The 44,077-nt window shown below is 42.2% G+C and carries 41 protein-coding genes and 1 pseudogene; 21 read left to right on the top strand and 21 right to left on the bottom strand.

Translation table 11 applies throughout. From position 1 onward, the window contains the following. Window positions 1-120: 120 nt before the first annotated feature. The 3 genes from IQ244_RS25355 to IQ244_RS25345 form a co-directional block, all read right to left on the bottom strand. Complete coding sequence (locus tag IQ244_RS25355) at window positions 121-1,701, bottom strand: ATP-binding protein (protein ID WP_193899113.1); 1,581 nt, start codon at window positions 1,699-1,701, stop codon at window positions 121-123. A gap of 1,245 nt (window positions 1,702-2,946) precedes the next feature. Continuing rightward, window positions 2,947-4,485 carry a relaxase/mobilization nuclease domain-containing protein gene (locus IQ244_RS25350; RefSeq protein ID WP_193899111.1) on the bottom strand — a complete coding sequence of 513 codons (1,539 nt, stop codon included), beginning with the start codon at window positions 4,483-4,485 and terminating at the stop codon, window positions 2,947-2,949. Beyond that, on the bottom strand, window positions 4,460-4,876 hold the full coding sequence (locus tag IQ244_RS25345) for a plasmid mobilization protein (protein ID WP_193899108.1): 417 nt from the start codon (window positions 4,874-4,876) through the stop codon (window positions 4,460-4,462). Before IQ244_RS25345 ends, IQ244_RS25350 begins: the two co-directional genes overlap by 26 nt. Window positions 4,877-5,053: 177 nt before the next feature. Here IQ244_RS25345 and IQ244_RS25340 point away from each other — a divergent pair, with 177 nt between their 5' ends. The 4 genes from IQ244_RS25340 (at window position 5,054) to IQ244_RS25325 (ending at window position 7,060) form a co-directional block, all read left to right on the top strand. Then, on the top strand, window positions 5,054-5,230 hold the full coding sequence (locus IQ244_RS25340) for a hypothetical protein (RefSeq protein WP_193899106.1): 177 nt from the start codon (window positions 5,054-5,056) through the stop codon (window positions 5,228-5,230). Between the two features lie 246 nt (window positions 5,231-5,476). Then, complete coding sequence (locus IQ244_RS25335) at window positions 5,477-5,932, top strand: hypothetical protein (protein ID WP_193899105.1); 456 nt, start codon at window positions 5,477-5,479, stop codon at window positions 5,930-5,932. 117 nt (window positions 5,933-6,049) lie between these two features. After that, the gene (locus IQ244_RS25330; RefSeq protein WP_193899103.1) at window positions 6,050-6,214 is read left to right on the top strand and encodes a hypothetical protein; all 165 of its coding nucleotides are present in this window, start codon (window positions 6,050-6,052) and stop codon (window positions 6,212-6,214) included. 138 nt (window positions 6,215-6,352) lie between these two features. Then, window positions 6,353-7,060, top strand: coding sequence for a hypothetical protein (locus tag IQ244_RS25325; RefSeq protein WP_193899101.1), 708 nt, complete (start codon window positions 6,353-6,355; stop codon window positions 7,058-7,060). Window positions 7,061-7,261: 201 nt separating this feature from the next. On the opposite strand, the gene IQ244_RS25320 is transcribed toward IQ244_RS25325, so the two are convergent. Together IQ244_RS25320 and IQ244_RS25315 are read right to left on the bottom strand one after the other, a co-directional pair. After that, complete coding sequence (locus tag IQ244_RS25320; RefSeq protein WP_193899098.1) at window positions 7,262-10,750, bottom strand: PriCT-2 domain-containing protein; 3,489 nt, start codon at window positions 10,748-10,750, stop codon at window positions 7,262-7,264. Between the two features lie 547 nt (window positions 10,751-11,297). After that, window positions 11,298-11,504 (bottom strand): ribbon-helix-helix domain-containing protein, encoded by a 207-nt coding sequence (locus tag IQ244_RS25315; protein ID WP_193899096.1) that lies wholly within the window; start codon window positions 11,502-11,504, stop codon window positions 11,298-11,300. A 268-nt stretch (window positions 11,505-11,772) separates the two neighbouring features. Between IQ244_RS25315 and IQ244_RS25310 the strand changes: the two genes are divergently transcribed. The 10 genes from IQ244_RS25310 to IQ244_RS25265 all read left to right on the top strand — a co-directional run bounded on the left by IQ244_RS25310 (window position 11,773) and on the right by IQ244_RS25265 (window position 20,470). Beyond that, window positions 11,773-12,888 (top strand): ParM/StbA family protein, encoded by a 1,116-nt coding sequence (locus tag IQ244_RS25310; RefSeq protein ID WP_193899094.1) that lies wholly within the window; start codon window positions 11,773-11,775, stop codon window positions 12,886-12,888. Between the two features lie 3 nt (window positions 12,889-12,891). Beyond that, the gene (locus tag IQ244_RS25305) at window positions 12,892-13,143 is read left to right on the top strand and encodes a hypothetical protein (RefSeq protein WP_193899093.1); all 252 of its coding nucleotides are present in this window, start codon (window positions 12,892-12,894) and stop codon (window positions 13,141-13,143) included. A gap of 271 nt (window positions 13,144-13,414) precedes the next feature. Continuing rightward, the gene (locus IQ244_RS25300) at window positions 13,415-13,612 is read left to right on the top strand and encodes a hypothetical protein (RefSeq protein ID WP_193899092.1); all 198 of its coding nucleotides are present in this window, start codon (window positions 13,415-13,417) and stop codon (window positions 13,610-13,612) included. A gap of 68 nt (window positions 13,613-13,680) precedes the next feature. Next, on the top strand, window positions 13,681-14,016 hold the full coding sequence (locus tag IQ244_RS25295; protein WP_193899091.1) for a hypothetical protein: 336 nt from the start codon (window positions 13,681-13,683) through the stop codon (window positions 14,014-14,016). A 13-nt stretch (window positions 14,017-14,029) separates the two neighbouring features. Further along, complete coding sequence (locus IQ244_RS25290; protein WP_193899090.1) at window positions 14,030-14,746, top strand: hypothetical protein; 717 nt, start codon at window positions 14,030-14,032, stop codon at window positions 14,744-14,746. A 177-nt stretch (window positions 14,747-14,923) separates the two neighbouring features. Beyond that, the gene (locus tag IQ244_RS25285; RefSeq protein WP_193899089.1) at window positions 14,924-15,463 is read left to right on the top strand and encodes a hypothetical protein; all 540 of its coding nucleotides are present in this window, start codon (window positions 14,924-14,926) and stop codon (window positions 15,461-15,463) included. Beyond that, on the top strand, window positions 15,460-17,259 hold the full coding sequence (locus IQ244_RS25280; protein ID WP_193899088.1) for an ATP-binding protein: 1,800 nt from the start codon (window positions 15,460-15,462) through the stop codon (window positions 17,257-17,259). Before IQ244_RS25285 ends, IQ244_RS25280 begins: the two co-directional genes overlap by 4 nt. 601 nt (window positions 17,260-17,860) lie before the next feature. After that, complete coding sequence (locus IQ244_RS25275) at window positions 17,861-18,721, top strand: HaeIII family restriction endonuclease (protein WP_193899086.1); 861 nt, start codon at window positions 17,861-17,863, stop codon at window positions 18,719-18,721. Continuing rightward, entirely contained in the window at window positions 18,714-19,556 is an 843-nt protein-coding gene (locus IQ244_RS25270) for a DNA adenine methylase (protein WP_193899084.1), read from the top strand. Before IQ244_RS25275 ends, IQ244_RS25270 begins: the two co-directional genes overlap by 8 nt. A 149-nt stretch (window positions 19,557-19,705) precedes the next feature. Then, the gene (locus IQ244_RS25265) at window positions 19,706-20,470 is read left to right on the top strand and encodes a M15 family metallopeptidase (protein ID WP_228059139.1); all 765 of its coding nucleotides are present in this window, start codon (window positions 19,706-19,708) and stop codon (window positions 20,468-20,470) included. 28 nt (window positions 20,471-20,498) lie between these two features. Here IQ244_RS25265 and IQ244_RS33270 read toward each other — a convergent pair whose 3' ends face one another. After that, entirely contained in the window at window positions 20,499-22,115 is a 1,617-nt protein-coding gene (locus IQ244_RS33270) for a PAS domain-containing sensor histidine kinase (protein ID WP_322746103.1), read from the bottom strand. A gap of 305 nt (window positions 22,116-22,420) precedes the next feature. Here IQ244_RS33270 and IQ244_RS25255 point away from each other — a divergent pair, with 305 nt between their 5' ends. Further along, entirely contained in the window at window positions 22,421-23,230 is an 810-nt protein-coding gene (locus tag IQ244_RS25255; RefSeq protein WP_193899083.1) for an Rpn family recombination-promoting nuclease/putative transposase, read from the top strand. A gap of 36 nt (window positions 23,231-23,266) precedes the next feature. Here the strand turns inward: IQ244_RS25255 and IQ244_RS25250 are convergent, their stop codons facing one another. Beyond that, entirely contained in the window at window positions 23,267-23,593 is a 327-nt protein-coding gene (locus IQ244_RS25250) for a helix-turn-helix domain-containing protein (RefSeq protein ID WP_193899082.1), read from the bottom strand. Beyond that, window positions 23,590-23,940, bottom strand: coding sequence for a hypothetical protein (locus tag IQ244_RS25245; protein ID WP_193899081.1), 351 nt, complete (start codon window positions 23,938-23,940; stop codon window positions 23,590-23,592). Before IQ244_RS25245 ends, IQ244_RS25250 begins: the two co-directional genes overlap by 4 nt. A gap of 758 nt (window positions 23,941-24,698) precedes the next feature. On the opposite strand from IQ244_RS25245, the gene IQ244_RS25240 reads away from it, so the two are divergent. Further along, complete coding sequence (locus IQ244_RS25240) at window positions 24,699-25,460, top strand: tyrosine-type recombinase/integrase (protein ID WP_193899080.1); 762 nt, start codon at window positions 24,699-24,701, stop codon at window positions 25,458-25,460. Here IQ244_RS25240 and IQ244_RS25235 read toward each other — a convergent pair. Beyond that, complete coding sequence (locus tag IQ244_RS25235) at window positions 25,378-28,458, bottom strand: Tn3 family transposase (protein ID WP_228059138.1); 3,081 nt, start codon at window positions 28,456-28,458, stop codon at window positions 25,378-25,380. The genes IQ244_RS25240 and IQ244_RS25235 overlap by 83 nt on opposite strands. A gap of 197 nt (window positions 28,459-28,655) precedes the next feature. Here IQ244_RS25235 and IQ244_RS25230 point away from each other — a divergent pair, with 197 nt between their 5' ends. After that, window positions 28,656-29,240 carry a tyrosine-type recombinase/integrase gene (locus tag IQ244_RS25230; RefSeq protein ID WP_228059137.1) on the top strand — a complete coding sequence of 195 codons (585 nt, stop codon included), beginning with the start codon at window positions 28,656-28,658 and terminating at the stop codon, window positions 29,238-29,240. A gap of 98 nt (window positions 29,241-29,338) precedes the next feature. Further along, window positions 29,339-29,599 (top strand): annotated as a pseudogene (locus IQ244_RS25225) (tyrosine-type recombinase/integrase); the annotation flags it as partial. Between the two features lie 4 nt (window positions 29,600-29,603). Here the strand turns inward: IQ244_RS25225 and IQ244_RS25220 are convergent. From IQ244_RS25220 to IQ244_RS25195, 6 genes are all read right to left on the bottom strand, one after another. Further along, the gene (locus tag IQ244_RS25220) at window positions 29,604-29,915 is read right to left on the bottom strand and encodes an addiction module antidote protein (RefSeq protein ID WP_193899077.1); all 312 of its coding nucleotides are present in this window, start codon (window positions 29,913-29,915) and stop codon (window positions 29,604-29,606) included. Next, on the bottom strand, window positions 29,890-30,252 hold the full coding sequence (locus tag IQ244_RS25215; RefSeq protein ID WP_193899075.1) for a type II toxin-antitoxin system RelE/ParE family toxin: 363 nt from the start codon (window positions 30,250-30,252) through the stop codon (window positions 29,890-29,892). Before IQ244_RS25215 ends, IQ244_RS25220 begins: the two co-directional genes overlap by 26 nt. A gap of 159 nt (window positions 30,253-30,411) precedes the next feature. Beyond that, window positions 30,412-31,089 (bottom strand): hypothetical protein, encoded by a 678-nt coding sequence (locus IQ244_RS25210; RefSeq protein ID WP_193899073.1) that lies wholly within the window; start codon window positions 31,087-31,089, stop codon window positions 30,412-30,414. A gap of 74 nt (window positions 31,090-31,163) precedes the next feature. Further along, window positions 31,164-31,442 carry a hypothetical protein gene (locus IQ244_RS25205; protein ID WP_193899071.1) on the bottom strand — a complete coding sequence of 93 codons (279 nt, stop codon included), beginning with the start codon at window positions 31,440-31,442 and terminating at the stop codon, window positions 31,164-31,166. Window positions 31,443-31,445: 3 nt separating this feature from the next. Further along, window positions 31,446-32,486, bottom strand: coding sequence for a hypothetical protein (locus IQ244_RS25200; protein WP_193899069.1), 1,041 nt, complete (start codon window positions 32,484-32,486; stop codon window positions 31,446-31,448). 19 nt (window positions 32,487-32,505) lie between these two features. Next, on the bottom strand, window positions 32,506-34,215 hold the full coding sequence (locus IQ244_RS25195; protein WP_193899066.1) for a DEAD/DEAH box helicase: 1,710 nt from the start codon (window positions 34,213-34,215) through the stop codon (window positions 32,506-32,508). A gap of 217 nt (window positions 34,216-34,432) precedes the next feature. Here IQ244_RS25195 and IQ244_RS25190 point away from each other — a divergent pair, with 217 nt between their 5' ends. From IQ244_RS25190 to IQ244_RS25180, 3 genes are all read left to right on the top strand, one after another. Then, window positions 34,433-35,203, top strand: a complete 771-nt coding sequence (locus tag IQ244_RS25190; RefSeq protein WP_193899064.1) for a ParA family protein — start codon at window positions 34,433-34,435, stop codon at window positions 35,201-35,203. Next, the gene (locus tag IQ244_RS25185; RefSeq protein WP_193899115.1) at window positions 35,203-36,276 is read left to right on the top strand and encodes a ParB/RepB/Spo0J family partition protein; all 1,074 of its coding nucleotides are present in this window, start codon (window positions 35,203-35,205) and stop codon (window positions 36,274-36,276) included. Before IQ244_RS25190 ends, IQ244_RS25185 begins: the two co-directional genes overlap by 1 nt. Window positions 36,277-36,357: 81 nt before the next feature. Next, window positions 36,358-39,225 carry a DEAD/DEAH box helicase gene (locus IQ244_RS25180; RefSeq protein WP_193899062.1) on the top strand — a complete coding sequence of 956 codons (2,868 nt, stop codon included), beginning with the start codon at window positions 36,358-36,360 and terminating at the stop codon, window positions 39,223-39,225. Window positions 39,226-39,286: 61 nt separating this feature from the next. Here IQ244_RS25180 and IQ244_RS25175 read toward each other — a convergent pair whose 3' ends face one another. From IQ244_RS25175 to IQ244_RS25150, 6 genes are all read right to left on the bottom strand, one after another. Continuing rightward, window positions 39,287-39,784 (bottom strand): GNAT family N-acetyltransferase, encoded by a 498-nt coding sequence (locus tag IQ244_RS25175; protein ID WP_193899061.1) that lies wholly within the window; start codon window positions 39,782-39,784, stop codon window positions 39,287-39,289. A gap of 98 nt (window positions 39,785-39,882) precedes the next feature. After that, a complete protein-coding gene (locus tag IQ244_RS25170) occupies window positions 39,883-40,407 on the bottom strand; it encodes a GNAT family N-acetyltransferase (protein WP_193899059.1) in 525 nt (174 codons plus the stop codon). Between the two features lie 233 nt (window positions 40,408-40,640). Then, the gene (locus IQ244_RS25165) at window positions 40,641-41,045 is read right to left on the bottom strand and encodes a response regulator (RefSeq protein WP_193899057.1); all 405 of its coding nucleotides are present in this window, start codon (window positions 41,043-41,045) and stop codon (window positions 40,641-40,643) included. Between the two features lie 6 nt (window positions 41,046-41,051). Further along, entirely contained in the window at window positions 41,052-41,444 is a 393-nt protein-coding gene (locus IQ244_RS25160) for a response regulator (protein WP_193899055.1), read from the bottom strand. Between the two features lie 161 nt (window positions 41,445-41,605). Further along, window positions 41,606-43,726, bottom strand: coding sequence for an ATP-binding protein (locus IQ244_RS25155; protein WP_193899052.1), 2,121 nt, complete (start codon window positions 43,724-43,726; stop codon window positions 41,606-41,608). 35 nt (window positions 43,727-43,761) lie between these two features. After that, window positions 43,762-43,992, bottom strand: coding sequence for a hypothetical protein (locus IQ244_RS25150; RefSeq protein ID WP_193899050.1), 231 nt, complete (start codon window positions 43,990-43,992; stop codon window positions 43,762-43,764). Between the last annotated feature and the right edge of the window lie 85 nt (window positions 43,993-44,077).

The raw sequence follows: 44,077 nt of genomic DNA, 5'->3' as shown, positions 1-44,077 counted from the left end.
TGCCTAAAATGAGACGAACTAGGCAAAGTTATCATTTGTATTTCTTATCAATCAAGGCTAAAAAATGGGTCATTTTTACAGAAATTTACAAGGTTGCCCCTGGTTGCACGAACCTTCTATTTACGCCATGTAGCCATCCATTTCTGGCATCCCAATATCACTTACAAGAATATCTGGCTTCTCAAGTGAAAAGTTTTCTAGTACTTGCGAAGCTGAGGCGAAGGCACGCACAGAAGCACCATACTCTTCTAGAATCGATACTAGTAAGTCCCGGCTATCAACTTCATCGTCCACGACCAGCACTTTTACCCCCTGAAGATTAAGGAATTTTTTAGGCAACCCCTTGTCTTCACTTGATTGAGGCTCAGTACTGCTGATAGGTAACAGTACAGTAAAGATGGCACCTTTTTCGTCTCCCTCACTTTCTGCTTTGATTGTTCCACCGTGCAGTTCAACGATTTGACGAGCGATCGCCAGACCCAGCCCCAAGCCGCCAAAGCTTCTCGTTGTGCTATTGTCAGCCTGACGGAAGTAATCAAACACGTAAGGCAGAAACTCTGGCTCGATACCCTTACCTGTGTCACTCACTTGGATTTGTGCTTGTGTCCCTACACGTTCAAGTCGTATTTCCACCTGCCCACCAGACGGTGTGAACTTAACGGCGTTAGACAACAAATTCCAGATGACTTGCTGCAAACGACTGGGATCGCCCAAAACCTGCCCTACATTCGGTGCAAATTTCGTCTTCAGTTGAATTGACTTGGCTTGAGCTGATAGACGTACAATATCAAGTGCTACTTCAATAACAGCGGACAGGTCAACAGATTTGAGATTCAGGCTGAACTTGTTTTGGAGAATGCGGGAAACTTCGAGTAAATCTTCCATCAGCTGAGACTGCAACTTGGCATTGCGTTCAATAGTTGCTAGAGCATAAGCCGTCTTTGCTTCGTCAAATTTGTGGGTTTGTAAGAGTTTTGCCCAACCTAGGATCGGGTTGAGGGGGGAACGCAGTTCGTGAGATAGAACAGCGAGGAACTCATCTTTGAGACGATTGTTAGCTTCTGCTGCTCGTGCCGCTATTGAAGCGGCACGAGCAGCTCGTTCGCTGCGTGCAGATTCTTCAGATGCTTGACTGGCCTTGCTACTGTAAAAAGCGGCGGCTATAAAATTTGCGAGGCTTGTCATCAGCCGCAAGTCTTCTCTATCAAAACATCGATGCTCATCGTGAGATACAATCCAAATCGTGCCAATTGGTTGATTACTAATCAATAAAGGAACCACCAGACACTCGACGATTATGGGCTTAAACTGTTGCAAATAGGTGAAATACCGTTCTGGATAGGAATACAGAAGTGGAGCTTGACGTTCTAGGCAGATACCGCAGCAACTAAAGGTGTAAAGAGTAGGAGTTTGTTGATATGCTTCTAACATCCCGGCTACTGCAACCCAACGGCAGATATCTTCCCCACTAGGATTCATTTCAAGTAAGCTGATACCGCTTGTTTCTGCCCGACACATTTGAGTGACGATTGTTACAAGCTTTCTGAGGAGAACTTGGGGTTGCTCAACTAGTTGCCGTACCAAGGTATGAAGTGCATCGTTCTCTTCTTTAAGGTTACTGGTTCTGGGTACTCGACGGAAGAACTCTTCAGTGATAAGAATATCGTCTAAACATATCTGCTCTACTGACTCATCCGTCATTAAAATACTCCCGTTCTAAGAAATATTTGTTCAGCAGTTCCTGTCCTGATTGATCAAAATTTCGTAACTTTTCTTCAATCTGCTTCAGTGTTCAGTGCCAATTATAAAGGCATTGCCTATCCTTTCTCCTAGCAATTGACAGTTCAGAGCGAAAACCCAAAAGTGGCAGCAAGCTTTTCTTGAGAAAGACTGAATTATTGCCGAAGTTCGTGGGTTAAATCTGCAATTTCTAACCGCTTAGTTTCTAAAATCGTCTATTCCTATTTTTCAGATCACAAGTCAAACATTATGACAAATCGCGTACCATTTGTTACTTTCTGAAGGAAGAGTTTGAAAGTTACTGAATAAGCCTATTGTGTCAGACTGGGAGAACCCTATCGCTGAAAGCCTTTGAGAGCTTTATTTTCCAGGGGGTGCTGTAATCAAATTTTTCTTAACTCGGTTTCTTACTTACACCAAAATCTATAAATAATTGATTAATTCTTGATAGCAAAGCATAGATTTATCTCTATACAAAACTCATATTAATATTTAAGAAGGCTTAATAAGGGTAGCAGTTAGGTCGAGGGGGAGTATTATCTCCCGCTCGACCTAACTGCTACCCAAGAACTCGCTACTTTTCCCCCCTATTATGAAATATATTTAATTTTTATCAAGTTAATAACAGCTTCAAAATAGACTTTAATCAGATTTTAAAAATTAAATTATAAAAATGAAACATCAAAATAAAGCACTCTCAGCCAAAAAAGAGATAGCTGACGTAAACCGAGATAATGTAAAAGAGTTTGAGCTTATGCGTGAAGAAATCTTGGCTATGCGTAAAAGAGTTCAGTTGTCGTCATAGTCTCTAAAAACGACATCACCGAAGGCGATCACCGCTTTCTCCCCCCCAGCCGCCCCAGCTTGCGAGGAGCGACCGAGCAAGGAAGTTGCACAATAATGGGTCACAGAAATCTTATAGGCAAAGGTATCGAGCGAAATTATCAAATTTTTCTTAACTGAGTTTCTTACTTGCACGAAACTCTATAAGTAATTGATGGATTATTGCTAGTACAGCATAGATTTATCTCTATACAAAACTCACATTGATATTTAAGAAGATTTAAGAACTCGTGGCAATTAGGCGGCAACGCGGAGTGCTGGGCGGGGCTTTTATAAACTAGGCTTCCCACGAGTAAACTATTGCCCCGTCCCAGCACCGCCTAATTGAGCGCAGTGGTCACGAGTTCGTCGGCGCAACACGACTCATCGACTAAAACCCCTAGACCGTTGTTTCTGAGAAAGCATTTCTCGCTGCTGCGCTTCAATCAAAATCTCATTCCAAGTCCGCCCAGACGGTTCAACTCTTTTAGCCTGCGGCAGAATTTTTTGAACAACTTGGGCTGTTTGGTTGCCCTGTTCATCGTTATTAAATGCCAAAGCAATTCTGTTCACATTCTTGAGCAATTCAAGGGGCAACGAGTTCGGGTCATCCACTGCCATATACATTGTTCTAACTGGTGGTTGTCCTTTGTGTGCATCCCTATCAATATGTGCAATTGAGAGCGCCTCAATTGGGGAATCGCACAAGATAACTCTCTCGATTTGGGAGTCAACCCCTCCACCCAATTTTAAGTGAAACCACCCCTGTGAGCGATCGCTATTTTCAGGGTATTCCATGCAGCGATTGTCTTCTCGATGGGTATCCCAAACCAGTGCGCCTGACTTTTCACCGTTGAGATCGCGCTTGATAAAAACAACCCGATGCTGCTGCTGCGTGTCGATGTAACCTAAGCCCTGGCGTTGTAATGCCCCTACAAGGAAATTGGTTAGACCTCGTTTTTGAGTGAGGTAATTCTGCAATACTGGGCGCAGACTTTCATCTTCTGCTGGTGGCGTGAATTGGGGCTGTTGCTGTTTCCGTTGAAGCTCAAGAAATTGCTTTTCTATCTGCTCAATTGGCAGTGGTTTAGCTGGGTTTAATAGCTGTTGACTAATGCGCTCATCATCACGCTCTGGTTGGTAGTCAACACCACGATATTTCTGCAAACCAGGGAAGGTGTAAACTGCACCTAATTGTGTGCCACTAAAAGCAATTCCATCTTTCTGGTATGAAATACCTTTTGACTTCCCATTCCTGGTAAATCCTGTCCTTACACTAATACCAGCTTGCTGCAACCGCGTTATAAATTCGGGCATCTGGGGATGATCAACAGTTGCGCGGTCAATTGTCTGCTGAATTGACTCTTTAACACTGGTTTCTGGTGGAGTATCACGCCTACCGTGCGAATATTCTTCTTGCTCTCGCTGAATGCGCCGAAATTGTCCTGTGCTTTGTGTCCGATTCAGTTTTTCTCTACTGCCTTGAACTTGAACTAAATCGTAGTCAATTTCAATCTGCCGCAGCACTTTTTCAGAGCGTACATAATCCCAGGAATCATCGACCAGTAACCCTGTGTCCATTTTGATTCGGCTGGCGGCAATGTGGACATGATCATCGTCGGTGTTTTCGTGGCGGAAGATGGCGTACTGATTGGCATCAAAACCCATCTCTTTCATGTAGCGATTGCCAATTTCACACCATTTATCTTCAGAGATTGCATCATCCTTAGCTGCTGACAGAGAAACATGATAAACAACACGTTCGGCATCTGGATTTAGTTGTCGAGACACCCGAAATTCTTTAGCTAATTCTCTAGGATTTCTGCCACTCATGTTACCGCCAATCAGCTTGGCATTTTCGCTGTTGTGCAAATAATTTAACAGTTTACGAAAACCCCTACCTTTCGTCTGCTTCCCAATCATCTTCTTCCCCCTCCTCATCTTCTTCCCAGTCGTCCGATTCGGTGTCAACTTGTGCAATGTCCCGTCTGCACTGATGCAACACGAATAAAAGTTCTTCTAACAGTTTTGGGTTGGCTGGTGGAGTACGCCCCATCTTTATGGCTGTGTTGGTGGCTTTGACAAGCTGATTTAAGTTGTTACCAATTTGTCCTAATTCCCAATATGTTTTTAAACTAATCTTGCTCAGTCGTTTGGGCAGTGGTCGCAGTAATCCGTTACGCCTCATCAATTCACTCGCTGACATTCCCGCATCTGCTGATTTCAAACGCAGCAAGTCCAGTTCGATATCACTCAGCCTCAGTGAGAAGAGATGTTTTCTGACAAGTCTTTTTGATTGCTTGCGATTGACCATTTTTCGGGACAACACGAGGGGGGTTTTTTAAGGGGGTACTCCCCCTTGAACAAGCCGTCGTCCGAGCGCAGCGAGGTAAAGCGTTAGCTTTAAGACATGGCTTGCTTCTAGCCGGATTTTGGGGGTGAGGTTGCCAGACCCCAGGAGCCGAGGGGCGGCGTAGCCGTTCTGCTGTCAATGCTACAACGTACAGAGGGATATATCAACGGCGTAGCCGGAATTTTCAAAAATCAAACAGGAGGTAAGTTTTGGTTCGGCGTAGCCGTAGCAGAGGAAGTAAATACAGCGACGCTGGTATATGAAAATTCTAGATTCAGCGAAGCTGTAATAGTTAGATTTTTTGGCTTAGATTGAAGGATAATAACAGCGAAGCTGGGACACAATAAGATAATTCAGCGAAGCTGTAATACAAAAGGATAATTCGGCGTAGCCGTAATAGTCGATTTTTTTAAAGCATCAGGTTGGGTAAAAATAACGGCGTAGCCGCCACAGAAAAAGGCGATTCGGCGTAGCCGCAATAGTCAAATTTTTTTAGGATTTTGAATCAGATTTTTTCAAACAAGAGATAATTAACAATTAATTGGTATTCATGAGATAACAATGGCTGAACATCAGAATTCAGAAGTAATCACTAAGGGCAAGATTGATAAGGCAATCGAACTGCTGAAGGAACAAAAACCAAAAGAGCGAGAAGATATCTCGGACAGAGACGCAATTCGGAAAATGAGGCGGTACATTGAGAAGCTGACTTCTGACAAGTACGGCTACACTTACGATGAAGTTTCAGAGATGCTGAAGGGGCTGGGTATTCATTTGAGTGGCAGCAGAATTAAATATTTGATAGGGGAGTTGAAAAAAAGCAGCCGTCGCCGTCACAAGGCAGAGCCAAGCGAGGATAATACCACGTCATCAAATCCCACTACTGAAAATCAGCCAACAACAAAAGCCAGCAGTCAGGTATCAGCAGAACCAACTGTAAAAAGTACGAAGGGCAAGAGTAAAAAACAACAGGCAGCAGGAGAGGAGCAAAAAGAGAAATCAGAACCACAAAGCTAACCAAACAGGTCAGCTTTGGTGCCAAAAATTTCCAGTGATGATGAAAGATAAGCTGACTGAATTATGACTGCTATAGTGACCCAATTTCACAAGCAGCAATAGTGGAGTTTGTCATTGATGAGTTTAAGCACGATTAAATCTCACTCGCCAACAACTCTTAAATCATCAGTTATAGATATGGGTAATTTCTCCTTAGATTTTACTAACTTAGGAGTAGAAGGTGGGTTTGATGTAGACCTTGGTGGACGACAGCGTTCACAATACTTTGGTTGGGATGGGTAGCAGATGCGTTCTACCACCTCATTGCACTGCTTACACACAAAGCGATAGGCTCTCTGTTTGATGACGCGAATGTGAGCCTGAACAACAACTTCCTTACTTTCCACAAGTCTGTTACCTCAAAGACAATTAATCATTCCTATGGCTGAATATTCATCGATTGTTAGGTTCTTAGAAGCAGAACGTGAACGCTACATTTTGGAAGCGGCTGAGTTGGAACGCCGCCTCAAACTTGTTCACAACCAGATGAATGCTCTAGATGCTCTAATCAGAGGATACGCAACAGAAGAACAGATGTATTCTACCTCTAGAGGTTTATCTAATTTCCACTCCACACAAGTTTTTCTTCAGCAGAATTTAACTCAAGAAGATGATCTCGATATTGAAGATGAGTATTTTGAACAGCAAAATATTGTTGAAGAAAACACAGCGATAAATAATTCAGCAATTGGTGAGCAAACGGGAGCAACGTCCCAGAGCGAACCAACCATCACAGAAGACAAATCAGGGGACTCTTCTACAAATGAAATAGATATATCTGACATCCCCAAACTTGCTACAAAAAGAAAACCTACGTCTTTACCACTACTGCCCGAATTTCTAGAATACTCTGTACAAAATGCCATTTTGATTCTGATGCGCCGCCGTCCTGATTTGCATCTGCACAGTGATGCGATTGTCCGCGACATCTATGGCGATTTACCACCTGAACCATTAAAGGTAGCAAAGATGAACGTGAGTAAAGCACTTTCTACTGGTTGTCAGTTGGGAATGTGGTATCGAGTGCTACGCGCTACTGGTGTCTACACTTTGCACTATGAAAAAGGTGTCACTGCTAGAGCTAAATAGAGGAGCAATGACAAGGGAATCTAAAAGCTGTGTTCATCAGAAATTTTTATACACGACTACTGTATTTGGGATTTAGTCTATAGATAAAGCGTGGAAAGGCATAGTGAACTGGACGCTCACTCAATGATTAAGTACAGAATCATGAAGGGGAGCATCTTTTATTACTGATAGGTCAGTAGAAATGAAAAGCGATAAATTTTCTCAGGTCACTGTCGGGTTACATTCGGCTGGCATCGAGGCAAAGTCGGAGTAAACTTCAGCAGGTAAGCAACGCAAAATAATCATCAATAAGCCAGCCCTAACAGCCGGGGTGCAACTGTGCAGAATTCGCCGCATTGCAGTATTAGTAACCCTTGTGGCAACTTCAGCTACATACTTCAGGGCATCATCGGGAGATGATTCCGATTCATTAACCAGCATCGGGAAGTATTCATGGGCAAACCATTTTTCCTCATCGCTCAGGTCTGTCAAATTTTTATTACTATCGCTATAAAGACTATCTAATAGCAGTAGTAATATTTTTTTGAATCTGCACCACCCCCCCCAACGCTGTGTAAATCGGCTAACCCAACTTTGGGAGATGTCCAGAATCTTGGCGATCGCTTTTTGGCCAATTTTCTGGTGCGACTGCCAAAGCTGGGTGAAGGCTTTGACAATGGCGTGTCCAGTTTGCTGATCTCGGCTACCCGCTTCGGTGCATAAAGTACAGGCATCGACAACCTCTAACTTGACTCCGGGCAGTTCATCTAACAGAAAACTCAGGTCATAGTCAGCGCAGAAATAAAAAGTTAGCTCCTCATTGGGGCGACGATGAGCGCGTAATCGGCCAATTTCTTGAATGATTTCGGCTCGGATCAATTCAGTGAGATACTTTTGAAGGATGTCTTCTGAATTTCCCACGTTGACTTGCTTCCCTGTCATCACCTGAAGATTTGCAGCCACAGCACCGATGTTTTGGTAGGGAATGCCAAAAGAGGCTAGAGCGTCACAGTCACTAAAGCGGTTAACACCACGACCATCGACAAAGTGACCGTATTCAATGCGGTCTTCTGCTTTGTCAGCAATTTGTTTCCACTCGATGATGCCGAGTTTTTTGTGTATCTTGAGCAAAATTTCCTTGAGGGCATCAACGCGGTAGGTTAAAGAAGGAGAGCGTTTTTTCGGCAGTTTACCCAGCCCAACGACGTTGGCAACTGTTAAATTACTGTAGTCGGGGCGTGACTGTCCTATGACCAACATTGAGTCATCGTAGCCAAGGTTCAATTTCAACCGCTCCGGGCTGATAGTGGCATCAAGGTAAATATTGAATTGGGCGGAGTAGGCTAATTCAGTATATTTGGTGTAAGGGCGCTTAATGGTCAATGTACCCCATTTGCAAGCTAAAGAACCCTCACCCTTCCAAGCTTCGAGGAAATCGGGAAACCAGTACAAGGGCAAATCAAAGAACTGTTTACCCGCTTGTCGTGCGCTGTCCTTAGCTACCCGCTTGGCAGCGAAACGAGCGGCGGCACTTTTTTGCAGTTGTTTATCAGTAGTGAGATCAATAGAGTCTAAATCAGCCAGAAATTCTAAATTTGGCTGTAATATCTGCCGAATTGCTTCAATATCTAAGCTAGAGGGAAATTCGCCTAATTCTTCTCTTAGTGCAGCGTCATTAAAGCCGTAGCGAGAATCAGGTTTAATATTTCCATTGAGGAGAGAGCGCAAAACTGGTAAAAAGGTTTGGAGTTTTGACCATTGCTCAGGGGGTAAGCCGCCAGCGACTAAGGAACCAACGGTAGTATCAAAATCTTTTAACTCTACGTCAATGTCGTGTACAGGCTGAATGAGAGTACCTGCTTCTTCCCAAATGCGCCCCACGGTGAAAGGTTCACCAGCAACATTAGTTAACTCGACTGGGGTAGAGTCGGGATGCGCTCGAATTTCGGAGTAATTTTGAATGACCATGCGCTTGAGGAAACGGAAGCCGAAACCATTCCCATAAGCGAAACGGCACTGATTCTGATTGACACAACCGTTGCAGATGGGGCTAATAGCACTTTCTTCAAAATCTAAAGAACCAAAGTTTTTGTCACGGAATGCGCCAAATAACCCAGTTCGGCTACAGTTACCATCAGTATCGGGAATTTCACCCGCTTTTGGCTGTAGTAGGAAATTAGCACCCGTTGGGGTTGTGCGGGTAGGGTCGATTTTTAAACCATTGTGCCGCACAGGCAGGTCAACAAAGTTAGTCTCAACGGGTAGGGTAGATGGGTTTCTGTGATTGGCATCCTGGTAAATTAGTTTATCAATACCGAACATGGCAGCTGTTAGTTGACCAGCATTGTAAGATTTGCCCAACCCAGGATGGGAATTGTCCAAAATTTGCGTCCAGCCCTTAGATATCGCTTCCACCCATGCGGCGATATGCTCCTCTGGTCGGCATTCAATATAAATATCGCCTGTAAAGTCGCTCCTGTGTGGGATATTGCCACGCTGGTAGACAATGACCTGCCTAAAAGCGGTTGTAATTTCGGGTTCGGGCTTTGGTTCGGGCGATTTGACAAATCCTTTAGCAGCCGAAACAAATGGGGCGATCGCCTGCTTTAATAAATTTTGGAAGCTGGTCAAATCCTCTCTAATTTGTCCTAGCTCCCACTGCTCACGGCTAATCAGCCCTTTGTCACGTTGATACGGTTCATACTGCCGTTGCGGAAAGCGGAAGCCGTACTGCTTGGCAATGTGAAACAAGGTTCCAATGCTGATCCCCCCACGCCGAAAGCTGCGAATCTTGGCGCGAATGTTCCAGGTTGTACCAGGGATAGAGGGCGACCACTTCTCGGCAATAATTTCAGCTTCAGATGCCCCATAGTGATTGACCAAAGCCATCAACACGCTTCGGCATTCGTCGTAGTTACCACTGCCAAGGCTACGGGGTGGGATAAATGATAGTGCTTGTTGGATCAGCTGCTCAGTGTCCCAGCCTTCAACGTCGGAGATTTCACGAAACTGTTGACGGCGTGACTCAATTTCAGTAATGCGCTGCTGGTATTCTTCCCTCTCTTTCTGGGCGATCGCAATTGCTTCAGTGACCCACTCATCTGGTAAAGTGGCTTCTGGGTTGACTATGAGAAATTCTGCTTCTGTGTTGCCATAAAATACCCGGCTGGCATCTTTACAGGCTGGGTCATGGGGTAACTGCTGCATCAGGAAGCGTGTACAAGCTTCTACTGTGTCAGCACCCTCAACGTATTGAGGCAGAGGGAAAATCAACCGAAATTTATGCCAGTCTGGTTTGTGACTGGCAGTGGTATACAGTAAAGCGCAGTGTTTCTTGATGAAGGGATGGGCTAGGGCTTGTTCAATGGTTAGTTGTGGAGTGTAAACCTTGATAGAATTGCCGTTTGCATCCTTAATTGGTTTACCATCCTCATCACGGGCAACATCAGAATTATCGATGTCGAGTAGTAGCCATTGAGAACCTATAACGTTGGCCTTACTCCGCCATTTATTACCTAATAATCCTGCACAGATGGCGTGACCTGCTTTAATGTGTTGCTGCACATCTTCTAGAGTGCCTTCTGCGTCTTGGAAGTTGGCCGACAGCTTTTTAAAGTCCCAGTCTTTATTTTTGCCACAAGTGTTGACAGCAAATTTAAACTTCGGCACAAGACTTTGGCTTTCTGCCAAAGCGTGGTTGTTATTTATCACAGATGTACCCTCAAATAACTGGTTTTCAGTATTTGGAGGGGGTTAACGCACTGCTACACCTGATATCTATGAGATTTACTGTTTTGCTTGTTTAGTATTTTTTCTGCCGTCAGAAAAAATTGATAAATATGAATGCAAAAATTCCGAGTGAAAATATGTTAATTTTCACAGCACCTCATATAATATGAGAAAGCAGTGCGAAATAATCTCTTTCGCCAAACAGTGGTTAGAGCTTCCAACTACAAACCCACTTTTTTGGTTCTCTAGAGATGAACCCCGCTCTTAGATATTCAAATATTTAATTTTTTCTATTGGACAAAGCGTTTACCACTTAGTATCGCTTTGTTTTTTTATGTTTCAGCGTTTTTCTGTTTTTACCTCCGTTAATCGCTTCATTTCAGCAATAGCCCGATCTTACAAGAGTTTCTGTCTCTTAGGACTTAATATTAGTTTGATTTCTTACTTTAAAATTCGCTGATTTTGATTGTTACTTCTAGCTCTCCTTAAAAAGTAGTTAGTTTTTAGTTAAATAGCATTTAGTGCTTGCCTACTCCTCTTCCTCACTCCTTTTAGACTTGGGAGACTTTTTTTGTGCGGTTGGTTCGCTTGTTTCTCTTCTCTCAATCAGAGCCTTCTTGACTATCACACTTATTAGTTGAGGAACTGACCGAAATTCGGATTCTGCCCATTCCTCTAACTCTTGGTAGTCTTCAGGGTCAAAACTGATTGTTGTTCTAGGTCTTTTAGTAGGCATCAATAGCATCATTTGTCTATTTAAACGACATTATCAGCTATTGATACACATATTGGTAGAATACATCATTTACATCATTAATTGACAAGTGATGTACTTGTATATTAGCATAACACTATCAAACCAAAAACAGCCACCCAACAAAGGCAACAGAAGCCAGAAAGTGATGTTTAGGCTTGTCAAAACCTGGATGTGTGCATTTAAGGCGATTCAGCCGATAAATTCTCCCAAGCCAGGATAAATAAGACTTTTAGCAACCATCAGAACCATGACTTCCACATACGCCAATGCCACAAATTGGCTAGTTCAAGCAGACCAGCTTGCCAATTCTGGGCTAACTGCCCTAATTGCAGGTAAAGACCCAGGCGCAGGGTACGGTAAGGCAATTTACGGTGATTTTTCTGTCACGATGCCATCTGCATACTCACTTGTTCGCAATCGCAACATTCGCCATCACGAAACCATATCGAAAGATGGCGCATGGGTGCGCTATGTCGAGGGGAAGCGTTTGGACTTGAAAGACACGCAATTTTTCTGGGGAACTGCGGCGATCGCCCAATCAGATCACACCCTACTGCACGAAGATAAGGCGAAAAAAGCAGAACTGGCCTTAGAAAGCATCCTTGCAGACTTGGCAGTTCTGAATATTCCCGATGGGATGAAATTAGAAATTAGTTTGAGCAACCACAACCCACAACGTTGGGCGGAAGAAATTAAACGCAGAGTACAAGGTACTCACACCTTCCAGCACAAGCACCCCGTCAATCGTGAGATTGTCACCAAAACAGTTTCCATTGCAGTCACAGGCATTTATCCAGAAGGTTATGGCAGCATCGCCTACTGCTTATTTGGTGAACCAACCCTAACCCTTGAAGAATCCGAGATTGCTATCGCCCTTGATATCGGTTCATCCACTTGGCTCGGCACAGTTTTCAACGGCAACGGTGCGGTTATAGCCCAACATTTGATTGAGGGTGGATGTGGGCAAATGCACTCAATGATTGCCGAAGCTCTCGACAAACGAAACGACCCAATGAGCCTAATTTCTAAGGAAGTAAAACATTCGTCAAGTTTGGTTAATCGAGGAATTGTAGAAGGTACTTTCACCTACGGAGGTAATCACCTTACAGGCAAGAATTTTGAAATTGAATATGCCCAATGTCTAGATGAATGGTGGTCTAATCGCATTGAAAAATTCGCCAATTTTGTCACCTCTGGTAACTACTTAGATAGAGCGAAATACCTTGTTGCTTGGGGCGGTGGCGTTTTACTGCCAGTAGTGGATCAGAATCTGGCTGACTTAGGATTTGTGGTTTTAGAAAATCCTCAATTCATCAATGCTTTCGGACTGAAGTTATTAACCGAAATTGCCACAGGAGCTTAATTAATGAACTACGAATCTCGGCGTATAACCATCTCGTACTTAGCGGTTATTGAATTGTGCCAGATGTTTGATATCCCCCAGGATGCCCCAACCCAAGCACTATCAGCAGCAATAGAAAAGCTAATTTTTCAAGGTGGCATTGGTGTACAGATAGTACCAAAAACTCAAAATTCTCCATCAACATCAACATCAATTCAACCAAATAAAGCCGGACTAGCCACTATGGCTTCTCAGTTTAAGGGAGTAGCTTCTTGAACAACTTAAATCCAGTCTATGACTCAACATTACTTAGCAGTTCCAAAGTGTACCAAATTGACAGAAACCTCTATCAATACATTGATCAAAGCGGGACAAGAGAGCATCCAAAGTACCACTTTCGCCCTCTGGCTGGACAACGAAAGAAAGCTGATTTATTGCTGAATCACAAGACTTTGACTACACGCTGTTATGAGGTGTCAGGTATGAGTACGAATGCAAGTGTCATCAGTCAAGAATCACTGCAATTATCAATATTTTGAGGTGAATTATGAACACTCAACCGCTACCAGAATTAATCGCACAAGCCCAACAATTAGTAACCCAAATTCGGCAGCATCCACAATATCAACGCTTGCAATTTGATTGTGATGTAACCCTTGGGGACGTAAGCCAATTTTTCAACACACTGCAATGGACAGCCGCAGATTCAACTGTGGATGTTTCCAGAGAAGGCTTTTTTCAGTGATGGGGAGAGCGATTGCACCGCCGACCAAAGCAAGCAATCGCACCCACCGATGAATGTATCTCCGCCTAATGAAGAATACACTACACAAGGATTTTAACGTGACAAATAAACCCATAGGCTATTTCACAAGCACCATGCCGGGAGATAATTCCTACTTGGATGAGCTTCAGCAACAGTACGGCAGCACATTTGAGCAACTGGGCAAGGTAGAAAAACTATTGCTATTACATGGGGTCGTCCAAAATCTCTTGAGTGCCGAGATAAATGTTCAAGGTGGTTCAGCAGCAGTAGAGGCACTTTCAACAGTCTCTCCAATTGTCCAAGGTATTCATAAACGAGTCAAAATAGGCGAACACTTGGGACTGGCAGAAGCATTAATTAATCAACTCAAATACCAACGCTAAGGAGAACCACACAATGGACTTTGCAATACGTAATCCGGTAGTTGGTCATAGTTCCCACATCGACGAAAAAGCACAATCTTGGGGTGGATTTGAGTCTGATATTCTGTGCTATCTTTCGGATATAAATAAACTCGAACAGTTTGCAGATTACGCCAATAATGCCCAAGAGTTGAGTGATAGATTAGAGCCATTTTTAGACAACGCCAAGGTAGTCTTTGAGGCGATGGAGAAGTTGACCAAAGGACAAGTTACCTGGGTCGAACTTCGTAAACAATACGGCTCTCATGTAGCGGGTGCTATCGCTAAGATTCGCAAACTCAACTCGGAATTTGATTCAGAGATGAGTAAAATAGATGCCCAAGATAGAGCCGACTTGCTGCGAGTTGACCAGAAACGTAAACACGCTTTAACTGAAGTTGCAGCCCAATTACATCAAGATTTACAAGCTGAATTGTGGCGGCATGAAAACAAGATTAGCAGCATCGAAAATAGACAGACTGTGCAAGCCGAAAGGCAAGCAATTACTACGGGATTAAGAGAGAAACGTCAACAACTTTTAGCCCGTGCGAGGTATGGTTCACGAGCGCTGGAGCCGAATCAAACACCCCAGGAAGTTATACCGTTTCAATCGCAAAATCATGCACCAGCATCAAGTGTTTCTGCAACAGGAACAGTGAGAGGTTGGGGTGCAATGTTGGGTAACTTGTGGAACAAGTTGGGCGACAGATAATTAATTAAATCAGTGAACAGTTAACAGTGAACAGTTATCAAGGTGTATGGTGGGGGATTTAAACCCGCCACCAACGCCGACCACCTTCTTTGTGGGGACTTAAACCCAACGATAAACACATCACTCTTGACTGATAACTGATAACTGATAACTGATAACTGTTAAAAGGACAGGCTGATGTTAGTTAGAAAAAGTGATTCATCAACTAACGTCAGCCCTTTTCTGTATGAAGGGCTGGCACAAACACAACAACAAGAACAACGGCAACCAGAAGAACCGCAAGCATTACCAGAAAATAACAGAGGCAGGACATTTAGACGTGCTGGTAATGCCTGTGAAATTGTCGCTGGCAGTTGTCTAAATAGTGCAGTTATTTTCACCTTTCACCTGTTGCAAGTTCACCCAGTTGGAATGTTTCTAGCTGTGGGTACTGCACACCTCTACTTTACTGCCACTGCAACAGGTGAAGGATTCAACAATTTCGTCACTAATTTAATGACTGGATGCAGTGCATCGTTAGCGTTGTTATGTGCGCTCTCTGACCCGATTAGTGAATGGAATGAAGCGAGAACTTCTACTGCTAGTGCTAATACTTCAATTCAAAAGATGTATCAGCCCAAAACTGCGGATTATTCCAGTTGGGGCAGTGGTGCAGGTGTGGCGATAGTTATAGCGATATTAATGATTTTTCTATTTGGTGGTGGTAAGAGTAAATGAACTACTTAAGTGAAAAACATCAACAGTTAGAACAGTCCCAGCAATCAGGGTTTATGAAGTGGTTTGGTCAGTTGTCAATGGATAGGAAAGCCGTTGCAATTGGGCTAAGTTTAACTGTGGGTATTAGTTCGGCGGCGATGGCATGGCTTGGAACAAGCAGCGATCGCATTTACTTTTGTCTGAAAACCCCACAGAAAACATTGACCTGCTCAGACAAGAATGGACGACCTTTCAGGATGACCCCATTTTATTGGTCACAGTGGAAGAGTGATGGAATGCCGCGCCAAGTAGTGCGTGACTCAGCAACCGGAATTAACGGACTGGTGAAGGCGACTAACCCTTACAAACCGTTTTGGGCGTTTGGGGGATTCCTCTTTTTTGCGCTTGCTGGGTGGATGTTGAGGCACTGCCAGTATGAGGAGAAGCAGAGAGCCGTATTTGAGGACATCGCCCAAAAACGGGATGCTGCAAAAGCAGAGATGGCTGCACGTTCCGAGTTACTAGAAAGTTACAGGGACGTTGCAGTTGCAGAAGTTCAACTACAAGCCGACTTGGATCTAATCGCTAACGATCGCACAGTTGACATCCAAAAAGCCGAGATTTACGCCCACACTGAAATTGAAGTCACCCAGATGGAAGCATCTGAGGCGATTTTTGAAGCGCAAACGGCGGGGATGACTGAAGAACAGAAGGCACAGTATGTGAAGCAGCTACGAGAGATGAAAACGCCTTATCTGCAAGGGACTCAGACTTTACAGGGGACAATTGACCCCAACGATAAGGTAACAGGTTCAGAACCTGGAGCAATCGCACCACAGGACAATAAAACCGCATGGGTGCAAAACTTAGTCAAACAAACTGCTTTAATTTGGGGCAACCAGGGCGGCGGTAAATCTTGGCTGGCTCGTTATGTTGTCAAACAGAAAAAACAGACAGGCTACCGTATTATCGTCCTTGACCCGGACAGCAACCGCGCCGAATGGCGAGGGGTTGAAAGTTACCACTCCTGGTCAGATATTGAACACCAAATCCGCGACTACGTTAAAGAACTAGAAGAACGCTTAAAAACCTTCAATAATTCATCCTTGAGTGAAGAGCAATGGCGACAAAAACTGTGGTCTGAAGGTAAAGCTTTATCCCTAATTTGTGAGGAAGCAACCACTTACAGCGACTTCATTAAAGATGCAGAATTATTGGAGAAATTCGGCAAGCTGGCACTTACTAAAAGCCGCAAACAAGAGATGCCTTTAACTGTGGTTGCTCACAACAATACCCAAACTTGTTTATTTGGGATTAAAGGCTTACACAATCTCGTATCTAAAATGCTTCAAATTGAATGTTTAGCAGAAGTTGACCCGATTACACTACAGCCAAAATCTACAGGTAGAGCTAAGGTAAAACTCGACAGTTCTAACGAGTGGCTTGATGTTATTCTGCCCAAGATGACCGCTAAAATATCTGATTTTAGTGATACTGCAACATTAGAATCTACTCCAATTCCACCCATAGATAAAGCCACTTTAGAACGCATTTATGAACTGGAATTTAATATCGGTGGTAAGGCAGAAGACACCCAATCCTCAAAAAATAAACTATCACCAATGGCGCAAAAGTTGTATGAGTATCTCACCAGAACTGAACGAGTAGAGGCTGATGTTAGAGAGTTTAAAAGTAACTTTAAAGTGAACTCAGAAAGATTCTCGGTGGAGCAAATTAAGGGCTGGATGTATGAAATTGTGGGGGCAGATATGGCTGAATGGATAGGCGAGGGTATTATCAAACTCAATCAAATTTGACTGCGATTTGTGTAAGAGTGTCTGCCCCCAAAAACACCCTTTTTTCGCGGACATTGGACACCGGACACCACAGACACCAAAGCCTGAAACCTTTATACATCATAGACATCTCCAGACATCAGCCCCCCTAATAGCAGACACCATGTGTCTAGTTAATGTCTGTCAAATGTCTGCTCGACACTTTTAATTAATCTATTGAAATAGCTGAATAATATGCACCCAATTGAGTTTAAGAAAAAGTGGCAATTAACTTATAGTGAGCTTGCACTTGTCCTGGGTTACGAAAGTGATTATACTGTCCGGTGCTGGGGTATGAAAGGAGGACATAAGCGCAATCCTCAAAATGTTGTTTACGTCGCTTGTCGTCTTCTAGATGAAAAATGGTCAACTCAAGGTAAACTTGTGGATTCTTACCTTTGAGGAGCATCCTTCAGCACTGTTTAAGAACTCTATTCATATTATGTATACATCTGTACAGACTCTATACGTAGCATAGATACCACTTTTGCATCTGCTTTTACATGATTTTACGAAGCTTTCAAATCACATTACTTCAGTAGGTCATCGGTTACTCTGTGGAAAAACATAATATTCCACAAATATGACACCCCGTTCAAACCTGCATGGTCGTGTATTAGAGTACCTGATAACAGAAGTAATAATTAGAACGCATCCAGGAGTAAACCTAACAGTTAGAGCTAACAATGCTCAACTGAGAGATGCCAGCAAGTTGACCGAGTTGGATTTATTACTCTTAAATGAATTGAGACTAGCGGCTAATGGGCTGCTGCTACTGTGGCTGAATCCTCAATTTCAGTTGTCCCAGCAACCATCAATCACGATAGATCGATTACCAGATCAAAATCAAAATGACGTTACTGACATTCGCCTCACTTCAAAAGCATGGACAGTAAATCTGTCACTCAAACACAACCATACCGCACTTAGACACCAACGCCCTGGCACAACTCCAGTTCACTGCGGTTACGCTAAAAATGACCCACAAATGCAGCAGTTTAGACAACAATACCGAGCAACCACACAAGAGTTCATGCAATATATCGGGCAGGCAAAGCTTTTTGCAGAATTACCTCCTGCTTTGATTGAACAGCATTTATATACCGCTGTCTGTAATTTGGTGAGTCAATTTATCAATAGCCATGCTTCCATTTGTGCCACTAAGTTATTTCAGTACCTTGTTGGTGATGTGAATTACTACAAAATTATTGTTGATACCCACGCCCAAACCCTGACTATTCAGCAGTTTGCACAAATCCAAATGCCTACTAATGTGATAGCAACGGTTAACAGACAGTATGTAAATTTGATTTTTGATAATGGATGGGAAATTTCTATGCGCTTACATACCGCATCCAGCCAAATTAAAAACTCTCCCAGTTTGAAATTTGATACTAAAGCACTAAAAAATCCGCTTCCTGCTAAGATAATTCCTTATGCTTAAAAGTCCATTACGTTATCCCGGCGGTAAACAAAAGGCAATTTCTCAAATTGCTCACTACCTACCTCCTACATTTAAGGAGTTCCGTGAACCTTTTGTTGGCGGAGGTTCTGTATTTTTTCATGTTTCACAGCAGCATCCTAGTATGCCTTGCTGGGTTAATGATCTCAACCCAGAACTGTATTACTTCTGGCTCATGGTCAAAACTAATCTACCAGAGCTAGTTGAGTCTGTCTGGAAAGTAAAAAAACAGACAACAGATGGACGTGCCTTGTTTAAATCTCTCGCCGCCGCAGATACAAGTACCATGAGTCCACTTGAGCGGGCTGTGCGGTTCTTTGTTCTTAACCGGATTACCTTTTCGGGAACTATTGAGAGTGGCGGTTACTCTGGTGCTTCCTTCAAAGGTCGGTTTACAGACTCTTCGATTGAGCGGTTAGCAGCCTTGGATGGTTGCTTTGTTAATACCCGTGTGACTAACTTTGACTACAGCACCTTACTTACTGAACCTGGGGATGATGTATTTATCTTTCTAGATCCACCTTATCTCAGCAAGACTCAATCTAAGCTCTATGGTAAGAAAGGTGATCTGCATACGTGTTTTGACCATTCTCGCTTTGCCAAACTGATGTCGGAGTGTTCACACAAATGGTTGATCACTTACGATAACTGTGAACAAGTGCGGCATAGTTTTTCTTTTGCCTACATTTATGAATGGGAGTTGCAATACGGGATGAACAATTACAAACAGGAGAAGGCAGAGAAAGGCAAGGAATTATTCATTACCAACTATCCTGTTGAATCATACATTTTGCCTACAATCATTGAGGTTGTATGAAAAGTTTTGCAAAACTGGTTTAACCCAGAGGACATTTACAATCATTTCAACGATAAGCTGACTTATTTTAATGCTTAATTGCTGATTGGCTAAAAAGCTAAGTTGCTGAAGAGTAATTAGTGACTGACAATTAAATTGCAAATAATTTTATGTATTATTGGGTGATGCAAGCTAAATTTTTAGCAATATTTGTATTATTTTCTCTAGTAAATTTATCTTCTTGTAATAGTAAATCAAGTAATCATCAACCTATTTTAAATCCAACAAATTCTAGTAAGGTGGGTGTATCTTTACCTAATAACACACCTGAGCTAACTAGAAATCAACCAAACACAACTCTCGTCATAAATGATGCTGCTAAGTTAGTTGATATTCAATCAATTAACAAAAATATAGTAATTGATATTCGCTACGCAACAACGAATAATTTTCTCAGACAGAAACTATATCCAGAAGCAAGATGTGTATTACGATACGCAGTAGCCCAAAAATTATCACAAGTACAAGAAGATTTAGCCAAAAATAAACTAGGCTTAAAAGTTTATGATTGTTACAGGCCATTGTCTGTACAAAAACTTATGTGGCGAGTAAAGCCTGATAACAGATATGTTGCCAACCCAGTGCAAGGTTCTCGACATAATCGGGGTGCAGCAATAGATTTGACGCTAATTGATAGCAATGGTAAAGAGTTAGAAATGCCTAGCGAATACGATTCTTTTACACCAGCATCCTATAGAAATTATAGTGGTGGTAACGCTCAAGCTCTAAAGAATCGTCAGTTACTTGAAGATGCGATGCAAAAACAGGGTTTTTCTGGTTTATCAACAGAATGGTGGCACTTTGATGCTTCTGGTTGGAAAGATTATCCAATAATGGATGTGCCATTTAATCAGATTCCTCGTAGTCGGTATTAATCTGAATTTGACCTTCTGGTATCTTTGCTTATACAGATTTAATTTGTTGAATGGGAATCTCAATTATAAATTTAGCTCCTGCGCCTGGAAATGAACTACAGCCTAAACGTCCTTGATGTTTTTCTGTGATAATTTGATAGCTAATTGACATTCCTAAACCTGTTCCCTTGCCAACTGGTTTGGTTGTAAAAAAAGGGTCGAATATACGCTTTTGAATATCTGGTGTCATTCCTATGCCATTGTCAGCAATCTCAATCGCAATCCAATCTGAGTTAAGTAAAAGTGTGCGGATAACGATTTGTGGGTTGTGGTGCTGATTAATAACAGACAAATTTTCTAAAGCATCGATTGCATTAATGATGATGTTTATCAAAACTTGGTTAAGTTGACCCGCATAACATTCTACTAAAGGCAGTTGACCGTATTCTTTAATAATTTCAATTGACGGATGGTTGGATTTAGCTTTGAGGCGGTTTTGCAAAATCAATAGTGTACTTTCAATACCACTGTGGATATCCACGGTTTTCATTTCCGCTTCATCCAGTCGAGAGAAGTTCCGCAAAGATAGTACAATATCACGAATGCGGTCACTTCCCATTTTCATGGAATCTAGCAATTTTTCTATGTCTTGGGTAATAAACTCTAACTCGTTCTCTGCTATGGCTGATTGAATTACTGGTGCAGGGTTAGGATATTCTTGTTGGTAAAGTTGTAGTATTTCTAGTAATTGTTGAACGTATTCTTTAGCATGAATAATATTACCATTGATGAAGCTAATAGGGTTGTTAATTTCATGAGCTACTCCAGCCACTAATTGTCCTAAAGAAGACATCTTCTCAGTTTGAATTAGTTGCGCTTGCGTCTTTTTTAATTGTGTTAGTGCTTCAGAAAGTTGTTGATTTTTTTGGGTTAATTCCTTCTCGCGCTGTCGCAAGGCTCCCTCTGCTTTTTTGACAGCAGTAATATCTAAACCCATTTCCACAACCATTGGCTCACCGTTCATATTCTTGAACGGATAATCATAAATCTGATACACATTACCTGTTTTACTATCAACCCATTCCCAAAGTTGCGGAGCATTAGTGTCAAAGACGCGAAAGGTGGGACAGACTGGACAAGGTTGCTTTAGACCAGCTATCGCCTCATAACAACGTTTCCCTGTAGGGTCTCCAAATACTTCTTGGAAGCGTTGGTTATAAAATCCTACGCCATAATCATTGGGTTGCAGATAAAGGAAAGCGGGTAGCTGATTGAGTAGGTTATAAAGGCTTTGACGTTCAGTTTCAAGTGCTTCTATTTGCCGCATCTGCTGGCTGATGTCTTTCCCTATTGCATAGATAAGTCCCTGTTGATCAGTTGACAAACTCCAAGACATCCACCGATAACTGCCATCTTTGTGAAGATAACGGTTATCCCAGTGCAAATTTTGCTGTGGTTCAGTTGGTAGCTGATTGATTGCAATATCTTCTGGATGCACTAATTCTAACCAAGGATGCCCGATTAAGTTTTCTGGTTTCCATCCTAATACTTGTTCAGTAGCTGGATTTACTTGCTTGTAACAACCATCCCTTGCGATGATGCAGAATAAGTCAGTTGAAAGGTTGAAAAAATCTTCTAAATTAAACACAGAAATCTTGTCATCCAAATTCTGTCTTCAAGTTAACTAAGTATATCCAATAGTTACAATGTCAAGATTACTGAAGAATTATAAATACAGTGAAAGTAAATTAAAGTGCCTTATCAAAATTAGTTACTATATTAGTTACTATATTAGTTACTATCGCTAGAAGTTTAACAGATAGCAGAAGTTATCAACTTTTATAAATGTTAGTAATAGTTAATTATAAATGCAGATTATAAGTGTAATTTTTATATCAAAAATAGATAGGTAAATGTGTCATTTTTCTGATATAATTAATTATAAAAAAATAAACTAATTTTGAGATTTTAGTGAAACGCGACTCCATTTATTACCAAATATTTAAACGCTTCCCTGCGTTAATTTTTGAACTCGTTGATGACCGCCCTGAACAGGCGCATAACTACCGATTTGAGTCTGTAGAGGTGAAAGAAACCACCTTTCGCATTGATGGGGTCTTTTTACCTCCCCTAGGTGCAACACCCAGAGTTATCTTTTTTGCAGAAGTTCAGTTTCAGAAAGATGAAGGTCTCTATCATCGCTTTTTTACTGAGTCGCTGATGTATTTGAACCGGAATCAGTCTGAATACGATGACTGGTATTGTGTGGTAATTTTTCCATCACGTAGTTTGGAACCAAGTGATACAAGAACTCATCGAATATTTTTAAACAGTGACCAAGTGCAGCGCATTTATTTGGATGAGTTAGGTACTCCTAATACTCTGCCAATAGGCATTAATTTAATGCAGTTGACAATCGCATCGAATAAAACGATGGCTTCGCAAGCGCGTCTATTAATTGAGCGAGTACAATTAGAGTCAACTGGCATACTGCCGAAAAACGAGATAATAGATATTATCACCACTATTGCCGTTTACAAGTTTTCTTCGTTGAGTAGAGAGGAAGTGGAAGCGATGCTGGGACTAAGTTTAGAGGAAACGAGGGTTTATCGGGAAGCGAAAGCCGAGGGTCGAGTTGAAGGTCGGGAAGAACAGAAAGCTGAAATTTTGAAAGCAGCTGTACCCCTGTTACTAAAAACAGGAATGAGTATAGAACAGATTGCTCAACAACTTAATGTTGATGTAGAAGCTGTCCGGCTTGCTGCACAGCAGAACAGTTAAGGAACTTTTGCGTACAAGTTACAAGTTATCCTGACCTTATAGCGATATCACAGTTTCAGCAGATTCACCCGGCGCGTGACGAGAGCGAAGATGTAAGGTGATTTCCGTATCAAGTCGCTTAAGGAAAATGAGCAGTTTACCCTCGCTGAACCGTTGAAACTCTCCTTTCATCAAATGAGATACTTCAGGCTGCGGAATGCCAAGAAGTTCGCTGATTTCGCGTTGTTTCAGGTTGCGTTGTTTCAAAAGGCGGAGTACCTGAATCCCTATCTTGCCCCGTGTAAAAAGTTCATCTGCATTAGATAAACCGAGGTCAGCGAATACGTTGCCACTGCTTTCTTCAAAAATCGGTTCCTGTGTCATTCGCCCCTTGAAGTGATTTCCTTATTTCCTATAAAAAACTTAGTAATTATTAGTGCAGCTATCCCCCAAACTCCAATTGTGAGGAGGACAGAGAAGGCAAATCGGATATGATCAAAGCTTTCAATGCGACTTTCGGTAATTTCTCCGTTTTGATAATAGTTTCTGGCGAATGCATATCCCAGAATGCCGTATTTGTGATTATATGGAACGTTTACATCCGCACCTTCGGTTATTCCGATTAATGTCTGCGACCCCATATAAGAAAATTTTCCTAAGAAAATATAAGTTGATAATATCGAAGTAAATATCAACATCGTGATTGAAATTGCTTTTATATTCTTACTCATACAAAGTATTAATAGAGCAAACCTAATTACATAAGGAGGTGGGGAGAAATTAAAGATAACTATATAATAAAATGTAAACTTCTCTGAAAGACTTATTCCGTCTCTTCGAGCGATCCGCACTGCGTGCGTCTACACGGACTATTCCCAACTCCCTTGTCATAACGATAAATTTTTCCACCTACTTAATGGATAAGACTTTTAGTTTAATAATTTAGTTGCAGACTTATAAATATTTGCGTTCGCAATGTGGTTTTCGGGGTAAATGAGCAATTTTTACCAACGATAGTCACAAGTGAGCTTCAATGAAGAAATTGCCGCTCAACTAAGTATAAAGCAACTAACTGTTTATTAGCTGCAATAACAGTAAGGCTTTTCAATCACGAACGGATGCTCATTTACCCCCAGGATCGCACAGAGTAAAGTCTTGGTTTTCGGTATAGACAACTGTGTAGATGTTGGTGCAGACTGCTGAGTGTGAAAATCTTGGACTTGCGAAACTGGGCAGCTTTGATATCACTTTTCGGTCATTGATATCAATTTCTTTAAAATTTGGTATTGCTTTTGGCTTTCATAGTGCATCCAGCACACTTATGAAGGGAATTAAGTAAAACTTATCAATCCACGAAAGAATGATGGTTGTGGAAGTGACGATTGATAAGCCTGAGTTAAGTGTGTGAAGTCAGTGACGAAACAATCACCTTTCCAGGGATAATAGAGTGTAATAGTAGCTTTCTACTCATCACACGCTGAACCTTGAAATGAGAACGCTGACGGAATTGGTAGAAGAATGGTTGGACGTGCATCACGGTAAAACAAGGGCTTCGTATCACAATACCATTCGCAAGTTCTTAACTTTTACCTGTGTGGAAGCGATCGCTGACATTCAGATCCGTCACGTCCGGGATTGGTTGGATTCCTTGCAAGAGGCAGACACGACAAAGGTTAAGCATCTCAACATTCTCAAGGCGTTTTTTTCCTATGTGACCAGTATGGAGAAACCGCCGATTTCTCGTAGCCCTATCCCCAAACAGTTCAAGTTGCCCAAGCCGAAAGATACTTTGGTTGAGCGTATCCTTGCACCAGAAGATGTGGATGCGATGATTGCGGCGACGACTGACAAGCGCAATCGGTTAATTTTAAAAACTTTGTATTTAACAGGGATTCGGGTGTCTGAGTTGTGCGGTTTGCGGTGGAAAGATGCGATCTCTTCTCGCGGTGGTGGTGGGCAGATTAATGTTTATGGCAAGGGGGGGCGGACTCGCCGAGTCCATGTTCCCCAGGAGCTATGGGTGGAATTAATGTCACTGCGTGGTGAGGCGTTGAAAGATGCGCCAGTGTTTGCCGGGTGGCCGCCGAGATACGTGCAAAATGGGACACGTTGTAAAGAAATGTTAAGAAGTAAACAAAAAACCGGGGATTTGCAAGGATTACAGCCGCTTAAGCAAGCAATAAACTTTCGACCTCATCCAATGAAGGTGGCACAGTCTCCATATCAATCAGGTAATCGCCAAACCGCTTAACATGAGCCGTAATATAAGGACTCACAACCGCCACATCCTCACGACTAATCAAATATCCCTGCTTCTGTAAATCACGCAATATATCAGTTAAATCAACAACATTTTGGAACAAAACAGCATTTGCCACCAAGTCCTTATACTTAATTACTTTTTCCTGTTCAATGGGGTCATTCTTCATCACAACCCCAAAGCCGCCAAAGAAAAACCACTTTGAGAATTTATGGTAAGCTTCTACAATATTCGTAACAGCAGTAATTTCTTTTCTCAGTTGCATATCCGATATATATTGCAGCAAGAAAATAGTTCTCACTACTTGTCCTAATTCCTGAAAAGCTTGATATAACCTGTTTTTACGACTATAATTACCCAATTTACGCAATAAAATTGCGCTTGATACTTTACCTGTCTGGATTGATAAAACCACCTGTAAAATATCTTGCCAATGGATTTCTATCCGCTTCCAATTAACGGTAAGAGAGAACAAAGAATCAATATGTTGATAAACAGTATCTTTGTCAGGACGATAAAAATTTAAATCTTTCCAATTACGAATCCGAGGCATTAACTTAATTCCCAGCATATGTGCCAATGCAAACACAGGTGTTGATTGACCGTGGGTATCAGCATGAATTGTATCGGGTTGAATATCGGAAGAGTTTTTTAACAACCCCTCGATGATATGAACAGCTTCCCAAGTCCCACAAGAAATAAACTGACTAAATAAAGCCACATAGGTATCAGAGATATGGTGGTAAGCTATTCCTCCGTAGCCACCGTAGCGAATATGATACTCAGACAGTAAATTCTCTTCGTAGAGTTCGTACTTCGTTCCATCTGCTGCCGCACTTTTACCATCACCCCAAACTGACGGCAGATTTAAAGCATTGTAGCGATTAATAATATCCACCAACGCTGCATTGAGTTTATCCACCGTCACATGGCGACGGTTGACAAATGCCAGTTCCTTCGCGGTGACAATGCCTCGCATATGTCTGGCCGCTTGAGTCGGCCCCAAATTGCAACCATAAGTAAACGTCGTCAAAAGATAACGTTCCGTCGCACGTTCAATTTTAGGATCACTACCAGACAGCGGCCCAAAGTGACGGGTAAAATTTGTCCAGTAGTCAACGTTTCTGAGGATATCGATTAAATTTCTTTCTGGAAAACATTCTTCGATTTTTTCTATTAAGGCAATGGCCGCAACACTCAACTCGTTACGCTGATACTTTTTGAGGATGGGTTCGCCTTGATCATTAATAATAAATTGGTGGTTATTGGGATAACCTGCATCCACAGCAGCGGCCGTGTCCGTCAACCAGGATTTTAGTGTCTTGGTAAAAAAAGAAGCGGTATTAGGAAAGCCTAAATTCTCACAGTATTGGTCAACTAACGGCAAACACTCTGACCAAGGCAGTAATTGTTCGCGGTAGTCGGCGTAATCTTCACTACCAACAACGCAGACATCTCCTGACCTTAATTCGGCTGCTAGGTAGTAAAAAATACAAGCCTCGAAGTGTCGCCGAACGAATTTGGTTTTCTCTCCTTGCTTGACTACAACTAATTTTCGCCACTGTTCTGAAATAAAATCTAGTTCAATACTTGCTTTGAGAAATTCTCCTCGGCGATGAGAATTATCTAGGATAAATTGTAATGCTTCAATAACACTTTGTTCGTTAGTAGTTGATTTGAACTCTAATGCTTTTACTAAGCGAAAAAATGTCCGACGGTGATTTTTATAGAATTTCCATATTAGAGGAAGATGATTATTACCCCTATAAGCATTCATCGCCTCACATTCCGAAAGCAGTTGCTCTGACCCTCCATCTTGAGTGAACACATTATTTAGTTTATGAAACAGGGAGATTTCCTGATTTGTTGTTAACTCAGTAGAGAGATTTAATTCCTGTATCTGCTCCTTTGAATTAGATGAATAACTATCGGATGCTTCAATCTCTGGGTGAGAATCTGCTTGTTCATGTGTTAATTGATTTTCCTCCATAAACACATGGATGACATTAGTCAACACCCCAACTAATTTCTCTTGCGTTTCTTGGATTCTCTTTTTGATGAGTTCTAATTCTTTGGTAGCGTCGTTATTGATTGAGCGCATTTGTTTTAAAAACATCTCAACCAAACTATCTCGTGCTATCACTTGCGCCGCATAAATTAAGCATAAAATCAAAGTAATCCGTTTGGATAAACTGAAATCTTTGATTTCATGGGCATCTAACACCCGTGCTTCGGCAGCAAAATGGTGAATTTTTGCCGTGGTAATATCTTTGAGGATTGGCTTAACATCACCCAAAGAATCCAGCCATATTAAATGTACAATAAAGTCATTGATATTGTTACGGGTAGGACTTTTAGGTAGTTGCTTCAGGCTATTAAATGAGGTTTGATACTCAAGCGGATGACGCTCTAACAAATCCAGCAAGCGTTCTTGGTAATCTGATGAAATGCGATTCAGTACCAGGGAAAATAATCTTTGGTTTACGACATTTCTCACTCGACGGACTAATCTATTTAATGTGTTGAATCCTGGTAATTCATATCTATTCTTAACTAATTCAGCAATGGCTACATTCATTAAATCAGCAGGATTATCCATAACAGTTGCCGATTCATTCACTGCTTTTATAGCTAGATGTAGCCCAGTTTGATTAAACTGATTTACCTGGAGATATTCACGGATAGCAGTCCGGTGGCGATACATGGTTTTGCGATTTTCATAACCCAAAACAGTATCAACTGAGAATTTTAAATTGCTGCGAATATGATTAACTATTTTTAGAGGAATTTCTATTAGAGAAGGAAAGTAACCTAGTCGCTGGAATGATTTTAGTAGGCATACTAAGTTAAGAATATTACTTTCACCTTTAGTTGTTGCGTAAGCAAAAGCAATTTCACTCTTGTTGGGTGTGTAAATCTCGGTGAGTTCTTTGGCGGTTAATTGACGCTTAAATCGAGGGTAAGCGGTACGTTCTATTGATGTCACCATCAGGATGTTTTTGTGCGATTTAAAACTTCAAAAGATATATATCACCAATCAGCCACAAGCGTTGGATTTTATGTAGAGAAACATTACCAAAAAGAACTGTTTATGGGCAAGTTTTTAATATGGAATGTGTGGGGAGTTGATTGTTTCGTACCCAATGTTAAAGTACCCAATTACCTTTTATGGGCAAGTTGGTTTTTATGACTCATACTGCTCCACCCAAAAAAGTCACAAACCTAGAGAAACGCACACGAGAATATCTGCTACCCAATGAAGTTGAAGCCATGATTAAAGCAGCCTCATCAACCGGGCGGCATGGTCACAGAGATTCGGCTTTAATTTTACTGGCTTATCGTCACGGTCTACGTGTATCAGAATTGGTAGCCCTGCGATGGTCACAAGTAGATTTTTCTAGTGGCACAATTCATATTAATCGACTCAAGCATGGTATCAGTTCAACCCATCCTTTACGTGCAAAAGAGTTGAGGTGGCTACGACAACTACAACGAGAATATCCTGACTCCCCTTACTTGTTTGTTTCTGAGCGTGGTACTCCGATGGCTGCTGCCACAGCTTTTAATATTATTAGTCGTGCTGGCACCCTTGCTGGTTTAGCTTTATCGGTACATCCGCATATGTTACGTCATGCCTGCGGGTTTTATCTGGCTTCTCATGGTCACGACACTAGAGCTATTCAGGCTTATCTGGGACACAAAAATATTCAACACACTATTCGCTACACAGAGCTATCGAGTGATCGCTTCAACAATTTCTGGCTCGACTGAACCTAAAATCAATGGTTTCAAGCTGATTTTTTTACAAAACTTTACAACGTGTCCCATTTTGCACGTATCTCGGCGGCCACCCTGCCAGTGCTACGGGCAGACCCTTGGCCCCTTCTCATATTGACCGAGTGGTGAAGCGGGCGGCGGCGGCAGCAGAATTAGAGAATGCCATGAATGTTTCAGCGCATTGGTTTAGGCACAGTCACGCTACCCACGCTTTGGATGAAGGTGTTCCAGTGCATTTGGTTCAGGCTACTTTAGGACATACAAGTTTGGATACTACGAGTAAATATCTGCACGTAAGCCCTGATAGGAGTTCTGGGGAGGTTTTGGTTAAGCGATGGTCTGAGCCGTTTTAAATTTTCAGCTTTGAATTGGTTGCACACTCAGGCGATAGCCGAGATGATGCAGAATAAGGCTGATGGTTCGCAGTTCGGGGTTGCCTTCTGGCGACAAGACTCGGTAAAGATTCTGGCGGTTCAAACCCGTTTTTTCCGCAAGGCTCGTCATTCCCGAACGTGCTTCCACCACGTTCCGTAGTGCTTCCAGAAAAAAACCCAGATCGCCATCCTGCTCGTACTCTTCAAAGGCAACGTCCAGGTACGCTGAAGCCATTTCCGGGTTCAGCAGCTGCTCGAACACAACCTCGTCATGGTTTCTCAGTTTCTTGCTCATCCTGTTCCTCCTGATAAGCTTGCCAATATTCTTTAGCTTTTTCTATGTCCCTCTCCTGGCTGTCCTTGTCGCCACCACACAGGAGAATCACCAGATCGTTCGCGGATTCACCAAAGTAAACGCGGTAGCCACTGCCAAAGAAAAACCTCAGTTCAAGCACGCCATCTCCAACCGACTTGCAATCTCCGTAATTGCTTTGCTTGAGTCGCTCTATCCGTCGAATTATCCTTGAACGGATCACATAGTCCTTCAAGCTTAAGAGCCATTCGGTGTACGGCTCCTTGCCGTCTTCTTTTGCATAGACTTTCAGGGTTTTTTGACTAACAATATCAGCCATAGATTATAAATCGTAGCTTAAAAGCGACAAAGTTTCAAGAATAACGCTGCCCTACCAAATTTTGGGACGTTTACCCTGGCACTCACTACAACCCTAAACATAGTTTGAAAGCAGCATTTACTATTCGCTAGTTATTGTTTGCAAAATTTCGTTGACATCTTATGAGGTATTAGAACTAATTCCTATTGATTCTAAATGTTCAATAGCTGTTTTAAATGCTTCTTGAGATGGGTAATGTTCTTCAAAATAATGTTCATCCTTATACCCATAAAGAATATTATCTGAACCAATATTCTTGAAGAATTCTTCAGATGGTATCAAGAGTTTTATACTGTGAAAATAGCCTTCAAGATAACCATAAAAATAGCAGAAAAAGTAGTTTATTTCTTGACGAGAGAATTCTAATTCAAAAGGTTCACGCTGTATTTGATTATTATAACCTTCTACATCGCTCTCTAAAATTCTGTAGAAGCTGAAGTATAGTTTACCACAATTATCATAGATATCTATCAAATAAAAAAATTCCCCTTGTAGTTTATCTAAAATCAATAATACTGGAAAAGAAAAAGAACCTTTCCAATCATCAATCCAATCACTACTTTCGCCCAACAAGTGTGTTAAACTAACGAAAATTTGAGCTAAATTGAGTTTATTTTTATTCTCACGTTCTGAAAGATAAAAGTGCATATAAAACATATAATCATCTGTGATAGGAAGGCTCTTTCGCCTAAGCTTCCTAAATTCAGCATCATCTAAACGCCAAAGTTCGTATTTAATATCTTTTCGTTTGAGTTCAACTTTCTTACGCTCTTTAATTTGCTTAATTACTTGTCTCATATATTTGAATTAAATTCATAAAATCGTTCAGTATAAGTGTGCTATAAACGATTTGCAGACAAATCTCTAATTCCCTATAATTCACTTTGGTTTTGATTTAGTGCTGAATTTCTGCTCATCCGATTCACCAAACTCAGATAATCGTCTAATTCCTCATATCCATCTAATTCTTTTTCGTCCTCTGAAGTAAGAACAGATTCTTGCTGCTTAATTAATAATGCTTCAATTCGCCCTTGTACTAAGTTGGAAGCTCGAAATATTGGTACTCCTTCTACTAGCTCGATGCGAACAGCACCATCTAATGGTAAACTGTTGGGCAAGTGTGACAATTTCATAGGTAAATTGATTGTCATAAATTACTTTATCCAGACTGTCGGTGAGATAATTTTAGCTGACTTGTCATCTAAATAGAAATTGTAAACAGGTTCTCCTGATAATTCACAGCGAAGCGGCTCAAGAATTTTAGTGAACGGATTCCAAACTGCTGTTACAGTTCGTTTTGCTTTCTTTCTTTGCAATTCACATTGAATATGTACCGTAGGTAAATGAATAATCATGGCACTGTGCAACCAAGCTTCCACAGTCATTGCGTAACGCTCTTGGATATCTAACAATTTTCTTTCTAACTCTCTATTAGTGGCTTCAATTCGTGCTAGTTCCTTATCCTTTTCATCACCGTCTAAATGTTTTGACTCAATCTTGTGGCGAATTTCGGAGCTAATGGTGTTGTAATAAGCCTTGAGTCTATCTTCATCTCTGGCTTTTGCTCTTGCTAATTTAGCCTGCCAATTTTCTAGAGATGTTCCAATCAATATTGCACTTTGATGTTCGATTAACTTCAACAACTTATCAACAGGGATAGATAATGGCGTTTCTTGATCATCGACAGAGATTCTGTCTGCTTCCCAGAACAAAGCATCACCAATTTCTACTGGTGTTACTCCTGTTAGTTCATTGATAATAAATGAAACTAAACCTATTCTTTTTTCATCTGCATTTGCTGTGTAAGCCACATTACACAAGATGTAACGAGTGGTTTCTGGTTTAGCATCTAAAAAACGAATTAGACCATTTTGAACTACAAATCTCTCTGCTATGCTCTTTTCAAATCCTGTAGTTTTTAAATAGCCATCGAATTTCACACCCAAGGCACTAATGAGTCCTTTGGTAGCTAATAGGTCAGATAACTTATTTAATACTTCCGAATGATAGGTGATGAAAACACTTTGAGGTACATCAACTTTAGTTGAAAAAGTAACTTCTTCAGGTAGAGAAAGTAGCGATGCTATATTTTCCGTCAACAACGCATTTAAAATGTGTTCATTAGCAGATTCTGCTATGCCGTCATGTAGAGAAATAATTTTTGATAATGTAGCAATAATTGGGTCGAAAATCATATTTAATTAAATCAATTTCTCAAGCTTCAAAATCTTCACCAAAAATCTGTTCATCCAGTTCTTGAATTTGCTGATATTGGTTTTTGGCTTTCAACAAATTATCTGCCAATTGCTCGAAGGCTGTATCTAGTTCGGGCTTAACTTGATGCTTGAGCCAGATATCCATGACAATTTCACTAAAGTCAAATTCATCATCCACATTCCCTAAAATTGTTTCAATTTCCCCAACGACAAGTTCAAACATATTAATTTTGTCGTGCAATACCCGCAGAATATATTCTTCGATACTGCCCTTGAGACAAAAGTTAAAAATAAACACATCTTGCGTTTGTCCGATGCGGTGAATACGACCAATGCGCTGTTCTATCTTCATTGGGTTCCAAGGCAGGTCATAATTAACAATCGCATTGGCAAACTGAATGTTACGTCCCTCGCCGCCTGTTTCCGATGCTAAGAGTACAGAAACATTATCCCGAAATGAGGCGATCGCCTCATCTTTCTGTTTAAGGGACATCCCGCCAGTAAATTCTGCAAAGGGTATATTTGCTGCTTGCAGAGTTTTAGCCAAATAGGTGCTAGTTGCTTTATGGGTTGTGAAGACCAAAGTTTTCTGGCGAGATTTTAAAAGCATCTCTACCAATGCTTTTGCTTTTTCGACCTGTTTTACTTGGGTAGCTCGTCTTGCTAAAGATTTCAGTTCTTCATCGGGTAGGCGAAGAGTCAGTTGCTTGAGGGAGTCAGCCAAAGCACCAGGGGATGAACCAGCACGCATTAGCAAATTAGTGCGGGAGAGTCTGTCTAGCTTGTCTTCTGAAGAACGTAAATACTCGCTCAAGTCTTGGTAAAGTTTCTCCTCGCCTGCTGCTGGGGTAACGGTAATTGTGGTGGCGAAGCGTTTAGGTAGTTTGACATCTACTAAGGCGCGGGTATTTCGTACCATGACTTCCCGCATCAGAGAACGTAACTTTTCTGGATTTTTAGGGACTCGTCCATTTCTGGAATCGACATATTCTTTTTTAAAAGCAGCTTCTGTTTGTAGTAGTCCCGGTTTGAGGAGAGTTAGCAGATTAAACAATTCCACAAGGGAGTTCTGCACTGGCGTAGCAGTGAGCATGAGGATAAACCGCTTATTCAGGGCATTGACCAGTTTCCAGTTGAGGGTAGTGCGATTTTTCAGGTGGTGGGCTTCATCGACAACTACCAAGTCCCAAGTGCGACTGGTGACGTGGGGATAATGTTTAGCAGACTTAGCCGTGTTTAATGAAGCGATAATTCGGGAATTATCTGTCCAAAAAGATTCTATGGGTTGTTGGGGGTCACGGTTATCTGTGGTAATAGTGGTGATATTAAATTTGTCACTTAACTCTGATTGCCACTGGGAAACTAGGGATGCGGGAGTTAACACTAGGAGGGACTGTACCATACCCCTAGCTAAGTATTCGGCTATGATTAGTCCCGCCTCAATGGTTTTGCCCAATCCGACTTCATCCGCTAGTAATGCGCGTCCACCCAGTTGTCTGAGGACTTTTCGGGCTGTTTCAATCTGATACCAGTATTTGTCAATAGCAGTGAGGGTGGGCAGACAAATCAGCTGATCATAGTCTGCCATTACCGAAAGGTTAAACAGGTCTAAACGCGCTTCGTAGAAATTAATAGGGTCATATTTACCAGATGTCAGAGCTTCTAAGGCAGTGGAAGAATTGAATTTGAATGTATAATTCTTTTCCATGATGCACCCCCACAAGCTACTTTTGACCAATCCGCGTACACATAGCAGCTATCTTCCCGCATAGTGACACTGTTAAATCTACATACAATGAAGTTATATAAAATCTACTGCAATTTCTATCTAAAAAATCAACTTTTTTCATCTGATACACGTAAACTGGAAACTAAAACCGAGTCGGTTGACCAAACCTCAACGTATTTTTTAGGAACAAGAGCCAGTGTCAACTTCAGACAAGCAATGCCGCATTATTGCCCTGTTTAATCAGGCGGGTGGTGTCGCCAAATCAACACTAACCCAAAATTTGGGATACCACCTAGCGAAACGAGAACACCGCGTTCTCCTCATCGACATAGACCCCCAAGCGTCCTTGACTAAATTCATGGGGTTAGTGCCATCTCAGTTACAAAAAACTGTTGCTGATGCCATTATCAACGAGCAGCCTTTACCGATTCATGAGGGCATTCACGGTATGGATTTGGCTCCAGCAAGCAGAGTTCTGAGTGGAGCAGAAATGCAATTAGTTAGTGCTGCCATGCGCGACTTGCGCCTCAAGGAAGCCATTGAACCTGTTCTAGATGAATACGACTTCATCCTGATAGATTGTCCGCCCAGTTTAGGATTACTTTCTTACATTTCCTTAGTTGCTGCTACACACGTTCTCGTCCCTGTAGAAACCCATCTCAAAGCCTTTGAGGGAACAGACGAACTGTTACAAACTATCACCCACGTTAAAAATAAAGCCAACCGCAAAATTCAAATAGTAGGGTTTGTTCCTACGCGGTATGCTCACCAAAACTCAGCCGATAAACGCGCATTAGCAGCAATCCAAGAACAACTTTCGGCTTGGGGTCGGATTTTCCCAGCCATCCCCAGAGCCACCGCTTTTGTTGATGCGACAGAAGAACGTGCGCCCCTGGCAGTGTTTGACCCTAAACATTCTGTAGTCCCTATCCTTGAAGAAATAGCTTTGGCTTTGGAGACTTTGTGATTCAACGTAAGCAAACTAAGAAAACCTTTGCAGGACAAATTACCACTCCACCCCCTGCGCCTTGGTTAGACTCACCAGATGGAGACACAGCAGGTACTACTGAAACTACTGTCAAGCTTGAAGATATAGTTCTGCCTCAACACCAGCCCAGACGATACTTTGACCCACAAGCATTAAAAGAATTAGTTGAGTCAGTCAAACAGCATGGCATCCTCCAACCTTTGTTGGTACGTCCACTAGGCTCTGGGAAATACGAGTTAGTAGCAGGAGAACGACGTTATAGGGCAGGGCAGGAAGTAAAACTTGAAACTGTACCTGTGGTTGTGCGTGAGCTATCAGATGACCAAGCGTTTCAGTTGGCTTTAATTGAAAACCTGCAACGAGAAGACCTGAACCCTGTAGAAGAAACAGAAGGTATCTTGCACCTGTTAGCCATCCGGCTGCATTGCGATGTAGAAGCGGTCAAATCCTTGCTGTACCGCATGAAAAACGCTCACAGCAAAGAAGAAAAGCAGCCAACAGAGTCATTAGATGAATCTAGGAGAAACGTTTCTCCTAACTTAGAATCAACGGAATCTCTTGATAACATTTCTGACAATTTGGATTCTGTCTCAGAATCTAGGAGAAACGTTTCTCCTAAAGTGGATTTGGAGCAATCAAAGACGGTAGAACAGGTATTTGAGAGCCTGGGACTGATGAATTGGCTATCGTTCACCACCAAGCGTTTACCATTGCTCAATCTGCCCGAAGACATTTTAATGGCATTGCGACAAGGTAAGTTGGAATACACAAAAGCCCAAGCTTTGGCACGGGTAAAAGATGAGGAAGTGCGAAAACAACTCTTGTCACAAGCAATAGCTAACGATTGGTCTTTAAGCCAAATCAAAGAACAAATCATCGCCAACACTTCATCTGAAACACCACCAGCATCTAAAACACCTAACCAAATACCAGACCGACTCAAAGATATTACCCAGCGCATTAAAAAGCGTCAGCTATGGAAAGAACCTAAAAAGCAAAAACAGCTAGTAAACCTGATAAACAAGCTAGAAGCCTTACTTACGGATGAGTGACGGGGAGTGAATTTTCAGGTAATCTCTACAAATAGTTGAAAAAATCTGTGATCAACTTTAGGTGCAAAGGGAGAAACAGATATGGCGGAAGATTCACAGATTCGAGCATTACTCAAAGCTTGGTTAGATTACATAAAAGTCGAAAATTTGAGTAATGCCAAAGTAGAAGCTGACGAATCGGAACACCCCAACATCTGGGACTCTTTTGTAAATCTGGTTGGCGATAAATTATTAATAGACGAGTCTTTATTTAAAAACATCAAGCAACAGTTTAAAAATTCCCAGAAAAAAGTTCAAACAGAATTACCATCAATTGCCGTAGCTTTCCCACAGCTTTATGAAATTGAAAGCAATCGCCGTCAATTTCGCCCGTTGTTCACCATCAACGTTTCTCCAATATTCGAGGGCAACTACCGTAATAGCGGATGGGATTTAACACAGTATGAATTTCAGCCTGTTATTCCCAATTTGATGCAGTGGTACGGGCTGGAGGAAGAAGCGGCTGAGTCCCTGGTGACAAGGGAGGGGTTGAAAGTTTTTCTGGAAACTACTTTCAATCGCCCCTTTAAGACGCTACAAGACTTTATGGGACTGATTGAATTACCGCCGTTTCCTGTACGGTCAAAACTTCTCCCTTATCTGTTGGATTTTGACTATACTCCTTTTAATCACCACCTCAAAAAAGATTTTCAAAAAATCAGCGAACAGAGTTACTTTCAGTGGGCAAGACCAGGACAACCAGCTGACGAATACCTGTTTGGACAACCGAAACCACATCAGCATGAAGTACTTTTTTTGGGTGCATTTCCCAACTCCCAGCCCGATGACTATCAAGCACAAGCTCTCAAACATTCTCAGTCATATCCCATTACTGCTGTGATTGGCCCACCGGGGAATGGCAAGACGACACTGTTGCTACATAAAATAGCGCAGCAAGTGGTAAGTCGAGCGGTGGAATTAGCAACAACGGGTCAAGATAGAAGTAACCTAACTGTGGTAACAAGCACTAACAATTTTGCTGTAAAGAATGTTGAGAAAATCTTAGCCAGTAACTTAACCTCTGACCGTTTCTACTTATCAGGAGGTTCAAGGGATTTAGTTGATAGTCAAGTCTTACCTAGTTTGCAAGCTGCACTCGACTGGTTAATCAAAGAAACGTTTAATGACGATGAATGGTCATCAGCAAAGCAACAGTTGTTAGCAGGTGTTCAACAAATAGAGTCTTATAAAAAACAAGACTCAGATAATCTTCAACAGAAAAGTGCTGATGAACAACTACTAGAGGAGCTACGCCGAGATATACAATCAGTTGAGTCAGCGATAAAGACATTTGAACTTCAGCCATCATCACCATTAGAATATTCACGCGACTACTCTGGATTTCCAGTCGAAGCCTACCAGCTTCTAGGACAACATCTTGACAATGCTAGGCGTTCTTTATCGGCTCAAGGTTACAGGTCAGCATCTAGTAGAAACGCCAACTGGTTTGTCCAGATTTTGCAGGCGATTAAGCGATTCTGGCACTCGATAACCAAAAACAGCCCCCGTCATATTCTCAAACGCTTACATAAACAAATAGAGATGCCTGTGCTGGCAACGCTGGCCACACCATTTCCCTTTCAAATTCCATTAACACCTGAATCTCTCATAGCAGCAGCGCAAAGTGTTGAAAATTTACGTAAAGAAGCATCAAATTGGCAGCAACAACACAATAGTTTTAACAGCACACAACAGCAGCGAGAGTTATTACAGCTACAACTAACTGACCTTATTACTCGCAAAGGAGAGGTCGAAAACCGACTTGCTACTTATCCCTCCAAAGATTTTTACAGTCGTTTCTACAGTGAATTGCACTCGCAGCAAGTAGAGTTATTTAAGTTGTCTTGGCAATTTCAACAGCAAGAAGCTCGACGGCGAAATTCGGAAGTGATAGCTTCTATTAGGACTTACATTGCATTATTAAATGGCGAATGGGAAGCTTACCGTCAGTTAAGCGCAAATTGGAGAAACATTTATCGGGATATCAGTCTGTTGTTTCCGGTATTCCTTTGCACTTTGCACTCCATCCGCAATTTGTTACCCTATCCCGATACTGGCTGTATTGACCAAGTAATTGTAGATGAAGCGGGTCAGATTCCACCACATCAGGTTTTTCCCGTTTTAGTGAGGTGTAATCGAGCTTTGATTGTAGGCGATCCATTGCAACTGGAGCCGGTTGTTAATTTGAGCAACCAGAAGAAAGAGGAATATCGCAGCAAATCTTTTCTGTCACAGGGACTTACAGATGCCGATTATGACCGCTACAGCCCCACTGCTACCACAGCTTATCATCGGGCGGCTGGGGCAGCAGGGCAACCGCAAGATATTGGTCAGGGCATTATCCTGAAATATCATTACCGTTGCGTTCCGGTGATTGCTGATTTTTGCTCAAGCTTGTGCAATTACGGCATGATCATCAAAACTGAGCCTAAAGCTTCTCGCTTGGGTACTAACTTGATTGCTTGTAATGTAGAAGGGAAGCTAGAGAACAACGTTAATTGGGCAGAAGTTGATGCAGTAGAAGCGTTGATTGAGGAGTTGTTAGCGGCGGGTTATTGCTTAAATCTAACTGACTCTCTTAACGAAATTGGCGTGATTTCACCTTACCGCCGTCAGGTAAATGCTCTGACTCAACGTTTAAAATCTCGTTGGACTAATTTTTCAGACAAGAGCATTGGCACAGTTCACACGTTTCAAGGGGGTCAAAAATCAGTAATAATTTTCTCGACTCGCCAATGTCAATCAACGGATAGTCTCTGGTTTATTAATCGGCGGCCTAATTTACTGAATGTGGCAGTAAGCAGAGCGCGAGAACTGTTTATCCTGGTGGGGAATTTGGGGCGAATTTCTGAAGGGGGGCATACTAAAGAGTTGGTGGAATATATTAAGGAATTTGGGGAGACGCGGTAATTTCAATCAAGTGCAAAGCGCAAATAATAAGTAATCATATCAATCTGCTTTAAGAATTTTTCTACTCATCCCTCACCGCTGCTAGTTTCTTCTCCCAAAATAATGCCTTGCCCATCTGGGGATTTAGCTCATAACCACTGAATCCGCACGCCTTGTATGCTGATTGGGCAACATGGTTTCCTTCAAGTACTTCTAGCGTAAGTTTGCAGCAGCCCAAGTCGAACGCGATCTCCTCCGCTTTCTGTAGCAGCAGTTTGGACAAGCCTCTACCACGGTAAGGTAAAGCAACAATGACATCGTGAATATTAAGTAATGGCTTACACGCGAAGGTAGAGAATCCTTCTAAGCAGACAACAAGCCCTGCGGGTTCGGCATCGACAAAGGCGAGAATGACATGAGCCGCTTTTCTTTTTGCCAGATCTGCTCTTAGATTTGCTTTAACGTAGTCCGACAAACCTTTACCACCACCCATCGGGTCAAGCGCATACTCATCCATTAATTGAACCATAGCATCGGCATGAGCAGGCAGACTAAGGTCTGCTTCAACAATTTCAATCATCTATTAATCCTTGCTATGACTATTTGCGGGGCTTGGAGAGATGCGATAATTTTAACCATTCTCAAAGTATTTTTTGCGTATTTAGCAGGAGATGCCGTTTATTTATAAATCCTGTATTCAAGCTCATCAAGAAGATGACCGCTCTTGTTAATCTGTTGAAACTCCCGAAATACTTTACCCCCAATACTTTCTGCTATTTTCCGACTGGGGATATTTCTTTGATCAACAGGGTAGGAAAGATAATTGTATTCCAAATTTTTATCCACCCAGTTTTTTAGTACCTCAATTGCCTCTCTACCAAAACCATGACCATGAGCGGATTTCTTGAGCCAAATTCCTAACTCCGGTGTATGAGTATCAATAGCCTCAACCTCACAAATTCCTAAAAACTCTGAATGCTCCTTGTTGAGAATTACCAACACTAGGTCAGTGTGATTTTCTCGTTGTAGAATCATATCTCTGATTATCTTTTCAGTTTCACTGAGACTGGAGGCTGGTTTCGGATACATTAAGGTGGTAATTTCGCTGGTAAATTCTCGAAATACATTTTCTGTATACTCCAAGGAAATCGCTTGTAAAATAAGTCTTTTAGACTCTAAACTGACTTGTTCTAAATTCTCCATAAGCTACGATTTTTGGTTTTTTACTTGAAAAATGTTTTTTAAAATTTTCAATAAAAAAGTAAAACTAAGCAATGGGTAAGCAACAGCTAATGTTATCTACTGTAAATGCAGTATTGATAAAGGTAATAACAGCCAGTGTTGTGCATCTCTATTGCGCGGACGTGGCTCAACAGATTGCAATAGCGAAAGTTTCTGTACATCCCTCGTTTCACGCGTACAAGGTTAAATTCTCCCTAATTGTCATCAGTTTTACCTCGTGTAAGCAGTTGCCTTATTTGGTGAGCCAACATTTCTAGTCCAGTATCCTTGGCAAAAAATCCGTCCGCTTCTGGACATATTCGTTTGCCATACATCCCTAACTCATTTTGGCTCATATGAGCCGTGACAAAGACAACTACAGGCCGAGGCAAGCGTCGCTTGAGATTGGTAATGATTTCGATGCTATTTGTATTTAGCTCATACCGAGCCGTAGGTATCACAAAGTCCACCAAAAAAATATCGTACTGGTTTAGTTCTTCTAAGTGCCATAAGAAACTAGATATGCTATTATAGGCTGCTACAGTATATTCTTGCTTCAGAAAGCGTTGCGCGACCCGACACCAGTGTTCGTCATCATCCAAAATCGCCAGCTTGTACATAGGAATTTAATTTTTCTTTTGACTAAGAAGAGTAATCATGTCTAAAAAGGCATCATAGTCAGTGATGGGCTTGGTATAGCAACTGTCAGCCCCAGATTGGGACAACAGTAGATGTTGCTCGGCGGGCATAGTGTAAGCCGTGACCAAGATAATCGGTATTCGCTCCCATTGTGCCTTCAGATGGCGCGACAGGATGGAGCCATCCACTTTTTCTCCTTGCCAGCGCGCTCCCGGCAAATTGATATCCATAATCACCAGTTCTACCGTCCCCGCTTCGCAGCGGTGGAAGATCTCTTTTGGTTCCGCAGTAATAAACACCTGATGACCCCCCAAACGTTCGATTAATTTGGCGGTTCCTTTAGCTAAGAGTTGGTCATCTTCAACTAATAGGATATTCAAGATTGCTACTAAAACCTCCGTGCGGTGGAAGCGTCTACATTCATATATGAGGGTAGGACACAGGTGATTTTAATTGCCGTCCAAATATTAAAATCCATAAGATACCCATTTTTTTTATGGTCAGGTAAAGTATTTTCCAAGGGCGGCCAAGCCCCTAGCTTTTAGCTAGGGGCTTGGCGCTCAACTAGAGAACCTTGACCTGCTATCTGACTTGGTTCGTTAAGGGGCAAAGTAAAAGTTACTGTGCTTCCATATCCTAGCCCAGGACTTTCAAGCCAGATCTTACCACCCATGAGTTCCACTAATCGCTTGCAGATAGTCAGCCCTAAGCCAGTGCCCCCGTAGGCGCGCTGGGCAGAACCATCAGCTTGTACAAATGGGACAAACAGTTGCTCTGAGTTTTCCATCTCAATGCCGATGCCCGTATCGCGCACCGAAATCTGCGCCATTGTCCCAGTGCTGTCAACGACGGCCCGGACATGGATATTACCCTCATCTGTGAATTTGAAGGCGTTATCCAGCAGGTTCGTCATCACCTGGCGGACTTTGATCTTGTCGGCGAAAACAGTCCCGATTTCACAGTCGAGTGTCAAAGGAACAGCTTTGTAGCGGCTTTCGGCACCAGAGAGGAAACATTGCTCTTGTAAAAGCTGTTCCAGATAAACTGTCTCTAAATCTAAGGCTATGCGTCCGTCTTCAATCTTGGCTATGTCAAGCACATCGTTAATGATGGTGACGAGATTTTGCGTTGATTGGTAAGCGCCGTCGATATATTGGCGCAACTCTTCTTCGTCTTCATAAAGGCGTTCTTTGAGCAACTTTAAGTAATTCAAGGTCGAGGCCAGAGGTGTTCGCAGTTCGTGGCTAGTAGAAGCCAAGAAGTTGCTCTTGAGGCGACTCACCTCTTCGGCGGCAGCTCGAGCATGAGAGAGAGCTTCGTTGTGCATCTCAACTACCAAGCGTTGCTGGCGTTCCCGGTGATAGAAGCGGTTTTGCAGCACAGCCAACGATAGGTGAATGTTCAAAGACTGGATGAGTTCCATCTCTTCGATGCTCCAGGGATGAGCTTTATCTTGTTTGAGCGCCTGCCATTGCGCCATTGACTGGCGGGGTCGCTGTTGGCGCTCATCGTCTTCCTCATAGCCGGGCCAAAGATTTTTTGTGGCGATTTGGTCACGAAAGAATGTTAGATACCCCAGGAATTCTTTACCATAATACAAGGGTTGAACAATCAAACCCCGAATCGGTGTGGTCTGGAAGGATTCAATCAGTTGGTGGAGACGCGGTTCTTGCTGAAGATTAATTACCACTCGCAGGGGAGGTTTATCTTCTTGAGTTAAGGCAGTGTCGATGGGAGCAGGAGTTTCCCCTACCTCTTGCCAAAGGGGATGATTTTCTAGTAATTGTGGTTGCTCTTGCTCGGATGGAGCCGGCTGATTTCCGTAAGTATAAAGATGGGCTGGTAAAGCCTCATCCGGGGAAGTTAAGTACAACCTTCCTCCAGAACTGCCAGAAGCTTTGACTGCTTGCTCTAGAACGTTATGCAAAATCTCTTCAGGGGTCAGAGGCGCGTGCAGCATAGTAGCAATCTGATTAACGATCGCTTCCCTCTGCTGCTGTTCCTGCACTTGACTCAGCAGATTTGCCTGGGTAATCGCCAATGAAACTTGGTCGGCAAGCAATTGGACGACCAGCAAATCCTCAGATGTAATTTCTCTGGGTTCGGCATGATGAGAGATCAACAGCCCCCAGAGTTCCTGTTGATAAATTATTGGCACCACCAGAGAAGATTGCACACCCATCTGAGTGAGATAGTCTACATGGCAGGGGTCTACCGGACGGCTTAAGATATCTTCGAGGGGTTGCTCTTGCACTTCTTCAACGGTCAAGTCCCAGGTCGCCGTTGTTTTGGGAGTCGGCAGCGAGTTAAGGATAATGCGCTGTTCGCTGACATTAACAATGGAGCGGGTACGTGCTTTGACAAACAAAGCCCGCGCTTGGGGCGGAATGTCATCAGATGGATAGTGTAATCCCAGCAAAGAAGGCAGGCGGTTTGGGGCGCTGGCTTCGGCAACGACGTGTCCATGCCCGTCGCGATCAAAGCGGTAGACCTTAGTCCGGTCGGTTTGCAAAAATGCCCGCAACTCGACCACAGTTGCATCCAAAATCTCTTGCAGGTTCAGCGATTGCCTGATGCGGTTCGCCATCCGAGCCAGTAGAGCTTCTTTGCGTTCAGGAAGGAACTGATCTTTTTGGATTCTAAAATCAGAATTTATAGTCAAATGTGTACTCCCAACTTCTCAGAATAATTATTTTATTATTTAACTAGGCTAACAATTGTTATAACTAACTGATCTGGTTCTATTGGCTTTGTTAAATGTTTTTGGAATCCTGCCTGGAGAATTTTTTGCTGGTTAATTTCTCCAGTGTATGCTGTCAGTGCGATCGCTTGAATATCTCTACCTTGCTCAGGCGGTAGCGAGCGAATTTGCCGAATCAGCATGTAGGCGTAAATAGAAGGTTCGTGCAACCAGGGGCAACCAGTCATTGAAATCGTTGACCAGTAAGAGGTTCAGCCATTATCCATTTCTAATGATTGACCCCAGTTTTTCCCCTTTTACTATAAGTAAACT

This window comes from Nostoc sp. LEGE 06077 (assembly GCF_015207705.1).
Classification (GTDB): Bacteria; Cyanobacteriota; Cyanobacteriia; order Cyanobacteriales; family Nostocaceae; genus Nostoc_B.
Note: the sequence above shows the minus strand (reverse complement) of the source record. Positions and strands in the feature narration are given on the sequence as shown.

Excerpts from the sequence above, each read along its gene's own strand:
- IQ244_RS25355 (WP_193899113.1), bottom strand. The coding sequence starts at position 1,701 with ATGACGGATGAGTCAGTAGAGCAGATATGTTTAGACGATATTCTTATC.
- IQ244_RS25350 (WP_193899111.1), bottom strand. The coding sequence starts at position 4,485 with ATGATTGGGAAGCAGACGAAAGGTAGGGGTTTTCGTAAACTGTTAAAT.
- IQ244_RS25345 (WP_193899108.1), bottom strand. The coding sequence starts at position 4,876 with ATGGTCAATCGCAAGCAATCAAAAAGACTTGTCAGAAAACATCTCTTC.
- IQ244_RS25340 (WP_193899106.1), top strand. The coding sequence starts at position 5,054 with ATGCTACAACGTACAGAGGGATATATCAACGGCGTAGCCGGAATTTTC.
- IQ244_RS25335 (WP_193899105.1), top strand. The coding sequence starts at position 5,477 with ATGGCTGAACATCAGAATTCAGAAGTAATCACTAAGGGCAAGATTGAT.
- IQ244_RS25330 (WP_193899103.1), top strand. The coding sequence starts at position 6,050 with ATGAGTTTAAGCACGATTAAATCTCACTCGCCAACAACTCTTAAATCA.
- IQ244_RS25325 (WP_193899101.1), top strand. The coding sequence starts at position 6,353 with ATGGCTGAATATTCATCGATTGTTAGGTTCTTAGAAGCAGAACGTGAA.
- IQ244_RS25315 (WP_193899096.1), bottom strand. The coding sequence starts at position 11,504 with ATGCCTACTAAAAGACCTAGAACAACAATCAGTTTTGACCCTGAAGAC.
- IQ244_RS25310 (WP_193899094.1), top strand. The coding sequence starts at position 11,773 with ATGACTTCCACATACGCCAATGCCACAAATTGGCTAGTTCAAGCAGAC.
- IQ244_RS25305 (WP_193899093.1), top strand. The coding sequence starts at position 12,892 with ATGAACTACGAATCTCGGCGTATAACCATCTCGTACTTAGCGGTTATT.
- IQ244_RS25300 (WP_193899092.1), top strand. The coding sequence starts at position 13,415 with ATGAACACTCAACCGCTACCAGAATTAATCGCACAAGCCCAACAATTA.
- IQ244_RS25295 (WP_193899091.1), top strand. The coding sequence starts at position 13,681 with ATGAAGAATACACTACACAAGGATTTTAACGTGACAAATAAACCCATA.
- IQ244_RS25290 (WP_193899090.1), top strand. The coding sequence starts at position 14,030 with ATGGACTTTGCAATACGTAATCCGGTAGTTGGTCATAGTTCCCACATC.
- IQ244_RS25285 (WP_193899089.1), top strand. The coding sequence starts at position 14,924 with ATGTTAGTTAGAAAAAGTGATTCATCAACTAACGTCAGCCCTTTTCTG.
- IQ244_RS25280 (WP_193899088.1), top strand. The coding sequence starts at position 15,460 with ATGAACTACTTAAGTGAAAAACATCAACAGTTAGAACAGTCCCAGCAA.
- IQ244_RS25275 (WP_193899086.1), top strand. The coding sequence starts at position 17,861 with ATGACACCCCGTTCAAACCTGCATGGTCGTGTATTAGAGTACCTGATA.
- IQ244_RS25270 (WP_193899084.1), top strand. The coding sequence starts at position 18,714 with ATGCTTAAAAGTCCATTACGTTATCCCGGCGGTAAACAAAAGGCAATT.
- IQ244_RS25265 (WP_228059139.1), top strand. The coding sequence starts at position 19,706 with ATGTATTATTGGGTGATGCAAGCTAAATTTTTAGCAATATTTGTATTA.
- IQ244_RS25250 (WP_193899082.1), bottom strand. The coding sequence starts at position 23,593 with ATGACACAGGAACCGATTTTTGAAGAAAGCAGTGGCAACGTATTCGCT.
- IQ244_RS25245 (WP_193899081.1), bottom strand. The coding sequence starts at position 23,940 with ATGAGTAAGAATATAAAAGCAATTTCAATCACGATGTTGATATTTACT.
- IQ244_RS25240 (WP_193899080.1), top strand. The coding sequence starts at position 24,699 with ATGAGAACGCTGACGGAATTGGTAGAAGAATGGTTGGACGTGCATCAC.
- IQ244_RS25235 (WP_228059138.1), bottom strand. The coding sequence starts at position 28,458 with ATGGTGACATCAATAGAACGTACCGCTTACCCTCGATTTAAGCGTCAA.
- IQ244_RS25230 (WP_228059137.1), top strand. The coding sequence starts at position 28,656 with ATGACTCATACTGCTCCACCCAAAAAAGTCACAAACCTAGAGAAACGC.
- IQ244_RS25220 (WP_193899077.1), bottom strand. The coding sequence starts at position 29,915 with ATGAGCAAGAAACTGAGAAACCATGACGAGGTTGTGTTCGAGCAGCTG.
- IQ244_RS25215 (WP_193899075.1), bottom strand. The coding sequence starts at position 30,252 with ATGGCTGATATTGTTAGTCAAAAAACCCTGAAAGTCTATGCAAAAGAA.
- IQ244_RS25210 (WP_193899073.1), bottom strand. The coding sequence starts at position 31,089 with ATGAGACAAGTAATTAAGCAAATTAAAGAGCGTAAGAAAGTTGAACTC.
- IQ244_RS25205 (WP_193899071.1), bottom strand. The coding sequence starts at position 31,442 with ATGACAATCAATTTACCTATGAAATTGTCACACTTGCCCAACAGTTTA.
- IQ244_RS25200 (WP_193899069.1), bottom strand. The coding sequence starts at position 32,486 with ATGATTTTCGACCCAATTATTGCTACATTATCAAAAATTATTTCTCTA.
- IQ244_RS25195 (WP_193899066.1), bottom strand. The coding sequence starts at position 34,215 with ATGGAAAAGAATTATACATTCAAATTCAATTCTTCCACTGCCTTAGAA.
- IQ244_RS25180 (WP_193899062.1), top strand. The coding sequence starts at position 36,358 with ATGGCGGAAGATTCACAGATTCGAGCATTACTCAAAGCTTGGTTAGAT.
- IQ244_RS25175 (WP_193899061.1), bottom strand. The coding sequence starts at position 39,784 with ATGATTGAAATTGTTGAAGCAGACCTTAGTCTGCCTGCTCATGCCGAT.
- IQ244_RS25170 (WP_193899059.1), bottom strand. The coding sequence starts at position 40,407 with ATGGAGAATTTAGAACAAGTCAGTTTAGAGTCTAAAAGACTTATTTTA.
- IQ244_RS25165 (WP_193899057.1), bottom strand. The coding sequence starts at position 41,045 with ATGTACAAGCTGGCGATTTTGGATGATGACGAACACTGGTGTCGGGTC.
- IQ244_RS25150 (WP_193899050.1), bottom strand. The coding sequence starts at position 43,992 with ATGACTGGTTGCCCCTGGTTGCACGAACCTTCTATTTACGCCTACATG.